The organism is Neobacillus solisequens, assembly GCF_051233465.1.
Classification (GTDB): domain Bacteria; phylum Bacillota; class Bacilli; order Bacillales; family Cytobacillaceae; genus Neobacillus.
Window position 1 is genome coordinate 173,015 of the sequence record NZ_JBKFGJ010000011.1, and the last position, 57,671, is coordinate 230,685.

Annotated in this window: 55 protein-coding genes, 1 pseudogene and 1 riboswitch (2 of these 57 running past the window's edge); of the genes and pseudogenes, 18 read left to right on the plus strand and 38 right to left on the minus strand. The window is 40.4% G+C overall.

Annotation, left to right across the window (positions count from 1 at the left end):
* Positions 1–54 carry the final stretch of an oleate hydratase gene (locus tag ACI3K6_RS12295; protein WP_435555063.1) on the plus strand. Its footprint begins 1,716 nt before the window's first position, so the window shows 54 of its 1,770 coding nt (coding positions 1,717–1,770); its start codon lies beyond the left edge, outside the window; the stop codon is at positions 52–54.
* A gap of 298 nt (positions 55–352) precedes the next feature.
* Entirely contained in the window at positions 353–1,906 is a 1,554-nt protein-coding gene (locus ACI3K6_RS12300) for an ABC-F family ATP-binding cassette domain-containing protein (protein WP_335478447.1), read from the plus strand.
* Between the two features lie 107 nt (positions 1,907–2,013).
* Here the strand turns inward: ACI3K6_RS12300 and ACI3K6_RS12305 are convergent, their stop codons facing one another.
* The 9 genes and pseudogenes from ACI3K6_RS12305 to ACI3K6_RS12345 form a co-directional block, all read right to left on the minus strand.
* Positions 2,014–3,894: a sigma-54-dependent Fis family transcriptional regulator gene (locus ACI3K6_RS12305; RefSeq protein ID WP_435555064.1), complete on the minus strand. Its 1,881-nt coding sequence runs from the start codon at positions 3,892–3,894 to the stop codon at positions 2,014–2,016.
* 234 nt (positions 3,895–4,128) lie between these two features.
* A complete protein-coding gene (locus tag ACI3K6_RS12310) occupies positions 4,129–5,187 on the minus strand; it encodes a 2,3-butanediol dehydrogenase (RefSeq protein ID WP_435555065.1) in 1,059 nt (352 codons plus the stop codon).
* 16 nt (positions 5,188–5,203) lie between these two features.
* A pseudogene (gene lpdA / locus ACI3K6_RS12315) lies at positions 5,204–6,520 on the minus strand (dihydrolipoyl dehydrogenase); the annotation flags it as partial.
* 78 nt (positions 6,521–6,598) lie between these two features.
* A complete protein-coding gene (locus ACI3K6_RS12320) occupies positions 6,599–7,831 on the minus strand; it encodes a dihydrolipoamide acetyltransferase family protein (RefSeq protein ID WP_435555066.1) in 1,233 nt (410 codons plus the stop codon).
* Between the two features lie 26 nt (positions 7,832–7,857).
* On the minus strand, positions 7,858–8,886 hold the full coding sequence (locus tag ACI3K6_RS12325; protein WP_435555067.1) for an alpha-ketoacid dehydrogenase subunit beta: 1,029 nt from the start codon (positions 8,884–8,886) through the stop codon (positions 7,858–7,860).
* Positions 8,887–8,987: 101 nt separating this feature from the next.
* A complete protein-coding gene (locus ACI3K6_RS12330; RefSeq protein WP_435555068.1) occupies positions 8,988–9,980 on the minus strand; it encodes a thiamine pyrophosphate-dependent dehydrogenase E1 component subunit alpha in 993 nt (330 codons plus the stop codon).
* 220 nt (positions 9,981–10,200) lie between these two features.
* The gene (locus ACI3K6_RS12335) at positions 10,201–11,790 is read right to left on the minus strand and encodes an NAD(P)/FAD-dependent oxidoreductase (protein ID WP_435555069.1); all 1,590 of its coding nucleotides are present in this window, start codon (positions 11,788–11,790) and stop codon (positions 10,201–10,203) included.
* Between the two features lie 601 nt (positions 11,791–12,391).
* On the minus strand, positions 12,392–12,514 hold the full coding sequence (locus ACI3K6_RS12340; RefSeq protein ID WP_435555243.1) for a DUF2165 family protein: 123 nt from the start codon (positions 12,512–12,514) through the stop codon (positions 12,392–12,394).
* Between the two features lie 415 nt (positions 12,515–12,929).
* Positions 12,930–13,778 (minus strand): pyridoxamine kinase, encoded by an 849-nt coding sequence (locus ACI3K6_RS12345; RefSeq protein ID WP_435555070.1) that lies wholly within the window; start codon positions 13,776–13,778, stop codon positions 12,930–12,932.
* 168 nt (positions 13,779–13,946) lie between these two features.
* On the opposite strand from ACI3K6_RS12345, the gene ACI3K6_RS12350 reads away from it, so the two are divergent.
* Positions 13,947–14,486, plus strand: a complete 540-nt coding sequence (locus ACI3K6_RS12350) for an ECF transporter S component (protein WP_435555071.1) — start codon at positions 13,947–13,949, stop codon at positions 14,484–14,486.
* Between the two features lie 339 nt (positions 14,487–14,825).
* Here the strand turns inward: ACI3K6_RS12350 and rlmD are convergent, their stop codons facing one another.
* The 4 genes from rlmD to ACI3K6_RS12370 all read right to left on the minus strand — a co-directional run bounded on the left by rlmD (position 14,826) and on the right by ACI3K6_RS12370 (position 18,959).
* The gene (gene rlmD / locus ACI3K6_RS12355) at positions 14,826–16,217 is read right to left on the minus strand and encodes a 23S rRNA (uracil(1939)-C(5))-methyltransferase RlmD (RefSeq protein ID WP_435555072.1); all 1,392 of its coding nucleotides are present in this window, start codon (positions 16,215–16,217) and stop codon (positions 14,826–14,828) included.
* On the minus strand, positions 16,218–17,093 hold the full coding sequence (locus ACI3K6_RS12360; RefSeq protein WP_435555073.1) for a DNA-3-methyladenine glycosylase family protein: 876 nt from the start codon (positions 17,091–17,093) through the stop codon (positions 16,218–16,220). It lies immediately after the preceding gene.
* 78 nt (positions 17,094–17,171) lie between these two features.
* Positions 17,172–17,933 (minus strand): delta-lactam-biosynthetic de-N-acetylase, encoded by a 762-nt coding sequence (pdaA, locus tag ACI3K6_RS12365; protein WP_435555074.1) that lies wholly within the window; start codon positions 17,931–17,933, stop codon positions 17,172–17,174.
* A gap of 66 nt (positions 17,934–17,999) precedes the next feature.
* Positions 18,000–18,959, minus strand: a complete 960-nt coding sequence (locus tag ACI3K6_RS12370; protein WP_435555075.1) for a nuclease-related domain-containing protein — start codon at positions 18,957–18,959, stop codon at positions 18,000–18,002.
* Positions 18,960–19,592: 633 nt separating this feature from the next.
* Between ACI3K6_RS12370 and ACI3K6_RS12375 the strand changes: the two genes are divergently transcribed.
* Entirely contained in the window at positions 19,593–21,140 is a 1,548-nt protein-coding gene (locus ACI3K6_RS12375) for a fumarate hydratase (RefSeq protein WP_435555076.1), read from the plus strand.
* Positions 21,141–21,890: 750 nt separating this feature from the next.
* On the opposite strand, the gene ACI3K6_RS12380 is transcribed toward ACI3K6_RS12375, so the two are convergent.
* The 3 genes from ACI3K6_RS12380 to cax form a co-directional block, all read right to left on the minus strand.
* On the minus strand, positions 21,891–22,091 hold the full coding sequence (locus ACI3K6_RS12380) for an SE1561 family protein (RefSeq protein ID WP_335480353.1): 201 nt from the start codon (positions 22,089–22,091) through the stop codon (positions 21,891–21,893).
* A 146-nt stretch (positions 22,092–22,237) separates the two neighbouring features.
* Entirely contained in the window at positions 22,238–22,984 is a 747-nt protein-coding gene (locus ACI3K6_RS12385; RefSeq protein ID WP_435555244.1) for a YfkD famly protein, read from the minus strand.
* A 496-nt stretch (positions 22,985–23,480) separates the two neighbouring features.
* Entirely contained in the window at positions 23,481–24,536 is a 1,056-nt protein-coding gene (gene cax, locus ACI3K6_RS12390; protein ID WP_435555077.1) for a calcium/proton exchanger, read from the minus strand.
* Positions 24,537–24,710: 174 nt separating this feature from the next.
* Between cax and ACI3K6_RS12395 the strand changes: the two genes are divergently transcribed.
* Positions 24,711–25,889, plus strand: coding sequence for an MFS transporter (locus tag ACI3K6_RS12395; RefSeq protein WP_435555078.1), 1,179 nt, complete (start codon positions 24,711–24,713; stop codon positions 25,887–25,889).
* A gap of 181 nt (positions 25,890–26,070) precedes the next feature.
* On the plus strand, positions 26,071–28,038 hold the full coding sequence (locus tag ACI3K6_RS12400) for a heavy metal translocating P-type ATPase (RefSeq protein ID WP_435555079.1): 1,968 nt from the start codon (positions 26,071–26,073) through the stop codon (positions 28,036–28,038).
* Positions 28,039–28,249: 211 nt separating this feature from the next.
* On the opposite strand, the gene ACI3K6_RS12405 is transcribed toward ACI3K6_RS12400, so the two are convergent.
* Both ACI3K6_RS12405 and ACI3K6_RS12410 read right to left on the minus strand, forming a co-directional pair.
* Positions 28,250–29,086, minus strand: a complete 837-nt coding sequence (locus ACI3K6_RS12405) for a YihY/virulence factor BrkB family protein (protein ID WP_435555080.1) — start codon at positions 29,084–29,086, stop codon at positions 28,250–28,252.
* An 18-nt stretch (positions 29,087–29,104) separates the two neighbouring features.
* Positions 29,105–29,461 (minus strand): YtxH domain-containing protein, encoded by a 357-nt coding sequence (locus tag ACI3K6_RS12410; RefSeq protein WP_435555081.1) that lies wholly within the window; start codon positions 29,459–29,461, stop codon positions 29,105–29,107.
* Positions 29,462–29,638: 177 nt separating this feature from the next.
* Here ACI3K6_RS12410 and ACI3K6_RS12415 point away from each other — a divergent pair, with 177 nt between their 5' ends.
* Complete coding sequence (locus tag ACI3K6_RS12415) at positions 29,639–29,863, plus strand: DUF1128 domain-containing protein (protein WP_335480367.1); 225 nt, start codon at positions 29,639–29,641, stop codon at positions 29,861–29,863.
* A 23-nt stretch (positions 29,864–29,886) separates the two neighbouring features.
* On the opposite strand, the gene map is transcribed toward ACI3K6_RS12415, so the two are convergent.
* The gene (gene map, locus ACI3K6_RS12420; protein ID WP_435555082.1) at positions 29,887–30,636 is read right to left on the minus strand and encodes a type I methionyl aminopeptidase; all 750 of its coding nucleotides are present in this window, start codon (positions 30,634–30,636) and stop codon (positions 29,887–29,889) included.
* Between the two features lie 266 nt (positions 30,637–30,902).
* Here map and ACI3K6_RS12425 point away from each other — a divergent pair, with 266 nt between their 5' ends.
* Positions 30,903–31,223, plus strand: a complete 321-nt coding sequence (locus ACI3K6_RS12425) for a helix-turn-helix domain-containing protein (RefSeq protein ID WP_335482266.1) — start codon at positions 30,903–30,905, stop codon at positions 31,221–31,223.
* Positions 31,224–31,299: 76 nt separating this feature from the next.
* Here ACI3K6_RS12425 and ACI3K6_RS12430 read toward each other — a convergent pair whose 3' ends face one another.
* On the minus strand, positions 31,300–31,428 hold the full coding sequence (locus ACI3K6_RS12430; protein ID WP_335482234.1) for an anti-repressor SinI family protein: 129 nt from the start codon (positions 31,426–31,428) through the stop codon (positions 31,300–31,302).
* Positions 31,429–31,460: 32 nt separating this feature from the next.
* A riboswitch (cyclic di-GMP riboswitch) is annotated at positions 31,461–31,547 on the minus strand.
* Positions 31,548–31,819: 272 nt separating this feature from the next.
* Here ACI3K6_RS12430 and ACI3K6_RS12435 point away from each other — a divergent pair.
* Positions 31,820–31,945, plus strand: coding sequence for a hypothetical protein (locus ACI3K6_RS12435; protein ID WP_335482235.1), 126 nt, complete (start codon positions 31,820–31,822; stop codon positions 31,943–31,945).
* A 17-nt stretch (positions 31,946–31,962) separates the two neighbouring features.
* Here ACI3K6_RS12435 and ACI3K6_RS12440 read toward each other — a convergent pair whose 3' ends face one another.
* A complete protein-coding gene (locus ACI3K6_RS12440) occupies positions 31,963–32,337 on the minus strand; it encodes a DnaJ family domain-containing protein (protein ID WP_435555083.1) in 375 nt (124 codons plus the stop codon).
* Between the two features lie 126 nt (positions 32,338–32,463).
* Here ACI3K6_RS12440 and ACI3K6_RS12445 point away from each other — a divergent pair, with 126 nt between their 5' ends.
* Positions 32,464–32,661, plus strand: a complete 198-nt coding sequence (locus tag ACI3K6_RS12445; RefSeq protein WP_335482237.1) for a hypothetical protein — start codon at positions 32,464–32,466, stop codon at positions 32,659–32,661.
* A 33-nt stretch (positions 32,662–32,694) separates the two neighbouring features.
* On the opposite strand, the gene hutH is transcribed toward ACI3K6_RS12445, so the two are convergent.
* The 3 genes from hutH to ACI3K6_RS12460 all read right to left on the minus strand — a co-directional run bounded on the left by hutH (position 32,695) and on the right by ACI3K6_RS12460 (position 37,261).
* Positions 32,695–34,221, minus strand: coding sequence for a histidine ammonia-lyase (gene hutH / locus ACI3K6_RS12450; RefSeq protein ID WP_335482238.1), 1,527 nt, complete (start codon positions 34,219–34,221; stop codon positions 32,695–32,697).
* Between the two features lie 317 nt (positions 34,222–34,538).
* A complete protein-coding gene (locus tag ACI3K6_RS12455; protein WP_435555084.1) occupies positions 34,539–35,033 on the minus strand; it encodes a GNAT family N-acetyltransferase in 495 nt (164 codons plus the stop codon).
* 38 nt (positions 35,034–35,071) lie between these two features.
* Complete coding sequence (locus ACI3K6_RS12460) at positions 35,072–37,261, minus strand: DNA topoisomerase III (protein WP_435555085.1); 2,190 nt, start codon at positions 37,259–37,261, stop codon at positions 35,072–35,074.
* Between the two features lie 167 nt (positions 37,262–37,428).
* Here ACI3K6_RS12460 and ACI3K6_RS12465 point away from each other — a divergent pair, with 167 nt between their 5' ends.
* Both ACI3K6_RS12465 and ACI3K6_RS12470 read left to right on the plus strand, forming a co-directional pair.
* A complete protein-coding gene (locus ACI3K6_RS12465; protein WP_435555086.1) occupies positions 37,429–38,700 on the plus strand; it encodes an MDR family MFS transporter in 1,272 nt (423 codons plus the stop codon).
* Positions 38,701–39,020: 320 nt separating this feature from the next.
* Complete coding sequence (locus ACI3K6_RS12470; RefSeq protein ID WP_435555087.1) at positions 39,021–39,251, plus strand: hypothetical protein; 231 nt, start codon at positions 39,021–39,023, stop codon at positions 39,249–39,251.
* Between the two features lie 150 nt (positions 39,252–39,401).
* On the opposite strand, the gene ACI3K6_RS12475 is transcribed toward ACI3K6_RS12470, so the two are convergent.
* Positions 39,402–40,634, minus strand: a complete 1,233-nt coding sequence (locus tag ACI3K6_RS12475; protein ID WP_435555088.1) for an aminopeptidase — start codon at positions 40,632–40,634, stop codon at positions 39,402–39,404.
* Positions 40,635–40,774: 140 nt separating this feature from the next.
* On the opposite strand from ACI3K6_RS12475, the gene mscL reads away from it, so the two are divergent.
* Positions 40,775–41,179, plus strand: coding sequence for a large conductance mechanosensitive channel protein MscL (gene mscL, locus ACI3K6_RS12480; RefSeq protein ID WP_435555089.1), 405 nt, complete (start codon positions 40,775–40,777; stop codon positions 41,177–41,179).
* A 76-nt stretch (positions 41,180–41,255) separates the two neighbouring features.
* The gene (locus ACI3K6_RS12485) at positions 41,256–41,864 is read left to right on the plus strand and encodes a Bax inhibitor-1/YccA family protein (protein WP_335482267.1); all 609 of its coding nucleotides are present in this window, start codon (positions 41,256–41,258) and stop codon (positions 41,862–41,864) included.
* Between the two features lie 38 nt (positions 41,865–41,902).
* On the opposite strand, the gene ACI3K6_RS12490 is transcribed toward ACI3K6_RS12485, so the two are convergent.
* The 10 genes from ACI3K6_RS12490 to safA all read right to left on the minus strand — a co-directional run bounded on the left by ACI3K6_RS12490 (position 41,903) and on the right by safA (position 51,957).
* Positions 41,903–43,237, minus strand: a complete 1,335-nt coding sequence (locus ACI3K6_RS12490) for a polysaccharide biosynthesis protein (protein ID WP_335482251.1) — start codon at positions 43,235–43,237, stop codon at positions 41,903–41,905.
* 108 nt (positions 43,238–43,345) lie between these two features.
* On the minus strand, positions 43,346–45,085 hold the full coding sequence (locus ACI3K6_RS12495; protein ID WP_435555090.1) for an FTR1 family protein: 1,740 nt from the start codon (positions 45,083–45,085) through the stop codon (positions 43,346–43,348).
* 28 nt (positions 45,086–45,113) lie between these two features.
* Positions 45,114–46,403: an iron uptake transporter deferrochelatase/peroxidase subunit gene (gene efeB, locus ACI3K6_RS12500; protein WP_435555091.1), complete on the minus strand. Its 1,290-nt coding sequence runs from the start codon at positions 46,401–46,403 to the stop codon at positions 45,114–45,116.
* Positions 46,404–47,249, minus strand: a complete 846-nt coding sequence (gene efeO, locus ACI3K6_RS12505; RefSeq protein WP_435555092.1) for an iron uptake system protein EfeO — start codon at positions 47,247–47,249, stop codon at positions 46,404–46,406.
* A 402-nt stretch (positions 47,250–47,651) separates the two neighbouring features.
* Complete coding sequence (locus ACI3K6_RS12510; protein WP_335482260.1) at positions 47,652–48,284, minus strand: response regulator transcription factor; 633 nt, start codon at positions 48,282–48,284, stop codon at positions 47,652–47,654.
* Positions 48,277–49,323, minus strand: a complete 1,047-nt coding sequence (locus ACI3K6_RS12515) for a sensor histidine kinase (protein ID WP_435555093.1) — start codon at positions 49,321–49,323, stop codon at positions 48,277–48,279. Before ACI3K6_RS12515 ends, ACI3K6_RS12510 begins: the two co-directional genes overlap by 8 nt.
* Complete coding sequence (liaF, locus tag ACI3K6_RS12520; protein ID WP_435555094.1) at positions 49,320–50,054, minus strand: cell wall-active antibiotics response protein LiaF; 735 nt, start codon at positions 50,052–50,054, stop codon at positions 49,320–49,322. The genes ACI3K6_RS12515 and liaF overlap by 4 nt, the downstream gene beginning before the upstream one ends.
* A 77-nt stretch (positions 50,055–50,131) precedes the next feature.
* Positions 50,132–50,776 carry a PspA/IM30 family protein gene (locus tag ACI3K6_RS12525; protein WP_435555095.1) on the minus strand — a complete coding sequence of 215 codons (645 nt, stop codon included), beginning with the start codon at positions 50,774–50,776 and terminating at the stop codon, positions 50,132–50,134.
* Positions 50,777–50,853: 77 nt separating this feature from the next.
* Positions 50,854–51,201, minus strand: coding sequence for a lmo0954 family membrane protein (locus ACI3K6_RS12530; protein ID WP_335480531.1), 348 nt, complete (start codon positions 51,199–51,201; stop codon positions 50,854–50,856).
* A gap of 141 nt (positions 51,202–51,342) precedes the next feature.
* Positions 51,343–51,957 (minus strand): SafA/ExsA family spore coat assembly protein, encoded by a 615-nt coding sequence (gene safA / locus ACI3K6_RS12535; RefSeq protein ID WP_435555096.1) that lies wholly within the window; start codon positions 51,955–51,957, stop codon positions 51,343–51,345.
* Positions 51,958–52,058: 101 nt separating this feature from the next.
* On the opposite strand from safA, the gene ACI3K6_RS12540 reads away from it, so the two are divergent.
* The 4 genes from ACI3K6_RS12540 (at position 52,059) to ACI3K6_RS12555 (ending at position 54,544) form a co-directional block, all read left to right on the plus strand.
* Entirely contained in the window at positions 52,059–52,436 is a 378-nt protein-coding gene (locus ACI3K6_RS12540; protein WP_335480535.1) for a DUF1360 domain-containing protein, read from the plus strand.
* A gap of 87 nt (positions 52,437–52,523) precedes the next feature.
* Positions 52,524–52,661 (plus strand): hypothetical protein, encoded by a 138-nt coding sequence (locus ACI3K6_RS12545; RefSeq protein ID WP_435555097.1) that lies wholly within the window; start codon positions 52,524–52,526, stop codon positions 52,659–52,661.
* 91 nt (positions 52,662–52,752) lie between these two features.
* Positions 52,753–54,273, plus strand: a complete 1,521-nt coding sequence (locus ACI3K6_RS12550; RefSeq protein ID WP_435555098.1) for an FAD-dependent oxidoreductase — start codon at positions 52,753–52,755, stop codon at positions 54,271–54,273.
* Positions 54,274–54,280: 7 nt separating this feature from the next.
* Positions 54,281–54,544 (plus strand): hypothetical protein, encoded by a 264-nt coding sequence (locus ACI3K6_RS12555; protein ID WP_435555099.1) that lies wholly within the window; start codon positions 54,281–54,283, stop codon positions 54,542–54,544.
* Between the two features lie 343 nt (positions 54,545–54,887).
* On the opposite strand, the gene ACI3K6_RS12560 is transcribed toward ACI3K6_RS12555, so the two are convergent.
* The 3 genes from ACI3K6_RS12560 to ACI3K6_RS12570 form a co-directional block, all read right to left on the minus strand.
* Positions 54,888–55,022, minus strand: coding sequence for a hypothetical protein (locus ACI3K6_RS12560; protein ID WP_335479674.1), 135 nt, complete (start codon positions 55,020–55,022; stop codon positions 54,888–54,890).
* Between the two features lie 56 nt (positions 55,023–55,078).
* Positions 55,079–56,548, minus strand: a complete 1,470-nt coding sequence (locus ACI3K6_RS12565) for an amidase family protein (RefSeq protein ID WP_435555100.1) — start codon at positions 56,546–56,548, stop codon at positions 55,079–55,081.
* 116 nt (positions 56,549–56,664) lie between these two features.
* A protein-coding gene (locus tag ACI3K6_RS12570) for a DEAD/DEAH box helicase (RefSeq protein ID WP_335479678.1) crosses the window boundary here: on the minus strand, positions 56,665–57,671 show its 3' portion. Its footprint extends 133 nt past the window's final position; the window shows 1,007 of its 1,140 coding nt (coding positions 134–1,140); the start codon falls outside the window, past its right edge — the gene reads right to left on this strand; it ends in the stop codon at positions 56,665–56,667.

Consider the following 57,671-nt stretch of genomic DNA (forward strand, 5'->3'; position numbering starts at 1 on the left):
ATCATCTCTAAAACTGTTATTCCAGACTTATTGAAGCGATACAAGTTAATTTAGCATACCCCCTTTCCCTTCCCCTTCCTTTATGGGGAAGGATTTTTTTAACCAATTCCTTCATGTTTTCTACTTTTATTTCCAAATGGGATTAACTCATATCATACCTCCAGGTTTGATTGTATAATAGACTATCACCCAATTGTTATACAGACAGATTAAATCATTTTATTAAATGCAGCAAACTGCAATTTACTCAAAAATCGAATTACAATTTTTATAAAAAATAACTTCCATATAGAAAAAGCAGCCAAAATCTAGTAAGATATCCACATGTGACATTAGATAAGGGGTTAAAAAAATGAGCGTATTAAACGTACAAAATTTAAGCCACGGTTTCGGTGATCGTGCGATTTTTAATAATGTGTCTTTTCGACTTTTAAAAGGAGAGCACGTTGGACTTGTTGGGGCAAATGGTGAGGGTAAGTCTACTTTCATGAATATCGTTACTGGTAAACTGCAGCCCGATGAAGGGAAAGTCGAGTGGTCACGAAAAGTTCGTGTAGGTTATTTAGATCAGCATGCAGTACTTCAAAAAGGTACAACAATGCGTGAAGCTTTGAGTTCTGCTTTTCAATATCTATTTGACGCTGAAGCAGAGATCAATGAACTTTATGCAAAAATGGGCGATGAAGGTGCGGATATCGATGCCTTACTTGCTGAAGTTGGAGAGTTACAAGAAACTTTAGATAGTAATGATTTCTATCGAATTAATGCAAAAGTAGAGGAAGTTGCTCGTGGTCTAGGATTAGACGAAGTTGGACTCGATCGGGATGTAGATGATCTTAGTGGTGGGCAACGTACGAAAGTTTTGTTAGCTAAGCTTTTGCTAGAAAAGCCTGAAATCCTATTACTAGACGAACCTACAAACTATTTGGATGAGCAGCATATCGAATGGTTGAAGCGTTATTTACAGGAATATGAGAATGCATTTATCTTGATTTCCCATGATATTCCATTCCTGAACAATGTTGTTAACTTAATCTATCACATGGAAAACCAAGAGTTGAACCGCTATGTAGGTGACTATGATAACTTCTTAAAAATATATGAAATGAAGAAGCAGCAGCTAGAGTCTGCATACAAGCGTCAACAACAAGAAATAGCTGATTTGAAAGATTTTGTTGCTCGTAACAAGGCAAGTGTGGCGACTCGTAATATGGCGATGTCTCGTCAGAAGAAGCTCGACAAAATGGAAATTATTGAATTGGGGAAAGAGAAGCCGAAACCAGAGTTTAATTTCAAAGAAGCACGTGCAGCTAGTCGTTGGATTTTCACGACTGAAGATCTTGTTATTGGTTACAATGAACCACTTTCTCGCCCTCTGAATTTGAAAATGGAACGCGGACAAAAAATTGCCTTCGTAGGTGCAAACGGGATTGGTAAGTCCACCCTTTTAAAAAGTATTCTTGGGTTGATTAATCCTATTTCGGGTAAAGTAGAACGTGGTGAGTATCAACACATCGGTTACTTCGAGCAAGAAGTGAAACAGTCCAATTACAACACGTGTATTGAAGAGATCTGGAGCGAGTTCCCAAGTATGAATCAGGCTGAAGTCCGTGCTGCTCTTGCAAAATGTGGACTAACGACGAAACATATTGAAAGTAAAGTCGAAGTCCTTTCTGGTGGAGAAAAAGCCAAAGTTCGCTTGTGTAAAATTATTAACACAGAAACGAATTTATTAATTCTAGACGAACCTACCAATCACTTGGATGTGGACGCAAAAGAAGAATTGAAGCGTGCTTTAAAGGCCTATCGCGGAAGTATTTTGATGGTATCCCACGAACCGGATTTCTATCGTGAAATTGCGACCGATATTTGGAATTGTGAGGATTGGACGACGAAAGTATTTTAATTTAAGAGTAAGGGGTACCTAGTGAATAAAATTTCACTCTGGTACCCCTTTTTTTATAAACCATTCAAAATTATCAATAAAGAGATCCCTATTACCAACGAAAGACCTTACATTCCAAACTTTTGGAGCCTTTTATAAAAAGTACTCCTTGGGATTTCTAATAATTTCGCCGCAGCGGTTACATTTCCTTTTGTCTTTTTTAATGCATCCATCATTAGGTCCTTTTGGATTTTTTCTCGGGCATTTAACTTCTTTACAGCTTCTTCGTTATTTACCTGAGCATTTGATGAAGAGCTGCTTGGATGTCTAATGGTGATAGATTCAAAGTTATGAGCAAAGTTATCCTGACTTGACTGTTCATCAAGAGACATAATATATAGCCTCTCTAATAGGTTTATTAATTCTCGGATGTTCCCCGGCCATTCATAGTCTATCATTCTAGAAGAGAGCTCCTCTAAATTAGGGATGCTCCATCCATTTCTTTTACAGAAATACCTGACGAGGTGTGGGATATCTTCTTTTCTTTCTCGAAGAGGAGGTACGTCAATGGGATAAACGTTCAAGCGATAGTAGAGGTCTTCTCGAAAAATTCCATCTCCAACAAGTTTCGTAATATCTCGGTGGGTTGCGGTAATAATCCGGACATCTAATGGGATTTCCTTTGTACTCCCAATCGGAGATACTTTCTTTTCCTGAAGTACACGCAATAAGGCCACCTGCATGGAATGCGGGATTTCACCTATCTCATCTAGAAAAATCGTCCCCTTTTCAGCCTGTTTAAATTTTCCATTATAACCTTGCCGCCTTGCCCCGGTAAAGGCCCCTTCTACATAGCCAAAAAGCTCACTTTCCATCAGTTCTTTCGGAATCGCTCCGCAATTTAATGAAATAAATGGTCCATCCTTTCGGGGGCTATTGTCATGAATCGCCCGAGCAATCAACTCTTTTCCTGAACCGGTTTCACCTGAAATAAACACGGTGGTATCTGTTGGAGCAACTAGCTTTACTTTAGCTAACGTATTTTGAAAAACCTCACTCGTTCCACTCTCTCCTTTAAAGATAAAGGTTTTTGAAGGGCTTTGTACTTGAAATGATATATTTTTACGGTGGGTTAGCACTTCTGAAATAAAATAGTAACTTCCAATCATCCTGTTGTTTTCCTTTAAATGAAAAGGCATTTGTGTATCAATTTGATATCCATTATGCAATAGTTCGTAAAGGTTCATACCAATTAATTGAGGAAACCTTTCACGGAGCGGTTTACTCGCGGATATAATCATTTGTTTTTGATTACAAACCAAAAAAAGCTGGTTTTGATAGGACTCTGCCAGATGGCCTGCTTGCTGGTAAAGTGCTATTTCTTCTTGATAGGTCCGCTTGCTGATTTCTTTTTCAATAGCATAAGAGATGGAAGTGACCATACCGAGCATAAAGGGGTGAGAATAGTTCACTGGACACGAAACATCAATGACACCCATTAGGTTTCCATTATCGTGAAAAATAGGTGTGGCGGAACAGCTCCATTGATGGGAAGCGACGGAATAATGTTCCGCCCCATTAATCGTTACCGCTTCTTTTGTCTGTAAAGCTGTCCCAATTGCATTTGTACCAACCTCAGACTCAGTCCAGCGCACCCCTTCAACAAAATTTATTTTCCTTGCATCCGATAAGGTTTGTAAGTTTCCTGTTAAGGATAGAACATATCCATCTGGATCGACCAAAAGTGCCATCATGCCTGAATCTTTTATTGCCTGATCCATCTTTTTTATATAAGGGGAAGCTATTTCGATCAGCAGAGAATTCTTTTCTTTTTTGGCATCCAGTTCTTCCTTTGATAATAAATCAAGACCTTTATTTAAATAAGGGTTTACCCTTTCTTTCTTACATCGGTGCCAGGATTCCGAAATTCGTTTGTTCAACCGTGCTGAATCAAGAATTCCTTCTTTAACAAATCGCTTCCAAGCATCAAAATAGAAAGTCGTATTCATACACCCTCCTGAAATCATAGAAATATTACCAACAGTGATTTGAGATCCATTACATGTTGTAAATTTTGCGAAGAAAAAAGGAGAATTAAATGAAATGCGTCTAAACGTGGTGGTTACGTATAGTTCTAATTATACAAAAAAAGGAATTCACTTTCAATCAGAGAATTGTCATTATACAGAAAATTCAAAAAGCCACGTGCAATGAAACACGTAGCTTGATAAATTAATAAATAATTATAAGGAAGGATCTACTAATATCTTAATTTGGTTCTTATTTTTAGTTAATGCTTCAAATCCCTTAGAAACGATTTGCTCAATAGATATTTTTTTAGTCACTAATTCTGCTGCTTTAATTTGCCCATTGGCAATCAGTTGAATAACTTGAGGAAAAATGTTGCGATAAGCTATTATACTAGTCATTTTTCTTTCAGTTAAAATAAAATTATTTACTGGAATACTGGCTGGCTTTTCCCATATGCTGATATTCACCACATTTCCTTCTGCTTTTGTTGATTCAATCGCGGTATTAATCGTAGCTTCGATCCCAGCTACCTCAAAGGCTACATCAACCCCAAGTCCATTTGTATATTCTTTTATTGCTGCAACGGGATTTACTTCAATAGGATCAATGACGATGTGGGCTCCAGCCTGTTTAGCAATCTCTCGGCGTTCAGCTGAAACCTCTACGGCAATTATTTTACTAGCCCCTGCGGCTTTGGCAGCTTGAATCACTAATAATCCAATCGGTCCTGTACCAATCACGGCGATGGAATCACCAATTTTCATATCACTTTGGCGAACCGCGTGAACGGCAACAGCGGTTGGTTCAACTAGCGCTGCTTGTTCCCATGACATATGGTCTGGAATTTTATGAACCATTTTTGATGGTACCACGCTGTATTCTGAAAAACCGCCCAAGCCCCCGGACAGACCAATAAAACCTAATTGCTCACAAACATTATAATGACCTTTCTGGCAAGAAGAACAGTTCCCGCAGCTGTAAATTGGTTCTACACACACACGGTCGCCTACTTTAATACCTGCTACTTCCTCCCCAATTGCTGTTACTTCCCCTGCATACTCATGACCCATTACAATTGGAGCTTTATCCTTAGAAATTGGATGGGGTTCTTTTACTGGAACGAAAATGGGGCCAGCCAAATATTCATGTAAATCTGAACCACAAATGCCACAATAAACTACTTTTATTTTCACCTGATCTCTTTCAATCGAAGGTTCAGGTATGTTTTCGACTCTTATATCCTTTTGGTTATACCAAAGAGCAGCTTTCATCAACATTTCTCCTTTCTTAAACATGAACTGCATGTCCAACGGCACCAAGTAATGCCTCATGAATGGCCTCTGAAAGACTTGGATGGGCAGCAATAAATTGTTCCAAACTGTCCGTTGTCAACTCAGCATGAAGCATGACGGTACCTTGCCCAATGAGTTCGGTGGCGTGGGGCCCGACAATCGATACCCCAATTATTTCCCCATACACTGGTTCAACCAACACCTTTACCTTTCCAGATTGTTCATTGGAAATGAGCGCCTTTCCGTTTGCAGAGAATGGAAACTCCCCAACTCTTATGTCACCATATTGGTCGATCGCCTGCTTTTCCGTTAAACCTACACTGGCAATTTCAGGTGAGGTATAAATGCAGCGGGGCACAGCACGATAGTTCACCTGTGTATCGACTCCGCATGCGTTTAAAGCAGCAACTGTTCCTTCCTGGAAAGCCACATGGGCCAATTGAATCCCGCCGATAACGTCTCCACAGGCATAGATATTTGGAATGTTTGTTTGCATTTGCTCATTTACAACAATTCCTTGACTTGAAAAATCAATTCCAATGTTCTCAAGACCCAAGTTATTGACCCTTGGCTTACGGCCAATCGAAACGAGAACCAAATCAGATTCAACCTCATGGAGACCTTTATCGTTTTCAATAAACGCCTTCTTCTGATCCTTGTTTACCTCTTTTAGTCTAGTCGAAGGAAAAATCGTAACATCGTCGTTTTCAAGCTCCTTTTGTAAGATCGCGGCTACATCTTTATCTTCTCCTGGCAGCAGCTGATCCGCCATTTCGACAATGGTGACTTTTGTTCCCAATCTGCTAAAAATACTAGCAAACTCGCAGCCGATTACACCTCCGCCGATAATGAGCAACGAGGAAGGAATGGACTGGAGCGACATCGCCTGCCCACTATGAATGATCCAATCGCCGTCAAACGGTGCAAATGGCAGCTGGATCGGTTCAGAGCCCGCCGAGATAATGATTTTGTCTGCCGTTATCTCTTCTTGGTTCCCATTTTGCTCAATTCGTATAACCCGGCTCGTTAGGACAGTTGCCGAACCCTTTTTTACCTTCACTTTATTTTTTCTCATTAGATATTGGATTCCGTGAACCAGGGTCGAAACAATCTTGTTTTTACGGCTTTGAACGGAATTCCAATCGATTTCAATGTTACCAGGAGGAAGTTGAATTCCAAACTCACTTGCATTTTGAAGTTTATTGTACACTGTTGCACTTTCTAGGAGGGCTTTAGTAGGCATGCACCCTTCATTTAGACAGGTTCCTCCAAGCGGCCCCTGGTCAATTATTGTCACTTCAAACCCCTGCTGGGCTGCAGTAATTGCAGCCACATATCCAGCAGGACCACCACCTATAATTGCGATCGATGTCAAGTAGTTCCCTTCTTTCTATAAAAGCATGGTTATCGGTTCTTCTAAATACTGCCTGATCGTTTGTAAAAATTCTGCAGCTGGAGCTCCATCCAGTACACGGTGGTCAAATGTCAGACTGAGCGGAAGAATGCTTCTTCTTTCTAAATTTTCACCTATATAAGTTGGGGTATTATAAACAACACCTACACCAAGAATCCCTGTTTCAGGTGGATTTAAGACTGGTGTGAAATGCTCGACACCGTATGCTCCCAGATTACTAATCGTAAACGTGGAACCTTGCATTTCTTCGATACTAAGCTGCGCTTGTCTTGCTTTTTGAGCTATGATTTTAATGTTTCGGGATAAATCAATTAGTGAACAGCTTTCGGCATTGCGGATGACTGGAACCACTAACCCTTTTTCAAGCGCAACTGCCATGCCAAGATGGACGTTCTTGAACAAATGAATTTTATCGTCTATATACGCACTGTTCATTTCTCCATGCTTCTGCAGGGAAAGCACGACGGCTCGTGCAATAAAGTCGGTCACCGTTAACTTTTGATCATAACGATTTTGAACGGTTTGGGCTATTTGCTTTTGTAAAGAGATTAAATCCGTCACATCGGCCTTCATGTTAATGGTTAGCTGTGCTGTTTTTTGCAAGCTGTCATACATGCGGCCTGCAATCACTTTACGGATGCCGCTGACCGGTATTTGCTGAGCCTCTTCTAAAGGTTTCACTGGAGTTTCGCTTGATTCCTGCTTCGCTTCAGTCTGCGGCGAGGATGAATTCTTTATGGCTGCCTCTACATCTTCTTTTGTTATTCTTCCTCCAGGCCCCGTTCCTTTGATATTTTCAATAGGAAGGTTGGCTTCCTCCGCCATTTTCCTTGCGACAGGGGAAATTTTCACCCGATTTCGAGTCGTACTTACTGAAGAGATTGACTCTGCTTTTTCATTTACAGGGTCGACTTTTTCTATTTCAGGCTTTTGGGCTTCTTCGACTGCCAGCGCCGCAGCTACTTCTTCACCCGAAATTCCGATATAACAAATTACAGTCCCAGGTGGAACCCCTTCTCCTTCGGGGACAGCAATTTTCAATACGGTTCCTTCCGCAGGAGATTCCACATCAATTTCAATTTTTTCTGAACTGACGCTTGCAATCGGTTCACCCTTTTCAACAGGATCTCCGACTTCTTTATTCCATATGGATACAGTGCCTTCTTTCATGGCCATTCCTAATTTAGGCATCACAACTTCTACTGCCATATTGATCGCTCCTTCCCGCTCCCCGTTTATACTTCTAGGGGTGCACCTACTAGTTCTGCTGCTACTTTGACCACTGTTTCTGCTTTAGGCAAATAAATATCCTCGAGTACTGGTGAGAAAGGTACAGGCGTGTGTGGTGCCGTAATTCGTTTAATTGGGGCATCGAGTGTATCAAACCCTTTATCCGCAACAAGCGCCGCAATATCCGTAGCCATACTGCATCTTGGATTGGCTTCATCGATAACGATAAGGCGGTTAGTTTTTGCTACAGACGAAAGAATCGTTTCTTCATCCAAAGGTGACAGACTGCGCGGATCAACGACTTCGACTTCAATTCCTTTAGCTGAAAGTTGCTTAGCTGCTTCCAAAGCGGTGTGTACCATCTTACCAATCGCTACAATCGTTACATCTGATCCTTCCCGCTTAATATCCGCTTTGCCAATCTGAACCGTATAATAACCTTCCGGAACATCGCCGGTCATATTATAGAGTGTTTTGTCCTCAAAAAAGATGACAGGATCGTTATCTTCGATTGCTGCTAGTAATAGCCCTTTTGCTTCATAAGGTGTGGATGGGACAACTACTTTCACACCCGGAATCGCCGTAAACAGAGCATATAAACTTTGGGAGTGCTGGGCAGCTGCTCTAAATCCGGCACCATGCATAGTGCGAATCGTAACGGGAACCTGCGCCTTGCCCCCAAACATATAGCGGAACTTTGCCCCTTGATTTAATACTTCATCTAAACAACTTCCAATAAAGTCGTTAAACATTAATTCAGCAATTGGCCTTAAACCGGTTGAGGCCGCCGCCATCGCTGCACCCATATAACCTGCTTCTGTAATGGGCGTATCCAAAATTCTTTCCCGTCCAAACTCCTGAACAAGCCCTTTCGTGACCCCGAGAACTCCGCCCCATGCATCTTCGTCCTGCAAGTGATCCACTTCAGCCCCGCCGGCCACGTCCTCACCTAATAAAATGACATTCTCGTCCTTACGCATTGCAAGTTTCATAGCCTCGTTAATCGCTGCAGACATACTCAATTTCCTTGCCATCATCGAATTCCTCCTTTTAATTTGTCCATACGAATAAAATTACTAAACTCTAATTTTATTATTTAGGGCTGCACCTGTACGCCGTCCTTTTTTTCTTCCTATTAGTACGACACGTATACATCGGTTAACAATTCAGAAGGACTTGGGTAGGGGCTCTCTTCACTGAACTTTACTGCTTGATTAACGGCTTCCTCAACTGACTCTTCTAAATGGGTTAATTCGTTTTCAGCTAACAACCCTTGGCTCAGCAAGTGATTTCTAAATAGTAAAATGGCATCTTTATCCGTTTTATGCTCGACCTTTTCTTGTTCTGTTTTGTATTTTTGGGCATCTCCCTCGAAATGACCATAATTTCGATACGTCACACATTCAATTAGGGTAGGACCTTCCCCACGGCGTGCCCTCGCAACTGCTTCTTCTGCAGCTTGGTAGACTGCAAGAATGTCTTTTCCATCTACCTTAATACCTGGGATATTATATCCAATTGCCCGATCAACAATGGATTTACAGCTGGATGCATAGGTAAATGGAGTAGCCTCTGCGTATCCGTTATTTTCAGCCACAAAAACAACCGGAAGATCCCAAATAGCAGCAAGATTAATTCCTTCATGAAAAGTCCCGTGGTTTTGAGCGCCATCTCCAAAGAAGCAAACGCTTACACCATTAGTCTTTTTATACTTAGCTGTTAAGGCTGCACCGCATGCGAGAGGAAAGCCTCCGCCGACAATTCCATTGGCACCAAGCATCCCTTTATCAAGGTCAGCAATATGCATCGATCCGCCCTTTCCTTTGCATAAACCAGTTACTTTTCCGTAGATTTCCGCCATCATTCCATTTAAATCACAGCCTTTGGCAATACAATGACCGTGCCCGCGATGGGTGCTAGTGATACTATCTTTATCCGTTAAATGGGCACAAACACCCACAGCAACGGCTTCTTCCCCTGCGTATAAATGAACAAATCCTGGCAAGATTCCCTGTGCAAATAATTCATGCACTCTATCCTCAAAATTACGGATTTCTAGCATTTTTTGATACATCCATTGTGCTTTTCCCTTTGTTAAAGCAACATCTTTACTTTCCATCGTTCTCATTATTTCAGCCTCCCCGGAAAAATTCATTACAACTTTATTAAAGCAAGAACCGTGCCAAGAAACGGAAGCCACATTCTCCGAGCTTTTACGAAAAGGAAGGCACAAAAAAAGAGACAAAATGATACAACTGTCTCATTTTGTCTCTTTTTGATTACTTTTTAGGTATCTACTAAATTAATGATCTATCCTCTATAAGCTTTTTAAAGGTAGTGTATGAAAACTACCCTTCAAGCTCCATCATCGCTTCTGCACATTTTATACCGTCAACAGCACTGGATGTAATTCCTCCCGCATAGCCTGCCCCTTCACCACAAGGATACAACCCTTTGATATTTGACTCAAATGTCAGGGGGTTGCGTTTAATTGTAACAGGTGAAGAACTTCGGCTTTCGACAGCTGATAAAACCGCATCATGTTTGATAAATCCCGCAAGCTTTTTATCCATCACTCTTAACCCATCTTTTATACTATCAACGATAAAATCATCCAGACATTCTCTTAAATCCGTTGGTGTAACACCGGGGGTATAGGTGGGAATAATATCTCCCAGTTGTTTACTACCCTTATTTTCTAAGAAATCGCCTACCAATTGCACAGGGGCAAAATAATTACTGCCACCCAGTTCAAAGGCTTTTCGCTCAAGTTTTCTTTGAAACTCTATAGCCGCCGTAACATCGCCATTGAAATCTTTTGGTGTGACAGAAACAAGAAGGGCACTGTTTGCATTTTCGCCACTTCTTGCGCTATAGCTCATACCATTTGTCACTACAGTATTTTTCTCTGACGCGGCTGCGACAACATGGCCCCCCGGGCACATACAAAACGTATAAACTCCACGTCCATTAGGAAGATGTGCATTCAATTTGTATTCAGATGCACCAAGCAGTGGATTATTGGTAAAGCTGCCGAATTGCTGTAAATCGATGTCTTTTTGGTGATGTTCAATGCGCACACCTACAGCAAAGGGCTTAGGGATCATCTCTACACCTAAATCCTTTAACATATAAAAAGTATCACGAGCACTATGCCCGACCGCCAATACAACCGTCTCGGTTTGGATGATATCTGAACTTCCTTGTTTTTCAAGGAGAACGCCCCTAATTTCTCCATTATCAATGATAAGTTCCTTCATTTTCGTTTCAAAACGCACTTCTCCGCCTAGTCGCTCGATTTTTTGACGAATGTTTCTAACCACATTGATCAAAATGTCTGTTCCAATATGGGGCTTCGCTAAATAAGCGATCTCCGGTGGAGCACCAGCTTCAACAAGTTCATGTAGCACTTTCGGAATTCTAGTATTTTTTATGCCAGTTGTTAATTTGCCATCGGAAAATGTTCCTGCTCCCCCTTCACCAAATTGGACATTACTATCAGTATCAAGCAAGCCGTCTTTCCAAAACTTTGCAACAGCCATTTTTCTGCGATCGACGTCCATTCCCCTCTCTATAACAATTGGGTTTAATCCATGTTCCGCTAAAACCAAAGCACAGAAAAGGCCAGCAGGACCACTGCCTACCACGACGGGACGAATTTTTTTATTGATTTCCTTCTTCACATTCACAAATGATTCAATGTAAGATACATCCTTTATTCCTAAATAGGACCTCTCGTTATTCATTTCAATATCAATAGAATAAACAAGCTGGATATTATTCTTTTCCCTTGCATCAATCGATTTTTTCGAAATACGAAAAGACAGTATTTTATCCTGTTTAACCCTTAGCATTTTCTGGATCTTCTGAGCCAAAAGTTGATTTTCCTTAGTAGGATCAAAATCAGCCCGAAGCTTAATATTACTTATTCTTAACATGTCCATTTCCATCCTTCATTTTTTGGTAAAACCCAAGGGACGGTTCTAATGGCCATTTCCACAAAGAATGGGTGCCACTAAAACCGCCCCCCGGCTCTATTCTAAGCTGATTTTTTTGCCAGCGATTGGACCAAGTTTGAGGTCGTTAATATCTTCATATGAATTTACATAGGCACTTACAATAGTCCCCTGTACCAAATTAAAGCTTATACCTCTTCTTGTCAAAGAACTTTATCACACTTGAGGTAGAAATTTATAATTTGGTGATTGATATTGAAAGAGGTAAATTAATTAGTTAATTACCAACGAAAAGGATATGATTAATTTCGTAATAATGTAGGCTTTGGTTAAAGGTAGATGTTTTTTTATGATATTGACCTAAGAAAATTCAGATGCCTTCCATACGCGTAAAAGACACTGGCTGAGAAAAACCAGTGTCTAAAATTAATTCTAATAAGGTGAGTATAATTAATTGTAAAAAATTATAAGGGTACCATAGTCTATTAAATTACCAAAAATATTTATCCGCCAAATAACAGATAAAAATAATCGATTTTAATAGGAACACTACATAATAAAACAGATATAATCCACCTTATATTTAATCATTTTTAAGTGTAAAGTAGACTAGCGCAACTGATTGATATGTTACCAATCGAAACGCATCGGGTAATCCATTCCAAATGCTATTCATCCACATTCCGAACCATTCACCTGCCACCACTTGGAAACCAAAGAACCATAATAAAAATAAATGAAGAAATTGCAACCATCGTTTATCAATACATTAATATCAGCAAAAAAATATTAGTTGACTATTTTAAAATAATGTTTGAAAAGAAAAAAATAATAGCAGCTAATTATCCTGTACTAGCGAATATGTTTTATGGAATTTTCTACTCCTATATTTCTTCAATGATTAAATTTGAAAATATCAATTTTAATTACGTCAAAGGAGAAGATTTATTAACCGAAACTGTTGAGTTCTTTTATAAAGCTCTTACAACTGATCGACCTGATCGACCTGCTCAACACTAGCAATCGTGTGAAGGAGACATTAAGAATAAAAGGATTTCCTCTAAACCATAAAAGAGGAAATCCTTTTTTGAATTTGTATTTTTTCTTCTATATGCATCATTTCATATTAACATTTTCAAATATTTTTCGAAGTTAACTCCCTCTACTTCTTGAACTTGCTCTAAGGAGGAATCATTGATGGCAGCTGTCAGGAATGCCTCCGCAAGTTGTACAGACTTTTCCAAGTTCTCACCACGCATTATGCTTCCCATAATCACAGATGCAAATAAATCACCAGTGCCAGAATAGCTTTTACCATTATACTGCATTCGATTATAAAAGATATTACTTCCATCCAAGTACATATTTCCGATAACCTTCTCGTCTGAATTTGCTGCCGGTGGATTGATGCCAGTGATGATTACCTGTGCTCCAGTCTCTTGCTGCAAAATACACCCAGCCTCTTCAATCGCTTTCATATAATCCTTCTCATCTGAGTAGCCACTCAACTTTTTATAAGACCTTCCGGTTAATAAACAGCACTCCGTCACATTTGGTGTAATCACATCTGCACGCTTGACAAGTTCTCTCATTAATACCAGCAATTCATCGGTAAAAAGCTTGTAGACTTCCCCCAAATCCCCCATTACCGGATCAACCAGTAAAATGGTCCCCTTGATATAAAATTTTTCCAAGAAGTGAAAAATAGTATTAATTTGCTCTTCGCCAGTAACAAAACCGATATGGATTCCATCAAAGGTTACCTTGAGTTTACTCCATTCCTCAATGAAATATTTCATTTTAGATGTAAGGTCTTCACAAAAAAAACTTGGATACCCGGTTTGTGCAGTCAATATTGCCGTTGGCAGGGGACATGCCTGCACGCCCATTACCGAAAGAACAGGTATTGCAGCTGTTAATGAACATTTTCCAAACGATGATAAATCCTGTATGACAGCAACTTTTTTCATAATTAACCTCCATAAGGCCGCCGATCTTTAACACTATTCATAATACCACAAACATAAAGAAGCGGAAAAATTACAACTGACCATTAAGTTTTTTTATAAATTGACACTTTTATATATGCCAGCACATTGCTAAAATCAAGAAAATTATAGTATGAAAGGGTTAGAGATATGCAAAATACACAAAGTTTCTTAAAGCCAGGGTATAAAACTTTTGATTTAATTCTTACAGCCATGTTAGTCGCACTTGTTTTCCTGTCTACTTTCTTGAATATTAAACTTCCAATTGCTGCAAATGGGGGTTTAGTGCATCTAGGAACTGCTATGCTTTTTATCGCAGCTTTCCTTTTTGGTCCTAAAAAGGCGGCACTTGCCGGTGCGATTGGAATGGCACTATTTGATCTAGCCGGCGGCTGGGCGTTGTGGGCACCGATTACCTTTGTTTCACGTGCCCTGGAGGGATATATCGTTGGTAAAATTGCTTGGTCCAATGGCCGTAATGGTAATAGTCTTGCATTTAATTTAATTGGAGCAATTGCTTCAATGCCCGTCATGATCGGTGTTTATTACATTGGGGAAGGAATTATGTACGGCAATTGGGTACAACCCGTAGCATCAATCCCCGGGGACGTCGTACAAAATATATTGGGAGTGATTGTTTCTCTTCCGGTTTGTATTGCATTGAAAAAAGTTCCTTATTTTAAGCGGTAACTAGCCTGTCCGTATTTGTATATTACAATAAAGGATGGTACATTTACCAAACATAAAGGAGGAGTACTTGCTGCTAGGTCATACTCCCCTTTTTCATTTTTTCATTCACAAAGTTTTTTGCCATAGTCTCATCATACGTATGGTTGGTTAATTGAGTCTAAGATAGAGTATCCATCCATTGATGCTCTTCTTCTAATAATCCTATTTGAAATGCTTGTTTAATGGATTCCCTTGGACTTTTAACCAAATATCCTTGTGATCTAGATAATCCTTCAAATCCTGTCTTTACTAAAGGAGCATTTTTCTTTAATAATTCTCATCTGGGTGCAAAGTTCCTTTTCAGTTATTTATCCTTTTTAACATAATCTGGGCGATTGCTTCTATATGCGAAGTATGCGGAAACATATCCACCGGCTGAATAAACTTAACCTCGAAACTCTTGCTCAAAGTCTGTATATCCTTAGCTAATGTGGAAGGATTACAAGAAACATAGATAAGTTTTTCTGGTTTTACCTGTAAAATCGTTTGTAGCAATTGGTTATCGAGTCCCGTTCTTGGCGGATCCACGACGATCACATCAGGTTTCCATCCTTTTTTCACCCATTTAGGCAGGACTTCCTCTGCCTTCCCCGGTACATATTTTGTATTGGTGAACCCGTGACGCTTGGCGTTTTTCTTCGCATCTTCAATCGATTCCGGAATGACGTCCATGCCGCGGACTTCTGCTGCCTGATCTGCCAGCCATAAACCGATGGTCCCAACACCACAATAAGCATCAACGACTTTTTCCTTGCCGGTTAACCCTGCTGCTTTTTTCACTTCATTATAGAGTTTGACGGTTTGATAAGGGTTTAGCTGGAAGAACGTTCGTGCGGAAAGCTCAAATTGGAGGTCCCCCAAAGTCTCTTGGATGAAATCTTCTCCAGCTAATGTTGATGTCTCTTCACCAAAAATCAGAGATGTTTTTTCCCCATTAATGTTTTGAACAATTGATTTTACATTTGACAGACGCTTTTGAATTTCCTCAATGATTTGTTCCTTTTTGGGTAAATCCTTTTGTGAGGTAATCAGAACCACTTGTAATTCCCCAGTCTGCACTCCTACCCGTGTAACAATGGTTCGGATGACGCCTTTTCCGGTTTTTTCATTATATACAGGTACCTTTAATTCCTCTAGGATAGCCTTAACCTTGGCCGTTGCTTCATTGGTTTGTGAGTGCTGGACCGCGCATTGTTCGATATTAATTAATTGATGGGAATTAAGTCCATATAATCCCGCCAGCAGTTTTCCGTTTTTTTCACCGACCTGGAAGCTACTCTTATTCCGGTATTCCCACGGGTTTTCCATGCCAATCGTGTTACGGATGTCCAGCTTATCAATTGAGAGTTTGGTATGGCGCTCCAATGCCTGGATCACTACATCCCGTTTTTCTTTGAGCTGTTGATCATAGCTCAAATGCTGAAGCTGACAGCCCCCACATTGATCGTAAACCGGACAAAGTGGTTTCACCCGATGCTGTGATTGTATGCGGATTTTTTTAATCTTGGCTTCAGCATATTTCGGATGGATCTTAGTTGCCTCTACTACCACTTCTTCGCCAGGAAGAGCGCCAGGCACAAACACGACTTGCTTTTTAAAATAGCCGACCCCTTCCCCATTGATTCCGAGTCTTTTGATGGTTAGTGGAAAAGTTTGTTTTGGTTGAATTTTGATGGATTGTTCTGTTTTCATTTATTTCACTCCAGATGGTTCGATGCTTCGCCATAGATACAGGGAAGCATAGCTTAAATAGGGCTCCCAGTCTTGATTATATTGAGCCATTTCTTCATAGGTTGGTTTTCTTTCTAATTGATACAATTTTTTAATGCCGTTTTGAATGCCGATGTCGGCCAAAGGAAACAGATTTGGCCTTCCTAGTCCAAACAGTAGGAAATTCTCGACGGACCATTTGCCAATGCCGCGAATCTTGGTTAGTTTTTCAAAAATTTCTTCGTCAGACTTGATTTTTAAGACATCGAGATCTAAGCCGTTTTCGACAATTTCTCGGGAAATACCGATGATATATTCCGCTTTCCTTCCACTAAATTGCAAATGTCGCAATTGTTCCACGGTAATATCGGCGACCGTTTCCGGTTTCGGGTAAAACCATACACCGTCCACATCGTAACCAAACGTTTTTACAAACCGGTCATTCAAGGTGTAGGCAAAGGTCATATTAATTTGTTGATGGATGATGCATTTAACTAAGCTTCCGTACAAATCAAAGTCGAGAACCAACGGTGTTCCTCTGAATTTTTCAAAAATCGGCTTTAGGTCTGTTTTGGAATAGTGTTCGTTAATTGGTTGTAATGGGACATTCCATTGAAAAATTTCAGAGAGTCTTTGGATGATGGGTTCATTTAGGGTATGTCCTTTTAAAATAAAAGCCGGTTCTTCTACCGTTCCAATTGCTGTGATATCTACTACAAAAGGTTCGTTATTTACCACAACTGGAACACGGATTGAGCGTTTTTCTAAGTCCAAATACCTTAGAGGATCCGGTGCATGCCGTTCCAACACACTGTCAAAGTTATAAGGCCCGTCAATCTTAATGGTTTCTTGCCTCACGAAAGCTCCCATCTCTCTTCATTTTTCCTGTATTATAGCATGAAAAGGGGAAAAACCGAATTTCCAACGAAATTCGGTTTATTTAATCTTGATATCATCAAGGCTCTTAAATTTGTAGCCTTTCTTTTTCAAATCCTTAATCGCTTTTTCAAGGGCATCGGCGTTGTCTTTGGAAACGGAATGAAGTAGCATGACGCAACCAGGATGCACTTGCCGCATGATGTTATCGTAGGAATATTGCCAACCTTTTTGCTGATTGATGTTCCAATCAACAAAGGCAAGTGACCAGAATACATGAGTATACCCTTCTTCTTTGGCAATTTGCATGGTGCGTTCGCTAAAAATACCGCGTGGCGGTCGGAGATATTTCATTTTCTTCTGACCGGTTAATTCTTTGGTTTTGTCCCTAACACTATTGAGTTCTACTCTGATTTTTTCATCACTAACTGCGGTAAAATCCGGATGATGCCAGGAATGATTCCCGATAATATGTCCTTCTTTTACCATTCGTTTGACCAGTTCGGGCTGAGAATTAAGGTAATGGCCTGTTACAAAAAAAGTAGCGGGTACTTTTTCTTTTTTCAATACATCGAGTATTTGTGGTGTATAGCCATTTTCATAGCCGCTGTCAAAGGTAAGATACAAGGTCTTTTTAGTTGGATCTCCCTTGTAAAAAGCACCGTATTTGGCTAGGAGCTGATCATATTGCGCCCCAGCTTCTGCAGGCTGTTCGTTGACTGCTTTTTTAAAGCCCCAATGGATAGCCTGATTGGATGCAGCATATATAACAGTCGGGATTAGTAAGATAAGCATACTAATTAAACTTAAAACTTTTTTCATCCATGTTCCCCCTATTTTGTTTTTTTATAGTGTTTGTTTTGTGGAGGAAAACATGATTGGAATATTTTAGGTAAGTGGTTGATGGTAGACCCGGCCTTTATTTTTTCCTGAAGGTATGAGATTTAAAGGGGCTAATTGATAGGTTGCGATTCTTGAGGAAGGCAGTCTAAGGAATTCTTTGATTTCTGCGTTTGTGAAATATGGCTTAATCAAAAGGTAAAACACTTCAATTGCAGCTATGTGTGCTGTCTTTGAGATTAGGCCACATGACTGACATATCCATTTTCCAAAATGGTACTGCATCGGAATGAACGAACAATCGGGACATTGGACTCCAGGAGTAATGTCATTCGAATTTATACTATACCTATCTAAGACATCAATTTTATTGGGTACATGATGCTGTATAATTAATCTTTTCATTTTACTTATTGTTTTTGGGTCCAAGACATCCTTTTTATAAACGTCCCCAAATTCCGATATTTTCATTAAAAGATTTTCTGCTTTACATACTCTTTTTTCGGCTTCTATGTAACCCTGTGCAATCTTAATTACACTCGATTTATTACTTACACAAACAAGATGTTCCATTGGGATTTTTGGAATTTGATGTGGTTCAAACCAGTTTTGCAAAAGAAGTTTTTGACGGTTTACTTGAGTAAGGGGATTTTCGTAGATCTTTTCTGCACTATCTATAGTTTGAGTTAATTGATGTTTTTCAAAGAATAATGTCCCAGAATAGTTTTTACCTTCTATAAAAAGAGAAGTTTTAGGTGAGAAAAGGTAGGAGTCAATTTGGAAGTGGGAATCGTTAACTGGGAGCCTGATATCTTGAAAAATGAGGTACTTCTTTGGTGGAAGGAGATTTAAAAAGTAATTGATTTTCATTTCACCGTAGTAACCCGCACTTAAGCTTCTTAAATTATCTTCAACTTCGGTCCTCTTAGGGTGATTTTCTTTTAACCTGGGCAGAAGTACTTCGTGTTGTGCTAAAATAATTGGTTTTGTAAGATTTTTTACAAACAATAGAATCCCTCCTGATCTATTTTTATAAACTATTCGACATAATCAGTCAAAAACCTCTCTTTATTTGCTACTTTTCTACTTGAATTAAGATTTAATCTACATGTTTTTTCGAGGATTTCCGTAAATCCATAGGAAATCTAGATGTATTGGTGGTAATCGAAATTTATCTTCGTTGTTTACTGGTTTTTCTACGAAAATTAGTATTTATCTACTTGTTTTTTCCTGATATATACGTAAATACTGAGGATATCTACAACTATTGATAACACTCGAAATTTATCTACGTTGTTTACTGGTTTTTCTACGAAAATTTGTATTTTATCTACGCGCTTTTACCGGATATCTACGTAAATACGGTGGATATCTACAACTATTGGTAGCACTCGAAATTTATCTACGTTGTTTACTGGTTTTTCTACAAAAATTAGTATTTTATCTACTTGTTTTATTTTGATTTCTACTCAAAGGCAAAATATATCTACATTTATTTTATAATAAATTCCATCCACTTCCATGTAATCGATTGCAGGTAAATTCTTTTATTATTCCCTTCCAAGGAGTATAATTAAACCGTCAAAAAGTTGTAAAATTTAAAAAGATACTTAGGGGAATATGGGAAAGGGGAAAGAAAAATTGGATATTGCAAAATTTCAAGAGAGCATGTACAAGCTAGTTGTCGAAACTTCTACTAAGCTTCCGAAAGACGTTCGCCGCGCTGTTAAGGCTGCTAAGGAACAAGAAAATGCTGGAACACGGGCGGCAATGAGCCTTGCTACAATCACGAACAACATTAAAATGGCGGACGAGCAGGTATCGCCAATTTGCCAGGATACTGGTCTTCCTACATTTAAGATTAAAACTCCGGTTGGCGTCAATCAGTTGGAGTTGAAAGAAGCCATTAGAAATGCTGTTATTCAAGCGACAAAAGAAGGAAAATTGCGTCCAAATGCGGTTGATTCATTAACTGGCGAAAACAGTGGAGATAACCTTGGTGCTGGATTACCAGTGTTTAAATTCGATCAATGGGAAAAAGATTATATCGATGTCCGCTTAATTTTAAAAGGCGGCGGTTGTGAAAATAAAAATATTCAATATAGCTTACCTTGTGAACTTGAAGGGCTGGGTCGTGCGGGCCGTGACCTTGATGGAATTCGTAAATGTATCATGCATTCCGTTTACCAAGCACAAGGCCAAGGCTGCAGTGCTGGATTCATTGGAGTCGGCATCGGCGGTGATCGTTCTTCAGGCTATGATTTAGCGAAGGAACAATTATTCCGCTCTGTTGAAGATGTGAATCCTAATGAAGATCTTCGCAAACTAGAAGAATATGTGATGGAAAATGCCAACAAGCTTGGCATCGGAACAATGGGCTTTGGCGGCGAGGCAACTCTTTTAGGCTGTAAAGTTGGTGTAATGCACCGAATTCCGGCAAGTTTCTATGTATCAGTTGCTTATAACTGTTGGGCTTTCCGCCGTATGGGGGTAAGTGTTGATGCTGAAACTGGCGAAATTAAAGAATGGGCTTATCAAGATGGTGAGTTTATCGATTTTGCTGAAACTGAGGCTGAAAAAGAAACCGCTGCTGCTAGTGCTGATGATGAAGTCATTACATTGCAGGCACCAATTACTGAAGAACAAATTCGTTCTTTGAAGGTCGGCGATGTCGTCCAAATTAATGGATTAATGTACACTGGTCGTGACGCGATTCATAAATATTTGTCTGATCACGATGCCCCAGTTGATTTAAATGGACAAGTAATTTATCACTGTGGTCCAGTCATGTTAAAGGATGAAGTTGGCGTATGGCATGTTAAAGCTGCCGGCCCAACTACAAGTATTCGCGAGGAGCCTTATCAAGGCGATATTATGAAGAAATTTGGCATTCGCGCGGTGATTGGTAAAGGCGGAATGGGACCAAAGACGTTGGCTGCTCTTCAAGAACATGGCGGAGTATACTTAAACGCTATTGGCGGCGCAGCACAATATTATGCTGACTGTATCAAATCTGTTGAAGGTGTAGACCTAATGCAATTTGGTATTCCGGAAGCAATGTGGCACTTACGCGTTGAAGGTTTCAAAGCTGTTGTGACGATGGACTCACATGGTAACAGCTTACATGCGGATGTGGACAAATCTTCTTTGGAGAAATTAGGGCAGTTTAAGGAACCGGTTTTTAAATAAGAGGTATTTGAGTAGACGAGTTGTTGGCGTCTACTCTTTTTTTATGTAAGATTTGTTACTATCTTTTTGGAAAGTGTTGATATCTTCCACATTCTCGTTGAAATCTCACCCATTTACGCTGATATATCCACTTTTTGCGTCGATATCTGATTCCCTAAATCTTAACATGTCGATATATCCTCTAGACACGTTGATATCTTCTCCATTCCCGTTGATATCTCACCCATTTACGCCGATATATCCCCCTTTTACGTCGATATCTAATTTCCCAAATCTTAGCATGTCGATATATCCTCTAAACACGTTGATATCTTCTCCATTCTCGTTGATATCTCACCCATTTACGTCGATATATCCCCTTTTTACGTCGATATCTAATTTCCCAAATCTTATCTTGTCGATATATCCTCTAAACACGTTGATATCTTCTCCATTCCCGTTGAAATCTCACCCATTTACGCCGATATATCCCCTTTTTGCGTCGATATCTGATTCCCTAAATCTTAACATGTCGATATATCCTCTAAACACGTTGATATCTTCTCCATTCCCGTTGAAATCTCACCCATTTACGCCGATATATCCCCTTTTTGCGTCGATATCTGATTCCCTAAATCTTAACATGTCGATATATCCTCTAAACACGTTGATATCTTCTCCATTCTCGTTGATATCTCACACATTTACGTCGATATGTCCCCTTTCTATGTCGATAAATAAAGATTCCGCCCCAAATAAAAAAGCCCGTCATTATTGAACAGGCTCACTTACTTCACGGTTATCGAATTCCCGGCATTTGGATTCCATTTCGTCCAAAATTGAGATTAAACGATCGATGTCATCTAGATTTGTCTCTTCTGGATCAATCGCGTCTAGGACGTCGATAAACATATTTAAACGTTGTTTTAAAAAGTTGACTTGTGTATTTTTATCAGTTAACGGGTTTCCCACAGTTCTTCACTCCTTTCGCTACCGTTTAATCCTACCGAATTCAAGCTATTTTTTCAATCATTCTCGTGATTTTCCTGTTTGATTCCAAAATGAGGTGAAAAATGCCGAAGCTCCCACCAAATCGGAAGGAGCTCCTTACCGCAATCTTATCGCGGGCGGTCGGACGCGACAAAGCCAAATGAAACATAGTCCTGTACCGGTATCCATGCTCCAATCCCTTGTGAAGTAACATTTTTAATCACAATAGATTTCCGGTTTCCTTTGAGCATTAGATAGACCTCGCCATAGGTCACTTTTCCTTTTTCATTTACACCTGGAGCATAGGCGTATAAATATCCTAGTCGGTTTGTAGGAATGTTGTAGATATGATCGTTCTTTGTGCCAGCACCAATGATGGTCTCAAAGGCCAGCGGTAAGTGGGTTTTTTCCATTGCCTTTAGGAGCATCATTTTTTTTACTTCTTCAGCATCTGGAATTTTGGATGTCAAGCCGCCACGGACAATCTTTTGTGACTCTTGGACATATTTAATCTGATATGGTGCATTGCCTCCGCGATTATCAAAGTAATTGGTATTAATCTTTTGATATTCCCAATTGGGAGATGTTTCTGATGATTCATAGTTTAACGGCCATTGTCCCAAAAAAACAATAGCCCGGTAGCCGATTGCAAACGGTGTCCCATTAATACTTGTTTCATTGAGCATCCGGATTAAATCAGGGTTTTCAATTTTAACTTTTGATGAGTTAATTAGTTTTTTCGTTAAATCACTCGGCTGCAGGAACGGCAAGTCCTGAGTTGAGTTCGGATAGGTATTTTCCTTGGTGATATTGCGTACTGATGGCGGCACCTGATATTTGACCGCCTCTTTTTTTGCCGCATCTTTATCAGCCATAACAGTTGGGATAAAAGTTAACATGAATAGCAATGTGATCAGTAAAGAAACATATTTCTTCACGGGTAGAACTCCTTTCACTAGTAGCATTAGTCATAGTTTTTTCGGAGTTGATAAATATTATCCATTCATGAGATTAAATTCTAAAAAGGGCCTTACAACAGGAAAAAAGTAATAAAAATGTCATAAACAGATTATTTACAAAATTTAATTTTCAGATTATAATACAATTAACTTATATAAAAGGAGGGCAGCGATCAATCGGCTAACAAAAATCATTTATCATCTTAAGGAGGTTGGGATCCCCGTCTAATATGAAATTCAACACTCGTGTTCTCAATTTTAACTAAACATGAAGGTTGGTGATTGATGGTACCCAAAAATGAAAGCGATTGATTTTTAAACCCTTAACGTCTAAATTATAGCATAGCTACAAGTACGAACCCGTTACATGAAAAAAAGACTCTAGGCCGAATAGGCTTAGAGTCTTTCGTGTTTATAGCAAGAAAAATCCGATTCCCATGATGGCGTAGGCGGCTAACAAGGTTAACCCTTCGAACCAGTTCGTTTCTCCGTCGTTGGAGATAATCACCATCAGCAGTACGGAAGAAGCCATTGCGGCTAGTTCTTGCCATGAGAATAACAAAGGCATTTTGGTATCAAAAAAGATGGAAACCAGCACAAGCACTGGTGCAACAAACATGGCGACCTGTAGGGTGGAACCGATCGCAATTTCTACTGCCACATCCATTTTGTTTTTAACAGCCATTAGGACAGCAGACGCATGCTCCGCGGCATTACCGACAATTGCCACAATGATAACCCCGATAAACAGCTCCGACCAGCCAAATGACTCAGCCACATATTCAAAAGTATGTACAAGGTGCTCTGAAATATAGGCAACGGCTAAGGTGGCAATCAACAGTACTCCAATAGCACGGCCTTTGCTCCACTCTGGTTCTTCCTCTCCATGCTCTTCAACCGTTTCACTTTGATAAACTCCACGATGGGTTACCAGTTTAAATAATAACGCAGCAACGTATAGTAAGATCAGCGTAATGGATATTCCAATGCTGAGAGAGAATGTTTTGGTCTCACTCATATCCATTGAAAAAACATCCGGAATGACAAATGCTACGATCACAGCAAACATTAATAATCCAGAGTTGTGGCGGGCATCATATACATTAAATTTTTGTCGCTTATACTTTAATCCGCCCAAAAAAAATGAAAGCCCTGCGACCAAGAGCAGATTCCCTAAAACCGAACCTGTTAAAGAAGCTAGAACGACACCAACCAGACCAGCTTTTAATGAAAATACGGAAATAATTAACTCAACTGCATTCCCAAATGTGGCGTTTAACAATCCGCCTATCCGTGGTCCTGCCACAATTGCCAAGCTCTCCGTCGCGCGCCCCATATAACTGGACAAGGCTATAATCGTTAAGCAATAGATCGCAAACATGACAATACTCGGCCAATGCATCAAAGTCCCGATGATGGAAACCGGCACACCTATAAATGTCATGAGCATAAAGATTTTATTTGTCACCACAATCCCTCCAAACATCTATTTCTATATCTTTCCCCTAAAACTGCCGACCCTATTTCCTGATAACACTGAAAAGATTATCACTTTTACGATTGGTAAAGCAACATTTTTCTTGCAAAAGTGGAATATTCTAGATACCATCATGTATGACTATTTTAGAATAGAGGAAATCTTATGAATAAAAACAGCCTTCGCTTCTGGATTCTTGTCAGCATTGTTGCCATTTCCGGGTTTTCGCAAGGAATGCTGCTACCCTTAATTGCCGTCATATTTGAAAAAAGCGGTGTTTCCTCCTCTTTAAACGGATTAAATGCAACCGCTCTCTATATTGGTATTCTCTTTGTCTCACCTTTCATGGAAGTGCCGCTTCGAAAATATGGCTATAAACCAATCATTATTGTTGGCGGTGGGATTGTTGTCTTATCATTGGCGTTATTTCCGCTCTGGAAGACATTTTGGTTTTGGTTTTTCCTGCGGCTATTGATTGGGATTGGCGACCATTCGCTTCATTTTGCCACCCAAACATGGATTACCTCTTCCTCGCCTGCTGATAAACGTGGAAGAAATATTTCTTTGTATGGATTATTTTTCGGGATTGGCTTTGCCTTGGGACCATTGATGACTCCTATGGTCAAGATCAATGAAGCCTTGCCATTTATCGTATCATCCGTGCTATGCTTCATTGGCTGGGTGTTTGTTTTTTCCATAAAAAATGAATTCCCAGAACAAACGGTTACCATTAATTCATTTTTAACTACCATTAAACAGTTTCGAAAAGCATTTAAATTTGGCTGGATTGCGTTTCTGCCGCCACTTGTCTACGGATTTTTAGAGTCATCTCTTAATGGCAGCTTTCCTGTTTATGCGCTTCGAAGAGACATAGATGTTTCAAGTGTATCACTTGTTCTTTCCGCCTTTGCGATTGGCAGTATTATTACGCAGCTTCCACTTGGAGTATTAAGTGACCAATACGGACGCAGAAAAATCCTAATGACAGTACTGTTCCTTGGTTTTTGCAGCTTTATGTTCGCCAGTTTTCTTGAGCAATCAACAATTGGGTTATTTGTTGCCTTTTTAGCTTCGGGGATGCTTGTCGGATCGACGTTTTCCTTGGGGATTAGCTATATGAGCGATTTGGTCCCAAGAGAATTGCTGCCTACTGGAAATTTGTTATGCGGTATTTTTTTCAGTCTGGGAAGTCTTACAGGGCCCATCTTTGGCGGATTATTCATCAAGTATTTTCAAAATGTCAGTTACTTTTATATCATCAGCACCCTTTTGCTGATTGTTTCTTTAATTATTTTTACTTTTGGAAAAAAAGCTGGGCCTGCTTTGCAGGAACAAAAATCATAATGGCTTGCTAGAGCATATTCATTTCTAAGACATAGAATATATGGTAAACTTATTACAATTTAACATTACTTTTTCCTAACTGGGAATCTGCTGTCATCGCATGATGACAGCTTTCGTGTTTTTTAGGGGTTGTGAATTTGATTATTTTTCTCAATTACAATTTACAAGGAGGGAGAAACAAATGAGTACCGAAGCAAAGTCACTTACTAAGGGGATCCAAAAAGTAAGTATGGTAGAAAAAATAAAACCGCATTTAGAATTAATTGCAGCCGGATTAAGCGGCTTGCTCATTTTAGCAGGGTGGCTACTCGACCGATACGGACAAGGGGCTGACTCCATCATTGCCTATCTTTTGGCGTTTGTCATTGGAGGATTTGCCAAAGCCAAAGAGGGGATTGAGGAGACTTATGAAAACAAGGAGTTAAATGTAGAAATGCTAATGATTTTTGCAGCGGTTGGTTCTGCGATCATTGGCTATTGGACCGAAGGCGCGATTCTGATTTTTATTTTTGCCGTCAGCGGTGCTTTAGAGACGTACACCATGAATAAAAGCCATAAAGAAATATCCTCTTTAATGGAATTGCAGCCGGAAGAGGCTCTGTTAATCTCCAATGGTTACGAGCGAAAAGTGCCTGTATCCGAATTAGGTGTTGGAGACCATATTTTAATTAAACCAGGTGAAAGGGTGCCTTCAGACGGCGTAATCATTAAGGGACAAACGAATATTGATGAAGCCGCCATTACTGGGGAGTCAATGCCTGTTTCCAAAGGTATTAAAGGCGAGGTTTTCGCTGGAACAGTAAACATGACCGGTTCCATTACTGTTGAGGTGACCAAAGCAAGCAGTGATTCTTTGTTTCAGAAAATCATTCAGCTTGTGCAGTCGGCGCAAAGTGAAAAATCACCATCTCAGCTGTTTATTGAAAAATTTGAAGGAACATACGTAAAAACCATTTTAATTGTTGTAGTTATCATGTTTTTCCTCCCCCACTTCCTACTGGGCTGGAATTGGCATGAATCTTTTTATAGAGCAATGATTCTTCTTGTTGTAGGTTCACCGTGTGCCTTGGTGGCATCAATTATGCCGGCTACCTTATCTGCAATTTCCAACGGAGCCAAACACGGGATTTTAGTAAAAGGCGGGGTGCATCTAGAAAACCTTGGCCATTTAGAGGCAATCGCTTTTGATAAGACTGGAACGCTTACTAAAGGAAAACCGGAAGTAACGGAGGTGATTGTCCGAGAAGGGATTGCAAAAGCTGATCTTATTTGGAAAGTAGCCTCCATTGAGAGCCATTCAAATCACCCGCTGGCACAGGCTATTGTCAAATTTGCAAAAGATTCGAACAGCAAAGAGTTGATTCATCCTGACAGTCTTGAAGATATTGCGGGTTGGGGCATTAAGGCGACTATAAACGGTGAGCATTGGAAAATTGGTAAAGCTGGATTTGTTGGTAAAGAACAAGCTGATTCCTTTGCCAATGGAATTGCCAAGGATCTTGCCACACAAGGTAACACCCTTGTTTTTATTGAAATAAATGGGGTATTAAGTGCGGTTGTCGCTTTAAAGGACGTGGTCCGCGAAGAAACAAAATTAGCTCTAGACCATTTGAAAAAACAAGGCATCCACACCGTTATGCTAACCGGTGACAGTGAAAAAACGGCTAAAGCCATTGCTGCTGAAAGTCATGTGGATGAATTCTTCGCTGAATGTTTGCCTGAAACCAAAGTGGAACATCTTAAAAACCTGCAAAAAACATATAAAACCATTGCCATGGTTGGTGACGGGATTAACGATGCTCCAGCGTTGGCCACTGCTAACGTGGGGATTGCCATGGGGGAAGGAACTGATGTCGCTCTAGAGACTGCCGATGTCGTCCTCATGAAAAATGACTTGCCTAGGATAGCGGAGGCCATCCAGCTTTCCCAGCGTATGAATCGAATTATTAAGCAAAATATCGTTTTTTCCATTACTATCATTGCACTATTAATATCGTCCAACTTTTTTCAGTTCATTGATTTGCCTTTTGGTGTCATTGGACACGAAGGAAGTACCATTTTAGTGATCGTAAACAGTTTACGATTGTTAAAGTCGAAGCATAATCCGACCCAAATCACAAGTTCTTCCAATACAAATTTACATGCATAACAAAACCGGGCTATAGAGCCCGGTTTTTTTAGTGATAGCCGTTAGATCCGTTAGCAGATCCTGATGTTTTATTTCCTTTACTACCTTTACCCTTTTGCTTGGTACCGCCGTCTTTTTTCGTGTGCTTTGTCAAGGTCATGACCTCCCTTAGATGAATGGGTTATCCCCACTCATAGTTTGAACAGAAGAGCCATTTTCATAAAGGTAAGTATTAGCAGTTTGTCCGGTTTTTTTCACTGTAAAAGGCGTTGATTTCTCCGCCTAAAATAATTATGAATGCGGATATGTACAACCAAAGCATCAAAACAATAATAGCACCAATACTACCATACGTAACCGAATAATTGCTGAAATTCCCCACATAAACAGATAAACCGAAAGATGACAAAATCCAGCCCCCTGTTGCAAAAGCTGCCCCAGGAAATGCACTGCGGCAGCGAAGTCTAACATTGGGTGCAATCCAGTATAATCCGGTAAACAACATAAACAAGATAACCACGCTAGTAGCTAGGCTCAGGGCATTCCAAACCTTAATAAATTCCTTGGTATGCCCCAACTGGGTAAATAGGTAGATGCCAATTTCTCTTCCGAAGATCGGCAGAATAATGGCTAGAAGAAACACAAAAATCATGCCAAACGTGAGCAGTACAGCTGTACCACGGGCTATAATGAACGAACGGCTTTCTTTCACGTTATAAGCTTTATTAAAGGCCCTTACAACGGCATTAATGCCATTTGAAGCGGACCACAACGTCCCAATAATACCAAAAGAAAGCAATCCTCCACTTCGATGGCTCATTACTTCATCAACAGTCTTTTCAATTAGTTCCATGGCTTCTGCTGGTGCAAATTCCTTGATAACCACAAGCATATCCTGATGTGGGATTGGCAAATACGGAATTAAAGTAAATAAAACTATTAACAGCGGAAATAATGAGAGAAGAAAATAATAGGCAAGCTGGGCGCTTAAGCCTGGTAAATCATCCTCAACAATTCGATGCCAGAGCAGACGAATTAATGAAGAACGAACATTCCTATTTTTCTCCATTATTATTTCTCCTTTGATTTATAGGGATTGTTTTTCAGCGAACAGCTCTTCCTCATCATCATGGGTAAAGGTGTCCTTTGCTTCCTTAATCGCATCTGTAACTTTGGGTGTTAAATCACGGAGCTCATCCACTTTTTCTGCAACAAAGGAAAAGTCCTCCCCCACTTGCTCTACAGTGGAAATAATCGTAGCGGCGGTTTCCTTCACCTTTTCAACCATTTCACCGGGATGTTTGATGACGTATCCCACTTTTCCAGAAACATTTTTGACATGTCCTTTCATAGTTTCCCGGGTTGGTTTATCGAATAAGCTAATCGCTCCACCTGCTAAGGCTCCAATTAGCATGCCCTTCCAGAACTGATTTTTCTTTGTCATTTTAATCTCTCCTTGCACGGTAATAAATATCTAAAGGTATGTATGTATGTAAAAACTACCAACATCTTCTCTTTATTTTGCTTGATATCAATTTATGATGCAAGTCCAATTCTAGAATATTGACATCCAACTAAGAACATGGAAAGATGGAAAATATAATGCGAAAGGGGTCTACACATGGATTTATCACAAAAGTCAGTTGAAAACGTAGAATATATGATTGAACAAATCAAAGAAAAACTAAAAGTATTAAATCTTGGCGCAATCAAGCCATCTCACTTTGATGAAGAAATGTATGAAGAATTAAAAGAAATATATGAAATGATACAACGGAAAAACTCATTTAGCCCCAGTGAAATGCAAGCTCTTGTGGAAGAACTGGGGAACTTACGGAAAAAGTAAAAACAGACCGCGATGGTCTGTTTTTATTCTTGTTCGGTTAAAATAATCGGTCCGTCCTTCGTAATCGCAATGGTATGTTCATACTGGGCAGATAACGTCCCATCAACCGTCCGTGCCGTCCATCCATTCAAATCCATTTTAGTGTAGAACATGCCGATATTCACCATTGGTTCAATCGTGAAAACCATGCCTTCTTTAATCCTGGCACCTTTTCCCGGCAGTCCGTAATGTGGAACATCCGGCTTTTCATGAATGACTGAACCAATCCCATGACCAATGAAGTCTCGCACAACTGAAAATCCTTCGCTCTCTACATAGGTTTGGATTGCATGACCAATATCACCAATTCGATTACCTGGTACAGCTTGTGAAATTCCACGATAAAGGGCCTCTTTTGTCACACGCAGCAGGTGATCAGTTTCCTCAGACACCTTTCCAACTGCATAAGACCATGCAGAATCTGCCAAGGCACCATTGTAATTCACCACCATATCAACCGTCACAATATCCCCTTCATTTAAAGGTTCCTTTCTCGGAAAGCCGTGACAGATTTCATCATTTATACTGGCACAGGTGGCATATTCATAGCCCTTATATCCTTTTTGCTCAGGGGTTGCACCGTTCTGACTCAGAAACTGTTCAACAAATTGATCAATCTCCCAAGTACTAATCCCTGGTTTAATCATTTTGGCAATTTCTTTATGACAAGCAGCCAGTATTTCCCCTGATTTTTTCATTGCTTCGATTTCTCTCGCAGATTTTAAAACAATCATTCTCTTCCCTGCCTTTTAGTTTATTTTTATGTAAAGAACAGATGAATGTGTGTATCATAAAAATTATACTTTCTGATACAATGGGTAACACTTTTAATATTAACGCTTGTGGTTGTTTTTTTCAAAAAACTTTCTAATTAAAATAATCAATACTAATGTTCACATTTTTGTAACATTCAAACGTTCTTAATATGGTACTTTTTTATTCGATTTGATAAAATAAAATTACTACTACTATTTACTAACATTATAGGTGGGTGAGATTTATGATTGGTGACCGCGTAAAACAATATAGGCTTGAAAAGAAGATGTCACTATCTGAGCTTGCCGAACAAGCAGGAGTTGCAAAGTCTTATTTAAGTTCTTTGGAAAGAAATTTACAAAAAAATCCTTCCATTCAATTTCTAGAGAAAATTGCCAGTGTATTAAACATTCCCATTGAACATTTAATCCATGAGCAAATAGATAAATCGGAGCTAGATCATGACTGGATGAACTTAGTAAAAGATGCCATGAACTCTGGTGTCTCCAAAGATCAATTCCGTGAGTTTCTAGAGTTCACAAAATGGAGAAACAAAAATAACTAAAATGGAAAAAGCATCCCGCAACGCCTTGCAGGATGCTTTTCTATGTACTTAAGCCGGTTAGGTGTACTTATGTCGGTTAGGCCATTCCATTTTGAGATAAAAATTCCCTTATTTCCTCAATCGAGATTCCTATTTCTTTCGCTTCTAGGATGAGTGCTAGCCATTCTTTGTCAACTGTTTCCAAATCTCCAACCGTAACATTCATTGTATCCTCTCCCAAAATACATCTTTCGTATTCCAGGCAGCCCGGCCATCATAGTAACTACATACCTTAGATCCTCGGCTTTGCGTCCCAGTCTTTCGACAGGTTTGCCTTTTACTGGTTATTTCGAATATCTAAAGAATTATATTTTCAGATAGCTTTTATAGGTAATTATGCATGCGAATTTATGAATATGTTTATTATATCTAGCCCTTTCTTAGCAATTTGTTATATTTTGTCATATATTTCAAATTATCGTACCACAAATTATTCCAAATTTCTACATTAGCAATTCCATTTTTATACATTTTAAATTTTGTCTATTTTATGACAATTCGAATATAATATAACCATTATATAATCAATATTGTGAATATTCAAAAGGTGGGAAGTAATGAATATGACGGTTATTCACATTCTAAACTTTTCAATTCCAATTGCCTTTATCGTCTTTGCCGGGTTTGCACTGGATCGATTGTGCAAACCGGCTAAACAAGAAGAAAAAGCCGGTGAAGAGTAAACTTCACACAGCTTGTTTTATTTTAATTTATCTTGAATTTTTAACTGGTAATTTTTAAAAATCGCAGAATTTGTATGTCCCCTACGTTTCGACATTAATTGATTAAAGCGTAAAAGTTTTTCATTTAATTTCTTTTGCATTTCGGCTTTTTCAATATTGTCGTCGCACCTTTTCATTAAATCTTCAATGGTCATCATTTCTTGCCGCAAATGATTCTCTTCTTCGGTGAAACCGGCATTCTTCAATAATTTATAGGCCATGCGCAATTCTTCGGGAATGTAGGATAAATCCTCTAGTTCCAATGGTTTTCCATACCCAGGTAGGTTATCAAACTCACCATCCCGATAAGCCTTCTTGATGCGGTCTTCTGAGAGAATATGAAACAAATCCATGCGTTTCAGCCTCCTTTTCACCTTTTCTACATTGTTATTATACCAAATCAAGCCCAATAGGTATTAATCATAATTATCATTCATTTCGGGAATGCTACAGAGGAAGCAACGAAAGGAGTGTTGAATGTGGGACGCGGAGAGCATTTCGGCCACAAGAATAAAAACCATCCTGGTGAGTTTCCTCAAAACAGCATGGTAGAAAAGCATGTAAAAGAAGCCATTGGCGATGAGGAATTAATTGTCACTCAAGAAGCGTTTAAAAATAGACTGGCGGAAGATGAGGAGCGAGGCGATACTGCCCGCTATTTCGATCAAAAAGACTAAAAGGCGTGAGTTCTCATTCACGCCTTTCTTTCATTAATGCAGACCTTTTTCCATACTTAAACTTCTAATAAATTTCGATATATCTGTTGTTTTTAGCCATTCTGCCATTTTTTCAATATCCTTCGAAAACACACGGTCTTGTTTGATGGAAGGAACTTGATTCCGCCCCTCTTCATAGAATTTCTTTGTATGAGTAGCCATTTTCTCAACGCCACGGTACTCTGTTGCTTCCATTGCACAAATTAACTCTATGGCCAGCACCCTTCTGGCATTCTGGATGATTTGATAAGCGTGTCTTGAAGCGATTGTTCCCATGCTGACATGGTCTTCCTGGTTAGCGGATGATGGAATAGAATCAACACTTGCCGGATGTGCCAATGTCTTATTTTCCGAAACTAATGAGGCAGCTACATACTGCATGATCATCGCTCCCGATTGGAGGCCAGGCTGAGGGCTCAAGAACGGCGGCAAGTCATTCAATTGTGGATTAATTAAACGCTCAATTCTCCGCTCCGAAATATTAGCAAGTTCACTTACGGCAATTTTCATAAAATCCATTGCAAATGCTATAGGCTGTCCGTGGAAATTACCTCCTGAGATCACTTTATCTCCGTCATCAAAAATTAATGGATTATCCGTAGCAGCGTTCATTTCAATTTCCAATTTTTCCTTTACATAATCAAGTGCCTGCCAAGATGCACCGTGAACCTGTGGAATACATCTTAAAGAATAAGCATCTTGAACTCTGATTTCTCCCTGCTGGGTTGTTAATAAACTGTCACTTAAGTATTGGCGGATTCTAGCCGCCGTCTCAATTTGCTGTTGGTAGCCTCTGGCAACATGAATCTCTTCCGCAAAGGCATCGATAATTCCGTTTAACCCTTCAATCGTCATAGAAGCAATCAGTTCACTTTCATAGGCCAATTGTTCCGCTTCAAGATAGCCTACCACACCCATTGCTGTCATTGCTTGTGTACCATTGATAAGAGCCAACCCTTCCTTGGCTTCCAATGTAATCGGTGAAATTCCTTCTTGCTGCAATGCTGTCGAAGCGGTCATGCGTTGACCTTTGTAAAACACTTCTCCTTCACCAATCAGGACAAGAGCCAAATGGGATAAAGGTGCTAAATCACCGCTAGCTCCTAGAGAACCTTGCTGGGGAATAACAGGAATAATTTCTTTATTAACCAGTTCTATCAGCCTATCAATAACGATTGGCCGTATACCAGAGTAACCCTTTAAGAGAGCATTGGCTCGCAGGAGCACCATCGCCTTTGCGACTATTTCTGGGAAAGGCTCCCCCACACCGCAGGCATGAGAACGAATTAAATTGAGCTGAAGATCCTGAACATTTTCTTTTTCTATTAATACATCACTAAATTTTCCAAACCCAGTATTAATCCCGTATACAACCCGTTTTTCCGAAACAATTCTTTCAACGGCCTCCCTGCTTTTTTGGGCTGCCTGCATACTTTTTTCTGCTGCGGTTACTTTCTGCTTACGATATAGTACCTCTTTCATTTGTTTCAATGTTAAATCGTTGCCTGTTAACGTAATCATTCTCCCACTCCTCTACCACTTTAATAGAATAAAGAAAGAGGCTAGATTCCAGATCATTTTAGATTTGGAGTCCAGCCTCTATTTTTAAAAAGTTATCATTTGTATTGGGATGCCTCATCGTTCATCCATCCTTTAGAAATTATTGGTTTGATAATTATTTTATGTGATGCTATACGATTCTGTCAATTTAATTTTCAGAATTTTACCACAATATCACTTTAGCAGAATAATATAATAAAGCAATTTGTTACATGGTCACCTTTATTATGAGTATATTAGAAAAGCCGAATTCCATATCTGGAAATCGGCTTCTATTTCTATTGGACATCTTTTAGTTCAGTCAAATTTTTTAAATACCAAGCATTCATAGCAGAATGGTCTGAACCAGGCAATGGCTCAGGTAAAAGTGTAAATCCATATTTTCCATATAATCTGCAGGCCGTTTGTAATTCATGTGTTGTTTCTAAGTAGCACGCATCATAGTATTTGGCAGCAAATGACAAAGCAGTTTCCATTAACTTCTTTCCAACCCCTAAGCCTTGAGCTTTTGGACTTACGTATAGCTTTTGTAATTCACAAACTTTATCTTGTTCGTTAAACGGTGCTATACCAATACCACCCACCACTTCTCCTTCTAGTTCTACTACCCAATAGTTCCCATGCTTGAAATGATGATAATATTGGTGTAGGTCGTTAAGTTGCGGGTCAAAATAAGCTGTTCCAGGAATGTCTAATCCATGAGATTTTAAGGAATCTTGGATAATTTCTTTTATCTTAAAGTTATCTTCCTTTTCTATATTTCGAATTATCATATACGAACCCCCTCAATGTGTGTGAGGCTTAAATATACCTACTTCAGATTCAACTTTTTTAAGGCATCTGCCAACGCTGTGTTGATCGGTTCTTCTTCCTTGGTTTGATTCTTCAAATACTTTTGCACTGTACGTTTATCCACTTTACCAGTAGATTCTTTTTTTCGACGCTCTTCAAATGTGGAGAGTTTTTCTCGATATCCGCATTTACAAGTGAAAATTTGACCTTCCCCTTCACCGCGAAGCTCCAGTTTTTTATGGCATTGTGGACAGCGGGCATTTGTGACTCGCGAGACATTTTTTCTATGTCCACATTCACGGTCTTGGCACACAAGCATTTTACCCTTTTTGCCATTTACTTCAAGCATCGGTTTTCCGCAGTCCGGACAATTTTTTGTAGAGATATTATCGTGCTTATACTTTTTATTGCTGGATTTAATTTCAGCCACTATTTCTTTTGTATATTTTTTCATTTCACTGATAAATACATCTTTTTTCAACTTGCCGTGAGCAATTTGATCCAGCTTTTGTTCCCACTCAGCTGTTAGGACAGGGGACTTTAGCTCCTCAGGAACTAAATCTAACAACTGACGCCCTTTTGATGTAAGGTGAATGTCTTTTCCACGCTTTTCGATGAGGAATGAATTGAATAGTTTTTCAATAATATCCGCACGTGTTGCTACAGTCCCAAGACCGCCAGTTGATTTTAAAGTTTCTGCTAATTGTTTATTTTTTGTTTCCATATACTTTGTTGGATTTTCCATTGCCGAAAGCAATGTTGCCTCATTAAATCGTGCAGGAGGCTTGGTTTGTCCTGATGTTTGGGCGATTAGTTTCACGTTTAATGAATCGCCATTTTCAATCCGAGGTAAAATTTGTTCTTTTAAATCCTCGCTGTCCTCGTCCTCATCTAAGTGGTGATTGTATACTTCTTTCCATCCCATCGATAAAATCGTTTTTCCTCTAGCAACAAAGTTTTCGTCACCGATTTTCGCCCGAAGCGTTAATTGTTCATACTCAAATGCTGGAAGTAAGACTGCAAGGAATCGTTTCACAACTAAATCATAAATTTTTCGTTCTTTATCTGTAAAAGCTGAATAGTTTACATATCCTTCTGTTGGAATGATAGCATGGTGATCCGATACTTTGCTATCATCTACAAAGGATTTAGATGTCTTAATTGGCTTTTGTAAAATTTTGTTAGTCAGGTAACGATATTCCCCTACTCCACATGCCCTCAATCGTTCGGGTAGGGTAGGAACAATATCAGATGAAATAAAGCGTGAATCTGTACGAGGATACGTTAATACCTTATGCTGCTCATACAGCTTTTGCATAATATTCAGCGTCTCCTTTGCCGAGTAACCGAATATTTTATTGGCATCACGCTGTAATTCTGTCAAATCGTAAAGTCCAGGGGAGAATGATTTTTTTGGCTTCCTTTCAATCTCCGTTACAACAGCATTTTTTGTACCTAATTTATTCACAATCGCATCCACAAACTCTTTATTAAAGCTGCGGCTATTTCCTCTTGCATCTTGCCAGGTAAGCTTCAATTTATCAGTTGTTTGTGCCTCAATGCCATAATAGGTTTGAGGTTTGAAATTTTTGATTTCCTCCTCACGTGCTGCAATGATGGCAACCGTTGGAGTTTGAACCCGGCCACAGTTGAGTTGGGCATTAAAACGAGTAGTTAACGCACGCGTTGCATTAAGACCGATATACCAATCAGCCTCAGAACGTGCAACAGCTGAAAAATAAAGATTTTCATACGCTTTACCCGGCTTCAATTGATTGAAACCATCTTTTATGGCCTTATCCGTAACAGAAGAAATCCAGAGACGTTTTAAAGGTTTATTGATCTTTGCTTTTGCAATGATCCAGCGGGCAACTAATTCACCTTCTCGACCGCTATCCGTTGCGATTATAACTTCTCCTACATCAGAACGAACTAATTGGCTTTTCACCGCATTAAACTGCTTGCCTGTTTGCTTAATCACGACAAGTTTTAACTCATTAGGTAGCATGGGTAAATCTTCTAAGTTCCATGATTTAAATTTATCATCATACACTTCAGGATCAGCAAGTGTAACTAAATGTCCAAGTGCCCAGGTAACAATATACTTATCTCCTTCTAAAAAACCATTTCCTTTTTTATGACAATTTAAAACCCTTGCAATATCACGTGCAACAGAAGGTTTTTCCGCTAATACAACGCTTTTCTTCACTTTATTTAAACACCCTTTCAAGTATACCTATCCTTAATATAGCATACTATTTCAGAAAAAAAGAAAACCCTGTTTTTTAAACCATTCCCCTAGCCTTTTTCCTTGAATTTTCTTCCATCGCAATAGTATGATGTAATAGCACTTTGTTGAAACGAGGATACAAAAAGATGAAAATAAGGGATTGGGATCGGAATTTAAAAGTACGGTTATTTGGGGAAGCATTAATGAATATTTCCTTTTGGATGTTCTTCCCTTTTCTGGCGATTTACTTTGCTGATGAATTTGGAAAAGACAAGGCAGGGTTATTACTTGTTTTTTCACAAATTTTTTCTGTTATAGCGAACTTAATGGGGGGGTATTGCGCCGACAAGTTTGGGCGCAAACGAATGATGGTCCTTTCTGCTATTGGGCAGGGACTTTCGTTTTTGGCATTTGCCGCTGCCAGTTCTCCTTGGCTTGATTCTCCGTGGATTGGGTTTCTTTCTTTTTCCATTGCAGGGATCTTTGGTTCCTTATACTGGCCTGCAAGCCAGGCAATGGTAGCAGATGTAGTCAAAGAAAAAGATCGGAGCCATGTATTTGCCATTTTTTATACTTCTATTAATATTGCTGTCGTAATTGGTCCAATTATTGGGGCTATTTTTTATGCAAAACATCGATTTGAGTTACTGCTTATTACAGGCATAATCGGCATTCTGCTTGGCTTGCTTCTGGCTAAATGGACTTCGGAAACAGCATCATTAAAGACATCTGCAGATGATTCAGTTGATGGCAAATGGTATTATTTTTTATTGAATCAGCTGAAAGATTATTCCTTGATTGCCAAGGATAAGACCTTTCTGTTGTTTATTGTAGCTGGTGTATTGGCTGGACAGACCTTTATGCAACTGGATTTGCTGATTCCGGTTTACATGAAGGATTTGGTGAAGGATCAGACGATGTTTTCATTTGGAAATTGGAGTTTTCGAGTTGGCGGAGAACAGGCCTTTGGCATTGTCCTTGCTGAAAATGGCTTTCTAGTTGCCCTATTAACGGTTTCTGTAACCCGTTGGATGAATCGCTGGAATGAAAGAAATGTATTTATTATTTCTTCCATTGTTTATGCTGTTGCTATCATTCTATTTAGTCAAACGGTGTGGATTTGGGGAATTATTTTGGCCATGGCGGTATTTACATTTGCTGAATTAATGGGGGCAGGGATTCAACAAAATTTCGTCTCCAAAATTGCCCCTGAGCATATGCGCGGCCAGTATTTTGCAGCCGCCAGTTTGCGATTCACCATTAGTCGGACTATCGCCCCTCTGACTATACCGATGACCGTTTGGATCGGTTATAACTGGACTTTTATCGTTCTATTTCTACTAGCTCTGCTAAGTGCAGCGATTTATTGGTTAATGTTTGCCACGTATGAAAAGCAAGCCATTCACAAGGAATCCTAAAGGGGGTTCCTTTTTAGTTCGAATAATCGTCAATTAATTGTACTAATTTGTTCACATTTATTCCTTTTAGTATTATAATTAAGGTGTAAACGTTTTAATTATACGAAGGCGGTGGGTTCGATGGATCAATTCATGGCTCCAACTTCAATCTCAGGAATGATTACTTTTCTAGCACTATTTTCCGCAGGGGTTTATTTTAATATAAAAGTATACGGAAGTAAGCTTAAGTAGAGTTGAAATTTGACTCTTTTTTTTTGTGAAGTTTTGCGTGTCTTTTGATAGGTTGCAATTGGCCAAGGGTGGGGAGTTACCGACGGGTTTTGGCCGCTTATCGACAACTGTTGCTTTTACCAGCATGGTATCCACGCGTTTGTGTGATTTATCAACAGCTTTTGGCCGTCTATCGACGAGCTTTTGGATTTTATCGACGGGTTTTGACCGCTTATCTACAACTGTTGCTTTTTTCAGTATGGTATCCACGCGTTTGTGTGATTTATCAATGGCTTTTGGCCGGCTATCGACGAGTTTGTGGATTTTATCGATGGGTTTAAGGATTTTATCAACATATTTGTGGACTTTATCTACATTTTTTACCGTTTATCAACAACTTGTACTTCCTCTAGCTTGGTATCCACGATTTTTAACCAGAAAGCAAAAAAGGCCGTGCTGAGACTCTCCCCCAGCGCGACCACTTTTCCCTATTAAAACGCCCAATTCCCACCACGGAAAACTGGTTCTCTTTTTCCATCAGCGGTGATGCCGTCGATATCCATTTCAGCAGAGCCGATCATGAAATCAACGTGTGTAATACTTTCATTTAAGCCGTTTTCCTTCAATTCCTCAGGTGACATGTTCTTGCCGCCCTCGATACAGAAGGCATAGGCGCTGCCAATTGCCAAGTGATTCGATGCATTTTCATCGAATAAGGTGTTAAAGAACAAAATATTGGATTGCGAAATCGGAGACTGATATGGAACAAGTGCGACTTCACCAAGATAGTGGGAGCCTTCGTCCGTCTCAACTAAATGCTTCAGAACCTCTTCTCCCTCTCTTGCCTTCACCTCGACGATTCGGCCATTTTCAAAGGTAATGGAGAATTGATCGATAATGTTGCCGCCGTAGCTAAGTGGTTTTGTGCTGGCAACTGTTCCATTCACGCCATCTTTGAAAGGTACAGTGAATACCTCTTCTGTTGGCATGTTTGCCATGAATTCAATGCCTTTTTCATTGATGCTTCCCGCACCACACCAGAGATGATTTTTCGGAAGCTCAATCGTCAAGTCTGTTCCCGGTGCCGTGTAATGCAGTTTTGCATAGCGCTTTTCATTTAAATACTTGACCTTTTCATGAAGGGTTTCATCATGCTTTTTCCATGCTTCTACTGGATTTTCGGTATCGACCCGAACCGCTTTAAAAATCGCATCCCACAGTGTTGCAACCTGATTCTCCGCTGGCACATCAGGGAATACCTTTGCCGCCCATGCAGGTGAGGCAGCAGCGACCACTGTCCAGCTAACCTTATCAGACTGCACAGCTTGGCGATATTTAACCAAAGCCTTCCCGGCAACCTTCTGGAAATTGGCAATCCGCTCTGGCGCGACGCCTTTTAACAGATCAGGGCTAGAAGAGACAACCGCCATGAACGCTGCTCCCTTATCGACTAGCTCTTCACGTTCCTTCGCACGATATTCAGGGTACTCATTGAATACTTCTTCCGGAGCCAAATCATATTTGGTTCTGGATACTACATCATCATCCCAGTTCACAATAACATTGTGGGCACCGGCTTCGTACGCTTTCTTCACGACTAGTCGGACAAACTCAGCCGCATCTAGTTGCGCATAAACCGCTAAAACTTGACCTTTTTGAATGTTCACTCCAACCTTAACGGCAAGCTCTGCATATTTTTCAAGCATTGTTTGAAATTCACTCATATGTATATCTCCTCTTCAGAATATTCTCTTTTATTGTAGCGTTTTTGTTTGGAAAAATAAACCTTCGTACGCCCTCATAGTTGAAATGGGTGAAATATAAAGGGTACAATTTGAACATACCAACTATGGGAGGTATTTATATGTGGAACGAATTTAAACAATTTGCGATGAAGGGCAATGTCTTAGATCTCGCAGTTGGGGTTGTAATAGGCGGAGCATTTGGAAAAATTGTCTCCTCGCTTGTCAAGGACGTGTTGATGCCGGTCATTGGCTTCCTTACGGGAGGCATCAATTTGGCCAAGCTTTCGTTCAAGTTTGGAGATGTGAAATTACATTATGGGTTGTTTATCCAATCTGTTATTGACTTTTTCATCATTGCCTTTTCTATTTTCCTGTTTATCAAATTCATTAATCGCTTTAAAAAGAAAGAGGAACCAGCTAAGGAAGAGCTAGTCAAAATGGATCGACAGGAAGAGCTGCTTACTGAAATTCGTGACTTATTAAAAGAACAGAAAGATTTTTTTAGAAAAAATGAAACATCTTGACCACTCGTTCGTATGTTTAAAGTAACAAATTATTTGAGGTGAAGAAGAATTGTATACACAAACATCTGTTGAAACAATGCCATCCGTGATTCGTACATTTGCCTTGTCACTGGCGATTGCCTTTATTGGAACGATGGCTGGATCCTTTATCCCGCCGGCGTTATTCTTACCATTAGCTATCTTGGAATTTGTGATGATTCTTGCGGCGGTGTTTTTCCGTCGTAAAAAAGCCATCTCCTTTTCATTTTTGTATATTTTTACGTTTATTTCGGGGATTACCCTATATCCGATTGTCGCTTATTATTTAGCTACTTCTGGTGCAAATGTTGTGTTAATGGCCTTCGGAACCACAACGGTGGTGTTTACTGGAATTGCCGTTTATGCAGCTAAATCAAAACGGAACTTCTCTTTCATGGGTGGTTTCCTGTTAGCAGCCTTGCTTGCTTTAGTGGCCATCGGACTTTTCCAACTGTTCATTCCGCTTTCTACAACAGGCATGCTGGCTTATTCCTTCATCGGAGTATTAGTATTTAGCGGTTACGTCCTATTTGATATCAGTCGGATGAAGCACCATGGTGTCAGACCGGAAGATGTTCCACTTGCCGCTTTAAGCTTATACTTAGACTTCATTAACCTGTTTGTCAGCATTCTACGTATCTTTGGCATATTAAATAGCAGAGACTAATAAAAAAGGAGCTGGGATCAAATTCCCCAGCTCCTTTTTTAACGTTCCGACGATTTTGGCAACAGACTCCTCATGAACAATGAAACATTAATCTTTTTACAAACGGTCGTATAATGCATTAAAAACAGCAAGACTGACTCTGTATTCATACCAATAATAATTCCATCCATCCGCCATTCCGACATCGATCCCAGCCATAGGATCAAGGCGAAGGAAATGACATTTGACCAAATAATATGGAGGAAGGCTTCTTTTATCATGTTAAAACCAATCATAAAGGCTTGCAAAGGCATGATAAAGTAATGGAACAAGAAAAATGGCCAGAGCATTTGTAAATACACCGCTGAAGTGTCTGATTTAAAAAAGAGTGATGTCAGTTGTGGAGCAAATAAATAGAAAATTACGACCGCAACGATACCATATACAAGGGTTAGCTTCATGGCTTGCTGGAGCATTATTCTTAAGGTTGGGTAATCCTTTTCGGAATAATGTTTTGACACCGCGGGGATTAACACAATCAGTAAGGAATGTGCGATGAATGCTGGAAAAAAGCCAATTGAAACGGCCACACCCATCAGCATGCCATACTGCTCAGTGGCCGCTTTTTCCGTAATTCCGGAATAGACCAGGGCAGCCTTGATGACAAACGGCTGTATCGCATTGGTAAAGGCTGAAAATAGGCGCATCCCCGTTGTCGGAATGGACACGGCCATTAAGTTTTTCCGGACCATTTTTCGATTAAGGTTGGAAAATGGCTGGCGCTTTAATTGTTGAAATTGAATCATAAACATCAGGACTAAATAAAGAAAGACAACTATTTCGCTGCCAATTAAGGTGCAGATCGCCACTAATAACGATGATTCGGCATTAAATTCAAAGAACCGGAACAGAGCAAACAAAACACCCAGCTGTACCATTTTCCTGAGAAAATTGGAGACAGCGATTTTTCCCATCTGCTGGTTCCCCATAAAATAGCCCCGTGCTACTGAAGTAAAGGAGATGACCGGTATTAAGATCAGTAACAGCCAGCGTATATATGGATGATACGTATTAAAGACAGGAATATACGGGATGATTAAAACTCCTAATAAAAATAGAATACTGGTGAAGATGATCGTCAGAGTAATCGCATGGTACAGGATATTCCGATGATACCGTTCCTCTTTCTCTGCAATAAATTTTGAAATCGACACAGGCAGTTCAAAACTGGCCAACAGGACAATTAAAAAGATCGTCGGTAAAATTGACATATACAGCCCTAACCCATGAGAGCCTAATTCCTTCGCTAATATCATATTGACCAGGACTTCAATTCCTTCTCCCAAAAAAGCCGTAGCCGCCAAAAAGAAAATACTTCGATAGTAAACTGCCATTTCTAAGTCTCCTTTTACATCATCTCACCTTATAAACCTATGAGACAAGACCCGTGAATAGTAGTTTGATTTCATTTTGACATGAAAAAAAGGGCTCTGCGCCCTTTTTTAAATATGAGATGCAACCGTTCGTTTTCGGATGATCCATGTCATGAGGATAATAACCCCAAGTAAACCTATCTGTGTTAAAGTTGTTTCCCATGTTGGATAGAATCCAATCCAATCGATGAATGGGAGCTGTTCTGCTGAACTCGTTGAAAGCATATTCGATACCTGTAAAGCATGGATACTGATTCCAAGAATTTTAAAGGCCAAAAAGTAGATTAATATCGTTGCCACTCGGAAGAAGAGCCTGATTGGAATTTTTACACTATAAAAAATCAGCATGAAACCAACCACTGCTAATATCACCAGTGCCAACACAACGCCTAGTATAAGCTGTTGCAGGCTGATATATGGGGTAATGCCTGTGTAAAAAATAATCGTTTCTGCCCCTTCACGGAAAACGGACAGAAAGCTGATAAAGGCAAAGGAAAAGAGACTCCCTTTGGCAATGGCCTGCTGCATCTGTGTATTAATGAACTTGTTCCAATTCCCAATACTAGATTTGTTATGGAGCCAGGCACCGACAGTTAACATCATAAACACAGCCACAACACCGGTAATTCCCTCGATCAATTCCCGGCTGGCTCCGGCAACTAGTTTGGAGAAGACGATATTGATTATGATGGCTAAAATGGCACTTGCCATCACACCCGCAACAACCCCTGCCCAAATCCATTTTTGCTTCTCAGTCTGACCGATTTTCTTTAAAAAGGCTAATAGCGTAACAATGATTAGCAATCCTTCTAAACCTTCCCTTAATAAAATTAAGGCTGCATCCCAGAAGGAATAATCTGTTTTACTTGTTAAAGGCTCTAAACGTGAGCTCAAATCTTTTACGATTGACGCCGCCTTTTCGGAATTCACTTTTCCCGAGTTTAAAATACTTATAGCTGTTGGAATTTCTGTTTCGAGATCACTGTAAAGTTTTGCATCCCTTGTTGAGACGTCCCCTTCAACCATTGGCCAGATTGTAAGAATTTCGTTTAATTGGTGGCTGGCACTTTGATAGTCTTTTTGAGTAATGGCTTTTTCCGCTTTTTGTAAAAGTGTCATTAAATCGGAAATCTGATAATCCTTTTGTTCCTGTTTGGAACTCTTACCCGCCAAAAAGTTATCGACTTCGGCCTTTAACAACTCTGCATTTGTTTTTGCTTTTTTAAGGTCAGCAGGCTCCTGAGTAATCGCAATGCGAATTAAAGCCATGTACTTTTCAATATTACCGTAGGCTGCAATACTTGTATCATGCACGACTTTTTCCGATGCACTCCATTGATTCAATAAAGCCTGGTATTGCAATTTGATTTTTGCCTGATCACCGGCATCAATCACCGCATTTAATTTTTCAATCAAAGGCTGTATCTGCTTTACTTTGTCTTTATTTTTATCAGCCGGATTTTGTTCTTCATCATACTGTACAACGGATGAGGATAAGGCTGAAAGACTGTTGGAGAGTTTCGTTTGATCTGCCTTCTCTTTAGCTAGTAAACTTTGAATCTCTTTCAGCTGTTGCTCGACTTTTTTCGCTTGTTTACTGTCAACTTTCTTTATGACTGCCCACTCTGTGGCGAATTGCTCGATATTTTTCGAAACCGCAGCCTGGTCGCCTGCCTTCGCTTTCATCAAGCTGTCACCAATCAGGACAAACAGTTCGTCATGATTCTCCGCAGCCGCTGCAGGCCGTACCCCCAGCAAGAATACGAATACCATAAATAGGATTAGAAGAATTTTTGATTGTTTTTGCATTTCTTTCTCCCCTTTGATCAAAGGAAAATCATGATTGAAAAATTGCTTCTCCAATATAACTTCCCTGCTTCACTCCAGGGAAACAGGCAAAAATGGCACTGCCCCGGTGTGACGTATACTCATTCAATTTATCGAGTTTTGAAAGCCGCGTTTGGATCGGAATGAATTGTTTGCTCGGTTTCCTCTGAAAACATAAGAAAAGCAGACCCGCGTCGAAGCTGCCTGTTTTGGGATCCATCCCGTTGGAATAAGAATAAGCACGGCGAAGAATTTGCTTGGTCCCGTCTCCATGAGACAGGCGCATATGTGAGTCTTTTGGGATATAATCCTGCCCATTCTCTGTTTTATGATTAAAATCAGGTCGATCTAACTCATTTTTTTGCCCGAGCGGTGCCCCACTGATTCGATAGCGTCCAAAGGTGGCTTCCTGCTCCTTTAAATTGGTACGATCCCAGACCTCGATAAACATTTCAATTTTTCGAACGACCAGATAACTTCCGCCAGTAAGCCAGTCAGGACCGTCACCTGACTGAACCCAAACCTGTTTATTCATGACCTTTTCATCGGTTACGTCCGGATTCACCGTTCCATCCTTGAAGCCAAATAAATTCCTAGGTGTCCCTTCTTTTGGATCAGCCTGTTTTGTTCGCTGGAACCCGGGTTGAGCCCATCGCAAAATTGCTTTGCCTCTGGCGATTCGAATTAAATTACGAACCGCATGAAAAGCCACCTGTGGATCATCTGCACAAGCCTGGATACACAAATCTCCCCCAGACCATTGATCTTCTAAAGCATCGAGCGGGAATGTCGGCAACTCTACTAATTCTGCTGGTTGCTTATGCTTTATGCCAAAACGGTCCTGACCGTCTTTCACGAAAAGAGTCGGCCCTGCACCAAAAGTAACCGTTAAATTTGATGCTGATAACCCCACCGCTTCACCCGTATCTTTTGGTGGAAGAAATTCATTGCTGGTAAGCTCGCCAACCGGTTTTCCTTCTGTCATAAAAGCAGCGGCCTCTGTCCAATCTTTAAGTAGCTTGATTAATTCACTTTTTTGTGTGGCTGTAACATCTAATGCAGCAAAATAAACATGGTTTTGCGTTTTTGTTGTAATTCCACTTTGGTGCTTTCCATAAAAGGGTTGGATTTCTTTGACGGTAGGATTAGATGCCTTGCCTTCCGTAATGGAAATCAGACCTCCTAGACCGGAGGCACCTATTAGGACCCCGACACCACCTACACCGGCCGTTTTCAGAATATCTCGTCTGGAAATTTTACTTGTTGTTAGTCCTTCTAAGTCAGTAGAATTCTTTGTCAATTAAGACGCCTCCGTAACAATACCTATTTGTGACAATGGCTCGGCAAGGGCATCAATTGCCTGACTTAGTTCCTTCACTTCATCAGACGTTAAATCGGTATATAATTTATAGCCTTCACCATTTTTATGCTTGTTTAATAGACTGTATACTTCATCAAATCGGGTGCGGATTTCTTTTGAAAGAGCCGGATCTTTTTTCTCTAACGCTGGATTTAATAGTTCATAAATCTTTTCTGCCCCTTCAACGTTTGCTGCAAAATCAAATAAATCAGTATGTGAATAACGGTCCTCTTCCCCGGTTACTTTCGATGTGGATACTTCGTTCAACAGGTCAACAGCTCCAGTAATCAATAGATCTGGTGTTACCTTTACTGTATCAACCTTTGCTCTTAATAGATTGACATCCTTCATGAGCTGGTCCGCGTATTGCTCATAACCCTTTGTGGTGTTCTCCACCCATAGACCTTTTTCAATACGGTGGTAACCGCCCCATTCCGCTTCGTCTACATCCCCTTCACGGGCATCGATTTTCGGATCAAGCTCACCGAACACCTCGGCAATTGGCTCGGCACGTTCATAATGCATACGCGATGGTCCATATAGCTCTTTCGCCTTGTTTATATCGCCATTTTTAACAGCTGTTGTAAAAGCTTCTGTGGAAGTGACAAACGCTTCAATTTCACTTAGGGCATATTGACGGTATTCATCTGTTACTCCTGTTAACTCTACAGCTCCCTTTTTCTTTGGTGCTTTTTCAGTAGTAGTCTTTTCTGTATTCCCGCAACCTAATAATAGACTGCTTGAAAGTAATAAAATCCCCGATACCTTAATCATAGATCTATTCATTGAAAAATCCTCCGTACAATCAGTAATGATAATCATTTTCATTTTAACAGTAACTGAGAAGAATTTTCAATTGTTTTTTTCTATTAAGATAGTATTTTTGTTTTTAAAAATGGATGTGTTAAAGAACAGTGTTGATTTTTTACACTCTGTTGAATGTAGCGGAAGGTGCGAAGACTCCTCGAAAATGCTAACGCATTTTCTTCGTGCGTGGGCAAATTCTAGGATGAAAATCAATGTCCTGTGGGAGTACGGTTCAGGAGAGACCCCGCAGGCGCAAGCGCCGAGGAGACTCGCCGAAACGCCCACGGAAAGCGAAGCACCTGGAGCGCAAATCAACAGCCAAGTTTAACACAGCCTAACAAATAAAAGACTTCCCAGTATATCTCTGGAAAGTCCCTTAGATTATTTAATTAATGAATGTTTAAATGCATAAATCACGGCCTGTGTACGATCTTGGACGTTCAATTTGCTTAAGATATTGCTGACGTGGGTTTTAACGGTTTTTAAAGCAATAAACAATTCATCCGCAATGTCCTGATTGGTTTTTCCTTCGGCCATTAACAGTAATATTTCGAGCTCCCGGCTAGTAAGTTCTTCATGGGGCAAGTGCTGTGTTTTCTGACGCATTTTCATCATCATTTTTCCAGTAACCTCAGGCTCGAGAACGGATTGTCCATGATATGTAGCCCGAACCGCATTAGCAATTTCACTCGCTTTTGAGGTCTTCAGCATATAGCTGGTTGCACCTGCTTCTAGTGCCGGGTAGACCTTCTCATCGTCCAAAAAGCTTGTGACAATAATAACCTTGGCATCTGGCCACTGTTCAATGATTTGCCGTGTTGCTTCGATGCCATCCATTTCTTTCATGACTAAATCCATCAAGATAATATCGGGGCGAAGGGAAAGCGCAAGCTCTACGCCTTTCATTCCGTTATCCGCCTCTCCAACCACATCGATGTCAGGTTGGGCGGAAAGATACGCGGACACACCAATCCGCACCATTTCATGATCATCCACAAATAACACTCTAATCATTTGCCACATCTCCATTTTTTAACACTGGTACTTTTACTTCCAGCCTGGTTCCTTTATTTTTCACGCTGATGACCTTTAAGGTTCCGCCGATTTCAAGCGCTCGTTCATGCATATTCTGCATTCCGTAAGAGCCGGCTTTAGCCTCCTCCACAAGAAAGCCCACACCGTCATCCACAATGCGCATGATCACCAGGTCATCACGTTTAATCAGCAATACCTCTAGGATATTTGCTTTCGCATGTCTAAGTGTATTCGAAACAGATTCTTGGAGGATTCGGAACAAATGGTCCTCGACCCCTTTATCAAGTGAAAAAGCTTCTACTTTCCATTTAATATCCATAGTTACCTTAAGAGATAATTCGAGCATCAGCTCCTCAATTCCTTCTTGAAGAGTTTTATTTTTGAGTGCAACTGGACGAAGATGAAGCAGCAGGGCACGCATTTCTAATTGAGACTGATGAATCATTTCTTCCACCATTTTCAGCTGTTTGGCTTCAAAATTTTCCTCAGGTGATTTCTGTTCATTAATTGCAGACATCATCATCGAGGCCGCAAATAATTGCTGGCTAACCGAGTCGTGCAGTTCACGGGCAAGTCGGTTCCGTTCCTGTTCAATGATTTCCTGGATTCTTGCCTCTTGGTCCTCCACTTTTTCGGTAGCAAGCCGCTGGGATAGCTTGGCCTGCTCGGCAATTTGCTTCCCGATTTTCTCAATTCTTTTGGCGATGGTTTGCATTTCGGTAATCGCTGGCTTTTCTTGAAAATCGGTGTGCTTCCCTTCTTCAAGCTGATGTAAGGAATGGTCAATGCTTAGAAACTGGTTGCGCCAATATAGGCCCGTTAATGCTCCCAAAAGGATGCCAATCACAATACTAAAGGATGGGACAAACACAACAAAAGGTATACCCATAAAATGCTTTGTCCATAGTTCTGACCAATCATTTAATGGATATACGACTAGGAACACTGCACCGATGAAAATCGAAGTAAAGAAACCAAACGTGATTCCCCAGACGATTTGACGACCTGTTGTACTCATATTCGGCTCACCTCTAAATTCCCGACGATGAGCGAAGTAAAGATTTTTATTTTTTGCTCTGCCGTGTCATAGCCCGGTGTTTTTACCTGATACACCTGGTTAAAAATCTTCTGCTCCTGATGCTCAAACACCTTGGTGCCACCCATAATACCGGAATGATGAATACTTACTTCCAATTCATACGGAACAAGAACGTGAACATTTCCGATGATATTGCGGATAAAAATGACAGTTTCTCCTTTAGGCAGCATCGTAAAGCTAAGGTCGATGACCGTATCACCAATCCCCGTCTGAATGTTAATATCATCCCATTCGTATACTCCATTAGGCGTTTTTTGTTGGCCAATAAATTTATTTTCAAAAAGTGGTTTCGTTTTAATTAGTGTTTCCATTGTTAGCTGTTGTACCGGTTCAATAAATTGCGGATTCATTTTGTTGGGATTTCTTTTGGAAGTAAGATATTGAATAAAAAAGTGCAGTAAGATGGCTAATAATAAAAATTTAAACGTCATCATATTGAAGATACTGATCGCAAAGAAGACAATTCCCCCGTAAAATAGCAGCCTGCCGAACTTCTTTTTCATTCTTTTTCTACCAAGGTATATCATTCCACCAGCGATAAAAAGAGAGAAAATAAGCCCACTATTGAAAAATAATATTTCCAGCAGCAACACAACGATTCCTATAAAGACCAGCCAGGCGGTATAATCGTTTTTAGCATTTTTAAACATCGGCTCACCCTCCCTTTTTATTTTATGGATAAAAGGCGTAGGAACCTACGCCTCTTCTAGAATATCATTTTTTCAGCCTAAATGGACTTGCTTTCTTCTAATTTCGTGTCTTTTTCTAGCTGCGCAATTCTGGCATCGATCGTGCTGCGATAGTAGGAGCTGTTGACTTGATGCTCCAAGCGATCTAAGTAGTTATCGATATCTTTAAAGCGAGAATAAGATTTGCTTGAATAGTCATTTTGATCAAGCACCTGGTTAATGCGGTGGTTTGCACGGGCGATATTTTCACGACCCATTAGTTCCATACGGCGCAGATGCATGTCTTTCAGTTTATGTTTCATTTCCTCATATTTGCGCTCCAATTCAGCAAGCTGCCCATTTACTTGTTCAAGGGAAGCACTTAGGCGCTGTGCTCTATCGGCATATTGTTCATATTCGGCTTGAGCAAATTGATGAAGCTCTGTTTCACCGGCTCTTAAAGCCACTTCTGCTTGATATTTTCGCTTTTCGGCTAGATCAGTTGCTTGCCGTTGTTCTCTTGAAAATTCATCTTTCAATTTATATTGGCGCTCCACCAATTTGCGTACCTTTTCAGTCTCCAGCTCACATTCACGAAGATATTGATTTAGCATCGCTATTGGGTTTTTTTGTTCCTTTTGATCCATTGCTTCATGTAAATCAGCCATTACCACGTTTTTAATTCTTGAAAATAAATTTGTCATGTTCATACTCTCCTTTTTATTGTTCTTTAAATTGGATGTTGATTTTTTTGCTCTAGGCACTTCAAATTCTACGAGTTCTAATAATTTTTCAATTCATTCCATTGTTTTTCAAAGTTCACAAATGGATCTGATTCTTCTTGGAATTTTGTGTGTTTTGGTTCATTCCACTTTTTATATACAAGGTAAAGCACATAAGCTGCTGCTACACCAATGATGGCTGGGACGTTATGGATGGAAGCCGCGATGATGATCACCCCAATAATCGCCAAAGCAATTTTAGAACCAGTTGATTTTGCTTGTAAGAACTTTTTAAAGATGAAGTACAGCAGTGCTGCGCTAATCAGCAGCCCCACCATTGGACCTATGGATGACAGTAACACCACTGCGGCAATCCCACCTGCTAAAAGTAAACCAAATTTTTTCATTTTCTTTGTCACTCCCTTTCGTTATCTTGATATCATCTTACCTCTTTTCTCGGGGTTCCATAATTGCGCTGGAGCTTGATTTTTATCTCGGTCTCTAGACGTAGAAAGGGTCAGTCCCGCATCGGAACTGACCCTTCTACCTTATTTCGAAATAAACATTTGCACCCAGTAGTAGCGCTGGGAACCTCCTTGTGCATAACCAACACCAATATAAGTGGATGATGTACTCAGGATATTGGCTCTGTGTCCTGGACTGTTCATCCATGCTTGAACGACTGCCGCAGGGGATGTTTGTCCCGCCGCAATGTTTTCAGCAGCAGTGCGATAGCTGATGCCGAAATTCTTCATCATGGTGAATGGGCTGCCATAGGTTGGACTTGTATGGCTAAAATAGTTTTTGTCGCGCATGTCCATTGCTTTATAGCGCGCCACCCTTGAAAGCTCCCAATCTGGTGTCAAAGGCTTTAAGCCATTTTTAGCCCGTTCTTGATTCGTCAATTGAATGACTTGATTCTCTATTGACTTAACCCCACTTATATCGGGTATGGTTACTTTTTGCCCCGGATAGATTAAGCTAGGATTCTTAAATTGCGGATTGGCCTGAATCAGTTCGGAAATTCCCACTTGATACCTGACCGCAATTTTCCAAAGCGAATCGCCTGACTGAACGGTATAGATTTGTTGAGCAAACGAAATGCTTGGAATCGAAAACAATGATAATAAAAACAGTAGCCCAAACCAAAAAGATTTTTTCATTTTTTCGCCTCCTCCGAATATATATTTTTGATTTCAGGCTCAAAATATACAGGTAGTACTAAAATATTTTTCAAGGAATTTCAGGGCTTGGAGGACTGTAAGTGAGAGACATTTCCTGGATGACGTATGTCATGCTAATATTGGCCAGTTACCGATTTACCCATTTAATTGTGTTTGATAAAATTACCGAATCCATCCGCAAGCCCTTTGTTAAAAAGGTAACCGTGGAAACGGCTGACGGTGAAACCTCAACAAAAGAAGTCCCAACATCCATGTTCGGCTATTTATTAAAGTGCTATTGGTGTGCCGGAGTGTGGAGTGCTATCTTTTTTGGCACGGCTTATTTGCTTTTTCCCAAGATCACCTTTGTCGTGATTTTGATTTTTTCTATCGCCGGAGGGCAATCGATTATTGAGACCTTTGTAGGTGTCAACATTAAAAAGGTGGATTACTATTCGGATTTGAAAAAAAAGGACTAACGGACGCATAGAACTAGCAAGAAGATTCTCGTCTTTGCATATATCTTTAGAAAGCTTTCCGAAAGCTGACTAAAGGGGGATCTAACCATGGCTATATGGTGGGCAACTTTGATTGGATTTGTCATTTGCCTTGGCATTGCGGGAGGAGTTTTCGTTCATTTTTTAAGAGGTGGGCTGGATATGGAGAGTTCCACACGCGTTGACAAAATAGATCCCGATAAATAACCATAGGAACCCTTTGATGGGTTCTTTTTTACGGAAATACATGATTTTTTCAATTTAGGAAAAATTAAACATAAAAAACTGGAGGGTTACAATGAGTCCATCAGAAAAAATCCCACAATTCCCGCGAACCTATTGGCGAGAAATCGATTTGCCTAAGTTCGACGTATTGAATGAAGATATTTCCGTTGATGTATGTGTGGTCGGTGCCGGTATAACTGGAATTACGGCTGCCTATTTATTGGCTAAAGAAGGCGTTAAAGTTGCGTTACTGGAAGCCGGAAGTGTTCTGAATGGAACGACGGGACATACCACAGCCAAATTAACCGCTCAACACAGCATAATTTATGATGAATTAATTAATCATTTCGGTGAGGATCAGGCTAAATTGTATTATGAATCGATGATGAGTGCTATTCAATTTGTGGAAAATTCCGGGGTGGATTGCGATTTCAGCAAAGAAGACGCCTATGTGTATGCCACCACGGAACAGTATGTTGAGACATTAAAAACTGAATTGGAGGCTTACCAGAGGCTGGGAATTGACGGCTTTTTAAAGGATACAATTCCGTTTCAACATATTCCAGTTAAAGGGGCCCTGGTTATGCGAAATCAGGCTCAGTTTCACCCGTTAAAGTTCTTGCGGTCCCTTTTGGACGATGCTGTAAAGGCAGGTTGTTCCGTATACGAAAATACCGTCGCCATGAATATTGAGGACGAAGATGATTCCCCTATAATTGAAACAAAAGCCGGTCACCGTGTCACATGCAAGCATGTCATTATGGCTACACATTTTCCATTTTGGGACAAGCCTGGGCTTTATTTTGCCAGAATGTATGCAGAACGGTCATATGCCATAGGGATCAAAACGGATAAAGAGTATCCAGGCGGCATGTATATCAGTGGTGATGGACCGACACGATCCATTCGTTCCACCCCTTTCGAGGATGGGCAATTATTGATTATTGGGGGTGAAAACCACAAAACGGGCCAAGGTGAAAATACGATTACCCATTATGAAGCACTGGAGGACTTTGCTGAAGAGGTATTTGGGATTAATGAGTACCACTATCGCTGGTCTGCTCAGGATTTAGTAACATTGGATAAGGTGGCCTACATCGGGCCGATTACGTCCGAACGGGAAAATGTGCTGATTGCCACCGGATATAAAAAATGGGGCATGACCACCGGCATATTGGCCGGACATTTGCTAACGGATTATGTATTGAATCGTGCCAATCCCTATAAAGAGCTATATGGTCCATCACGGTTCCACGCGGATCCGGATTTAAAAAGTATCCTTACTGCCAATGCGGATGTGGCCAAGCACCTCATTAATGGCAAGCTTGAATTTTTCCCAAGGGAACCTGAGGATTTGCAAGTCGGAGAAGGTTCTGTTGTCATGTTTAATGGTAAAAGAGCCGGCGGGTATCGGGATGAAAATGGCAAATTGTATGTAGTTGATACATCATGCACCCATCTTGGCTGTGAATGCGCGTGGAATGCTGCAGAAAAGACGTGGGATTGCCCTTGCCATGGATCTAGATATGCCTATTCTGGGGGTGTAATTGAGGGGCCAGCACTGAAGGCGTTGGAGTTATTGAAAGAGGAGTAGTGGGGTTTTGGATTTTCTTCGTGACTGGCACGGATTGATTGATTTATCGACGCGTTTTGGGTCGTTATCGACACGTTTTGTGGTTTATCAACGTGTTCCGGGTGGGTATCGACGTATTTTTTGGATTTATCCACGCGTTTTGGGTGGCTATCTACACGTTTTGTGGTTTATCAACGTGTTCCGGGTGGGTATCGACGTATTTTTTGGATTTATCAACGCGTTTTGGGTGGATATCTACACGTTTTGTGGTTTATCAACGTGTTCCGGGTAGGTATCGACGTATTTTTTGGATTTATCAACGCGTTTTGGGTGGATATCCACACGTTTTCTGGTTTATCAACGATTTCCGGGTGGGTATCGACGTATTTTTTGGATTTATCAACGCGTTTTGGGTGGATATCCACAAGTTTTGTGGTTTATCAACGTGTTCTGGGTGGGTATCGACGTATTCTTTAGATTTATCCACGAGTTTTGGGTGGATATCAACGCGTTTTTGGGAATTATCGACGCATTTCGTGAAATATCACCGTGTCTTTACGGTTACCAACGTACTTAAAGTGATATCAACATAAATTAAAACGCCTCCCACAATCAGGAGGCGTTTTCCCTATTATTTATTTACCATGCGGACGGTTCCGCTTCAAATCTTCACCTGTTTCAAATTCAACCAATTCTTCACTCGTTCTCATCGCTTTTTTACGATTATTGTTACGCTGAGCATTTTGGTTACCAAGTTTCTGTCTGCCCACACCTATCATCTCCTTTTTTAAGAGGTCAATGATAGTATGAGTGAAAGTCTGCCTTGTTATTCTTTTTCAAATATGGGCGGTTTTCTAGATTTCGTCAGTTGTTCAAAAGCATATGCTACTTCAATTAACACGGGCTCACTGTAAGCTGTTCCTGCAAAGGTAATCCCGACTGGTTCTCCCAGTGAAGTATAGCCAATCGGAACGGCAATGGAAGGATATCCGGCTTTGGCGCTAATATGTGACCCTTCTTCCCCAGGAAAAACAATGACATCTAACTGATTTTTTTCTAAGGCATAATCAATTCCCTGCTTTGTGGCATGATAACGCTCAAACTCCAGCGCCTCAATATACTCTTTTTCCCGCAAAGATCCGCTCGTTGCTTCAGATTCAAGCAACACAGACTGCCCATATTTCAACATTTTTTCTTCATCTTGAAGATTAAATTCGATTAAATCAGCTAGACTTCTAATCGGGACGGTCGGAGGCAACTGGCTTAAATATGAATTTAAGTCTGCTTTAAACTCATACGTTAATACATCGTATTTCCAGTCCTCCTTTGCGCTCGGTATTTCTATTTCTTCCATCACCACAGAGCCTGAATTTTTTAACACTTCAATGGCTCTAAGCACAACCTCTTGTTTTTCTTTATTTTGAAACTGGATAAATCCATCTAAGGCGATTCCGATTCTCTTGCCAGCGAGTCCGTCTTTTTTTAAGTGAGTAGTAAAATCTCGATCAGCAAGCGGGTTGGTCAAAGTAATCGGATCTTCCTCGTCTACCCCACATAGCGCAGTCAACAGGATCACCGCATCCTCCACCGTTCTTGCCATAGGCCCTGCTGTATCATGGGTGTGAGCGATCGGGATAACACCTCGGCGGCTAATCAGACCAACAGTTGGTTTGATGCCTACGAGAGAGTTTTGACAAGACGGATTAAGTATAGAGCCTGAGGTTTCTGTCCCAACTGCTGCCGCTGCCAAATTGGCAGCAATCGCAGCTCCTGACCCTGAACTTGAGCCGCCAACATCAAACTTATCCGGTCCATATGGATTGAGGACCTGGCCACCGCGCGAGCTATAGCCGTTCTTCATGCCGATTGCCATGAAATTGGCCCACTCGGTCATGTTTGTTTTTCCGAGAATTACTGCTCCGGCTTTTCGCAATTGTTCAGCGACAAAGGAATCTCTGGGGGCAATCGAGTTCTTTAGGGCCAAGGACCCTGCGCTGGTATGCATTTTATCATGGGTATCAATGTTATCCTTAATTAAAATCGGAACCCCGTGCAAACTGCTGCGCGGACCAGACTGCCTGCGCTCTGCATCAAGAGCAGCAGCAATTTGCAAAGCGTCAGGATTAACCTCCAGAACGGAATTAATCTTTGGGTCTATCGAAGCAATCCGGTACAAGTAAAGCAAAACCAATTCCTGTGAAGTTAGTTCCCCACCAGCAAACTTCTCCTGTATTTGGCGAATCGTCACTTCCTCCAGCCATTCTTCACCTAATCGCCTTAACTTCGGATTTTCCATTTCTTCCCCTCCAAATGATCCTATCTTGAAGATTGTCCACCCCAGATGGACAAAATACCATTTTGTCCACGGGCGGTGCCTGTCACCCTTTATTTTTCACCCTTTATAAGTTAATTTCATTTTTGCCGTAGTTTTTGTTGTTCTTCTGCGATCTGTCCTTTGAAGAAGATTCGTTTGTGAACGGGTACTTTTAGTTCGCGGCAATAGCGTTTGAGTTCGCGTTCTTCTCGTTCGGTGACTAGTGAGATGACGATGCCATTGGCGCCCATTCGGCCGGTTCTGCCTGCCCGGTGGATGTATTGGTTGATATCACGCGGGAGGTCGATTTGGACGACGTGGGTAATTCCTTGGATATCTAGGCCTCTTGCGGCGACGTCGGTAGCGATGAGCATGGTTATTTTTCCTTCACGGAAGTCCTTTAGCGCTGCCTGACGCTCCAGTTTCTTCATATCGCTGTGTAATACGGCAACGGAGAGCTCTTTGAAATTTAATTTTTCTTTTAAAACTTGAATTTCCCCAATGTCATTAATGAACGCAAGGGTTTTACTGTTTTCTAAGCGGGCAATCTTTTCAAGCAGCTTGGCTTTTTCTCGTTTTTCCCCAAAGAAATATATGTGCTCTACTTCGCCTGATTGAGAAATCTCATCTTTGGAAATCCGAATGACTTCCGGCTGTTTTGTCAATTCTTTCGCCAGTTTTTCAGCACCCGCCTTAAGGGTTGCCGAAAATACCACGACTTGTCGGTCAGCCATTGCGGATTTAACGATGCCTTGAACAGAGCTGAGATGCTCCGGAATAAGTAGCTGGTCCCCTTCATCTAGGACAATCATTTTAACCTCATGCATCTTTACTTTTTTCTGTTTAATTAACTCCAAGAGCCTTCCAGGAGTGGCGAAAATAATGTGAGGACGCTTTTTTAATTTTTCCAGCTGCCGTTTCAGGTTGGCTCCGCCAATAATAGATGTACCTCTAATGCCGCTACCTTCTGACCATTTTTGGAATTCTTGGAAAATCTGCATAACCAGCTCTTGAGAAGATGCCAACACAACCGTTTGCAGTGCCTGAGATTCCGGTTCCATTTTGTTTAGCAGAGGCAGTAAATAGGCTAATGTTTTCCCTGTGC

Coding starts and splice junctions, on each gene's coding strand:
- hutH (WP_335482238.1), bottom strand. CDS start 34,221: ATGATTACGTTAACAGGCAACGATTTAACATTGAAACAAATGAAAGAG.
- ACI3K6_RS12335 (WP_435555069.1), bottom strand. CDS start 11,790: ATGTTAAGAATAAGTAATATTAAGCTTCGGGCTGATTTTGATCCTACT.
- ACI3K6_RS12435 (WP_335482235.1), top strand. CDS start 31,820: ATGAATATGACGGTTATTCACATTCTAAACTTTTCAATTCCAATTGCC.
- ACI3K6_RS12465 (WP_435555086.1), top strand. CDS start 37,429: ATGAAAATAAGGGATTGGGATCGGAATTTAAAAGTACGGTTATTTGGG.
- ACI3K6_RS12515 (WP_435555093.1), bottom strand. CDS start 49,323: ATGAGTACAACAGGTCGTCAAATCGTCTGGGGAATCACGTTTGGTTTC.
- ACI3K6_RS12410 (WP_435555081.1), bottom strand. CDS start 29,461: ATGACAAAGAAAAATCAGTTCTGGAAGGGCATGCTAATTGGAGCCTTA.
- rlmD (WP_435555072.1), bottom strand. CDS start 16,217: ATGAAAACAGAACAATCCATCAAAATTCAACCAAAACAAACTTTTCCA.
- ACI3K6_RS12430 (WP_335482234.1), bottom strand. CDS start 31,428: ATGAATGTTACGGTTGGAGATTTGGAAACAGTTGACAAAGAATGGCTA.
- ACI3K6_RS12325 (WP_435555067.1), bottom strand. CDS start 8,886: ATGGCAAGGAAATTGAGTATGTCTGCAGCGATTAACGAGGCTATGAAA.
- ACI3K6_RS12425 (WP_335482266.1), top strand. CDS start 30,903: ATGATTGGTGACCGCGTAAAACAATATAGGCTTGAAAAGAAGATGTCA.
- safA (WP_435555096.1), bottom strand. CDS start 51,957: ATGAAAAAATCTTTTTGGTTTGGGCTACTGTTTTTATTATCATTGTTT.
- ACI3K6_RS12545 (WP_435555097.1), top strand. CDS start 52,524: ATGGCTATATGGTGGGCAACTTTGATTGGATTTGTCATTTGCCTTGGC.
- ACI3K6_RS12530 (WP_335480531.1), bottom strand. CDS start 51,201: ATGAAAAAATTTGGTTTACTTTTAGCAGGTGGGATTGCCGCAGTGGTG.
- ACI3K6_RS12310 (WP_435555065.1), bottom strand. CDS start 5,187: ATGAAAGCTGCTCTTTGGTATAACCAAAAGGATATAAGAGTCGAAAAC.
- ACI3K6_RS12455 (WP_435555084.1), bottom strand. CDS start 35,033: ATGATAATTCGAAATATAGAAAAGGAAGATAACTTTAAGATAAAAGAA.
- ACI3K6_RS12490 (WP_335482251.1), bottom strand. CDS start 43,237: ATGGCAGTTTACTATCGAAGTATTTTCTTTTTGGCGGCTACGGCTTTT.
- ACI3K6_RS12495 (WP_435555090.1), bottom strand. CDS start 45,085: ATGCAAAAACAATCAAAAATTCTTCTAATCCTATTTATGGTATTCGTA.
- ACI3K6_RS12400 (WP_435555079.1), top strand. CDS start 26,071: ATGAGTACCGAAGCAAAGTCACTTACTAAGGGGATCCAAAAAGTAAGT.
- ACI3K6_RS12510 (WP_335482260.1), bottom strand. CDS start 48,284: ATGATTAGAGTGTTATTTGTGGATGATCATGAAATGGTGCGGATTGGT.
- ACI3K6_RS12525 (WP_435555095.1), bottom strand. CDS start 50,776: ATGACAAATTTATTTTCAAGAATTAAAAACGTGGTAATGGCTGATTTA.
- ACI3K6_RS12350 (WP_435555071.1), top strand. CDS start 13,947: ATGCAAAATACACAAAGTTTCTTAAAGCCAGGGTATAAAACTTTTGAT.
- mscL (WP_435555089.1), top strand. CDS start 40,775: ATGTGGAACGAATTTAAACAATTTGCGATGAAGGGCAATGTCTTAGAT.
- ACI3K6_RS12330 (WP_435555068.1), bottom strand. CDS start 9,980: ATGAGAACGATGGAAAGTAAAGATGTTGCTTTAACAAAGGGAAAAGCA.
- liaF (WP_435555094.1), bottom strand. CDS start 50,054: ATGTTTAAAAATGCTAAAAACGATTATACCGCCTGGCTGGTCTTTATA.
- ACI3K6_RS12415 (WP_335480367.1), top strand. CDS start 29,639: ATGGATTTATCACAAAAGTCAGTTGAAAACGTAGAATATATGATTGAA.
- efeO (WP_435555092.1), bottom strand. CDS start 47,249: ATGAATAGATCTATGATTAAGGTATCGGGGATTTTATTACTTTCAAGC.
- ACI3K6_RS12485 (WP_335482267.1), top strand. CDS start 41,256: ATGCCATCCGTGATTCGTACATTTGCCTTGTCACTGGCGATTGCCTTT.
- ACI3K6_RS12565 (WP_435555100.1), bottom strand. CDS start 56,548: ATGGAAAATCCGAAGTTAAGGCGATTAGGTGAAGAATGGCTGGAGGAA.
- ACI3K6_RS12345 (WP_435555070.1), bottom strand. CDS start 13,778: ATGAAAAAAGTTGCTGTCATACAGGATTTATCATCGTTTGGAAAATGT.
- ACI3K6_RS12405 (WP_435555080.1), bottom strand. CDS start 29,086: ATGGAGAAAAATAGGAATGTTCGTTCTTCATTAATTCGTCTGCTCTGG.
- ACI3K6_RS12440 (WP_435555083.1), bottom strand. CDS start 32,337: ATGGATTTGTTTCATATTCTCTCAGAAGACCGCATCAAGAAGGCTTAT.
- ACI3K6_RS12305 (WP_435555064.1), bottom strand. CDS start 3,894: ATGAATACGACTTTCTATTTTGATGCTTGGAAGCGATTTGTTAAAGAA.
- ACI3K6_RS12300 (WP_335478447.1), top strand. CDS start 353: ATGAGCGTATTAAACGTACAAAATTTAAGCCACGGTTTCGGTGATCGT.
- ACI3K6_RS12550 (WP_435555098.1), top strand. CDS start 52,753: ATGAGTCCATCAGAAAAAATCCCACAATTCCCGCGAACCTATTGGCGA.
- map (WP_435555082.1), bottom strand. CDS start 30,636: ATGATTGTTTTAAAATCTGCGAGAGAAATCGAAGCAATGAAAAAATCA.
- ACI3K6_RS12320 (WP_435555066.1), bottom strand. CDS start 7,831: ATGGCAGTAGAAGTTGTGATGCCTAAATTAGGAATGGCCATGAAAGAA.
- pdaA (WP_435555074.1), bottom strand. CDS start 17,933: ATGAAAAAAGTTTTAAGTTTAATTAGTATGCTTATCTTACTAATCCCG.
- ACI3K6_RS12475 (WP_435555088.1), bottom strand. CDS start 40,634: ATGAGTGAATTTCAAACAATGCTTGAAAAATATGCAGAGCTTGCCGTT.
- ACI3K6_RS12395 (WP_435555078.1), top strand. CDS start 24,711: ATGAATAAAAACAGCCTTCGCTTCTGGATTCTTGTCAGCATTGTTGCC.
- ACI3K6_RS12385 (WP_435555244.1), bottom strand. CDS start 22,984: ATGGCTGATAAAGATGCGGCAAAAAAAGAGGCGGTCAAATATCAGGTG.